General features: G+C 62.4%; 51 protein-coding genes and 3 pseudogenes. 30 read left to right on the forward strand and 24 right to left on the reverse strand.

Going from position 1 to position 55,971, the window contains the following annotated elements; genetic code table 11:
• Positions 1-120: 120 nt before the first annotated feature.
• On the reverse strand, positions 121-1,230 hold the full coding sequence (gene ribBA, locus AB3G88_RS10560) for a bifunctional 3,4-dihydroxy-2-butanone-4-phosphate synthase/GTP cyclohydrolase II (protein WP_480453935.1): 1,110 nt from the start codon (positions 1,228-1,230) through the stop codon (positions 121-123).
• A gap of 69 nt (positions 1,231-1,299) precedes the next feature.
• On the opposite strand from ribBA, the gene AB3G88_RS10565 reads away from it, so the two are divergent.
• A complete protein-coding gene (locus AB3G88_RS10565; protein WP_158876342.1) occupies positions 1,300-1,593 on the forward strand; it encodes a DUF1330 domain-containing protein in 294 nt (97 codons plus the stop codon).
• Positions 1,594-1,733: 140 nt separating this feature from the next.
• Here AB3G88_RS10565 and AB3G88_RS10570 read toward each other — a convergent pair whose 3' ends face one another.
• From AB3G88_RS10570 to AB3G88_RS10595, 6 genes are all read right to left on the reverse strand, one after another.
• Complete coding sequence (locus AB3G88_RS10570; RefSeq protein WP_099584570.1) at positions 1,734-2,297, reverse strand: NUDIX hydrolase; 564 nt, start codon at positions 2,295-2,297, stop codon at positions 1,734-1,736.
• Positions 2,298-2,299: 2 nt separating this feature from the next.
• Positions 2,300-3,052, reverse strand: a complete 753-nt coding sequence (locus AB3G88_RS10575) for a GntR family transcriptional regulator (protein WP_099584571.1) — start codon at positions 3,050-3,052, stop codon at positions 2,300-2,302.
• Between the two features lie 132 nt (positions 3,053-3,184).
• Positions 3,185-3,670 carry a flavin reductase family protein gene (locus tag AB3G88_RS10580; RefSeq protein WP_099584572.1) on the reverse strand — a complete coding sequence of 162 codons (486 nt, stop codon included), beginning with the start codon at positions 3,668-3,670 and terminating at the stop codon, positions 3,185-3,187.
• Positions 3,671-3,682: 12 nt separating this feature from the next.
• Positions 3,683-5,164 carry an aldehyde dehydrogenase gene (locus AB3G88_RS10585; RefSeq protein WP_099584573.1) on the reverse strand — a complete coding sequence of 494 codons (1,482 nt, stop codon included), beginning with the start codon at positions 5,162-5,164 and terminating at the stop codon, positions 3,683-3,685.
• Entirely contained in the window at positions 5,161-5,994 is an 834-nt protein-coding gene (locus AB3G88_RS10590) for an alpha/beta fold hydrolase (RefSeq protein ID WP_112194743.1), read from the reverse strand. The genes AB3G88_RS10585 and AB3G88_RS10590 overlap by 4 nt, the downstream gene beginning before the upstream one ends.
• A gap of 42 nt (positions 5,995-6,036) precedes the next feature.
• Complete coding sequence (locus tag AB3G88_RS10595) at positions 6,037-6,627, reverse strand: amino acid synthesis family protein (RefSeq protein WP_158876346.1); 591 nt, start codon at positions 6,625-6,627, stop codon at positions 6,037-6,039.
• A 136-nt stretch (positions 6,628-6,763) separates the two neighbouring features.
• On the opposite strand from AB3G88_RS10595, the gene ltnD reads away from it, so the two are divergent.
• The 5 genes from ltnD to otnI all read left to right on the forward strand — a co-directional run bounded on the left by ltnD (position 6,764) and on the right by otnI (position 12,077).
• On the forward strand, positions 6,764-7,774 hold the full coding sequence (ltnD, locus tag AB3G88_RS10600) for an L-threonate dehydrogenase (RefSeq protein WP_112194744.1): 1,011 nt from the start codon (positions 6,764-6,766) through the stop codon (positions 7,772-7,774).
• Between the two features lie 10 nt (positions 7,775-7,784).
• The gene (gene otnK / locus AB3G88_RS10605) at positions 7,785-9,077 is read left to right on the forward strand and encodes a 3-oxo-tetronate kinase (protein ID WP_480453939.1); all 1,293 of its coding nucleotides are present in this window, start codon (positions 7,785-7,787) and stop codon (positions 9,075-9,077) included.
• On the forward strand, positions 9,074-9,718 hold the full coding sequence (otnC, locus tag AB3G88_RS10610) for a 3-oxo-tetronate 4-phosphate decarboxylase (RefSeq protein WP_099584578.1): 645 nt from the start codon (positions 9,074-9,076) through the stop codon (positions 9,716-9,718). Before otnK ends, otnC begins: the two co-directional genes overlap by 4 nt.
• Positions 9,719-9,815: 97 nt before the next feature.
• On the forward strand, positions 9,816-11,276 hold the full coding sequence (locus AB3G88_RS10615) for a GntT/GntP/DsdX family permease (protein WP_099584579.1): 1,461 nt from the start codon (positions 9,816-9,818) through the stop codon (positions 11,274-11,276).
• 15 nt (positions 11,277-11,291) lie between these two features.
• The gene (gene otnI / locus AB3G88_RS10620) at positions 11,292-12,077 is read left to right on the forward strand and encodes a 2-oxo-tetronate isomerase (protein ID WP_112194752.1); all 786 of its coding nucleotides are present in this window, start codon (positions 11,292-11,294) and stop codon (positions 12,075-12,077) included.
• A 55-nt stretch (positions 12,078-12,132) separates the two neighbouring features.
• Here the strand turns inward: otnI and AB3G88_RS10625 are convergent, their stop codons facing one another.
• The 4 genes and pseudogenes from AB3G88_RS10625 to AB3G88_RS10640 form a co-directional block, all read right to left on the reverse strand.
• Positions 12,133-12,954: a DeoR/GlpR family DNA-binding transcription regulator gene (locus AB3G88_RS10625; RefSeq protein ID WP_112194754.1), complete on the reverse strand. Its 822-nt coding sequence runs from the start codon at positions 12,952-12,954 to the stop codon at positions 12,133-12,135.
• Between the two features lie 91 nt (positions 12,955-13,045).
• Positions 13,046-13,561: pseudogene (locus AB3G88_RS10630) on the reverse strand (methyl-accepting chemotaxis protein); the annotation flags it as partial.
• Between the two features lie 348 nt (positions 13,562-13,909).
• A pseudogene (locus AB3G88_RS10635) lies at positions 13,910-14,989 on the reverse strand (HAMP domain-containing protein); the annotation flags it as partial.
• Between the two features lie 143 nt (positions 14,990-15,132).
• Entirely contained in the window at positions 15,133-16,023 is an 891-nt protein-coding gene (locus tag AB3G88_RS10640; RefSeq protein WP_099584583.1) for a bestrophin family protein, read from the reverse strand.
• 256 nt (positions 16,024-16,279) lie between these two features.
• Here AB3G88_RS10640 and AB3G88_RS10645 point away from each other — a divergent pair, with 256 nt between their 5' ends.
• A complete protein-coding gene (locus AB3G88_RS10645; RefSeq protein ID WP_480453941.1) occupies positions 16,280-17,116 on the forward strand; it encodes a hypothetical protein in 837 nt (278 codons plus the stop codon).
• 26 nt (positions 17,117-17,142) lie between these two features.
• The gene (locus AB3G88_RS10650) at positions 17,143-18,171 is read left to right on the forward strand and encodes a GGDEF domain-containing protein (protein ID WP_177411525.1); all 1,029 of its coding nucleotides are present in this window, start codon (positions 17,143-17,145) and stop codon (positions 18,169-18,171) included.
• Here the strand turns inward: AB3G88_RS10650 and AB3G88_RS10655 are convergent.
• Positions 18,158-18,457, reverse strand: coding sequence for an ArsR/SmtB family transcription factor (locus AB3G88_RS10655; RefSeq protein WP_099584600.1), 300 nt, complete (start codon positions 18,455-18,457; stop codon positions 18,158-18,160). The genes AB3G88_RS10650 and AB3G88_RS10655 overlap by 14 nt on opposite strands.
• 91 nt (positions 18,458-18,548) lie before the next feature.
• Here AB3G88_RS10655 and AB3G88_RS10660 point away from each other — a divergent pair, with 91 nt between their 5' ends.
• Together AB3G88_RS10660 and AB3G88_RS10665 are read left to right on the forward strand one after the other, a co-directional pair.
• The gene (locus tag AB3G88_RS10660) at positions 18,549-19,640 is read left to right on the forward strand and encodes an NADH:flavin oxidoreductase/NADH oxidase (protein ID WP_099584586.1); all 1,092 of its coding nucleotides are present in this window, start codon (positions 18,549-18,551) and stop codon (positions 19,638-19,640) included.
• A 190-nt stretch (positions 19,641-19,830) separates the two neighbouring features.
• On the forward strand, positions 19,831-21,948 hold the full coding sequence (locus AB3G88_RS10665; protein ID WP_112194760.1) for a TonB-dependent siderophore receptor: 2,118 nt from the start codon (positions 19,831-19,833) through the stop codon (positions 21,946-21,948).
• Between the two features lie 124 nt (positions 21,949-22,072).
• Here AB3G88_RS10665 and AB3G88_RS10670 read toward each other — a convergent pair whose 3' ends face one another.
• Both AB3G88_RS10670 and AB3G88_RS10675 read right to left on the reverse strand, forming a co-directional pair.
• On the reverse strand, positions 22,073-22,795 hold the full coding sequence (locus AB3G88_RS10670; RefSeq protein ID WP_099584588.1) for a FadR/GntR family transcriptional regulator: 723 nt from the start codon (positions 22,793-22,795) through the stop codon (positions 22,073-22,075).
• A gap of 48 nt (positions 22,796-22,843) precedes the next feature.
• On the reverse strand, positions 22,844-24,580 hold the full coding sequence (locus AB3G88_RS10675; protein WP_191959873.1) for an IlvD/Edd family dehydratase: 1,737 nt from the start codon (positions 24,578-24,580) through the stop codon (positions 22,844-22,846).
• 191 nt (positions 24,581-24,771) lie between these two features.
• Here AB3G88_RS10675 and AB3G88_RS10680 point away from each other — a divergent pair, with 191 nt between their 5' ends.
• Genes AB3G88_RS10680 through araH form a run of 7 tightly spaced genes read left to right on the forward strand, consistent with a single transcriptional unit; the run spans position 24,772 to position 33,072 of the window.
• On the forward strand, positions 24,772-26,094 hold the full coding sequence (locus AB3G88_RS10680; RefSeq protein ID WP_480453943.1) for an MFS transporter: 1,323 nt from the start codon (positions 24,772-24,774) through the stop codon (positions 26,092-26,094).
• Between the two features lie 15 nt (positions 26,095-26,109).
• Positions 26,110-27,099: an AraD1 family protein gene (gene araD1 / locus AB3G88_RS10685; protein ID WP_099584591.1), complete on the forward strand. Its 990-nt coding sequence runs from the start codon at positions 26,110-26,112 to the stop codon at positions 27,097-27,099.
• Between the two features lie 10 nt (positions 27,100-27,109).
• Entirely contained in the window at positions 27,110-28,690 is a 1,581-nt protein-coding gene (locus tag AB3G88_RS10690) for an aldehyde dehydrogenase (NADP(+)) (protein ID WP_112194762.1), read from the forward strand.
• Between the two features lie 16 nt (positions 28,691-28,706).
• A complete protein-coding gene (locus tag AB3G88_RS10695) occupies positions 28,707-29,570 on the forward strand; it encodes an SMP-30/gluconolactonase/LRE family protein (protein ID WP_480453945.1) in 864 nt (287 codons plus the stop codon).
• 38 nt (positions 29,571-29,608) lie between these two features.
• A complete protein-coding gene (locus tag AB3G88_RS10700) occupies positions 29,609-30,595 on the forward strand; it encodes a substrate-binding domain-containing protein (protein ID WP_480453947.1) in 987 nt (328 codons plus the stop codon).
• Positions 30,592-32,094 (forward strand): L-arabinose ABC transporter ATP-binding protein AraG, encoded by a 1,503-nt coding sequence (gene araG / locus AB3G88_RS10705; RefSeq protein WP_480453949.1) that lies wholly within the window; start codon positions 30,592-30,594, stop codon positions 32,092-32,094. The genes AB3G88_RS10700 and araG overlap by 4 nt, the downstream gene beginning before the upstream one ends.
• Positions 32,095-32,103: 9 nt before the next feature.
• Positions 32,104-33,072, forward strand: coding sequence for an L-arabinose ABC transporter permease AraH (araH, locus tag AB3G88_RS10710; protein ID WP_112194770.1), 969 nt, complete (start codon positions 32,104-32,106; stop codon positions 33,070-33,072).
• Between the two features lie 114 nt (positions 33,073-33,186).
• On the opposite strand, the gene AB3G88_RS10715 is transcribed toward araH, so the two are convergent.
• Positions 33,187-34,335 (reverse strand): aldose epimerase family protein, encoded by a 1,149-nt coding sequence (locus AB3G88_RS10715; RefSeq protein WP_480453951.1) that lies wholly within the window; start codon positions 34,333-34,335, stop codon positions 33,187-33,189.
• Between the two features lie 137 nt (positions 34,336-34,472).
• On the opposite strand from AB3G88_RS10715, the gene AB3G88_RS10720 reads away from it, so the two are divergent.
• A complete protein-coding gene (locus tag AB3G88_RS10720; RefSeq protein ID WP_112194774.1) occupies positions 34,473-35,240 on the forward strand; it encodes an SDR family NAD(P)-dependent oxidoreductase in 768 nt (255 codons plus the stop codon).
• Between the two features lie 76 nt (positions 35,241-35,316).
• On the opposite strand, the gene AB3G88_RS10725 is transcribed toward AB3G88_RS10720, so the two are convergent.
• A complete protein-coding gene (locus AB3G88_RS10725) occupies positions 35,317-35,913 on the reverse strand; it encodes a glutathione S-transferase family protein (RefSeq protein WP_158878785.1) in 597 nt (198 codons plus the stop codon).
• A gap of 89 nt (positions 35,914-36,002) precedes the next feature.
• Positions 36,003-36,965: an AraC family transcriptional regulator gene (locus tag AB3G88_RS10730; protein WP_099586435.1), complete on the reverse strand. Its 963-nt coding sequence runs from the start codon at positions 36,963-36,965 to the stop codon at positions 36,003-36,005.
• Between the two features lie 100 nt (positions 36,966-37,065).
• Between AB3G88_RS10730 and AB3G88_RS10735 the strand changes: the two genes are divergently transcribed.
• Both AB3G88_RS10735 and yghU read left to right on the forward strand, forming a co-directional pair.
• Positions 37,066-38,301 carry an MFS transporter gene (locus tag AB3G88_RS10735; protein WP_480453954.1) on the forward strand — a complete coding sequence of 412 codons (1,236 nt, stop codon included), beginning with the start codon at positions 37,066-37,068 and terminating at the stop codon, positions 38,299-38,301.
• A gap of 44 nt (positions 38,302-38,345) precedes the next feature.
• Complete coding sequence (gene yghU / locus AB3G88_RS10740; RefSeq protein ID WP_480453956.1) at positions 38,346-39,173, forward strand: glutathione-dependent disulfide-bond oxidoreductase; 828 nt, start codon at positions 38,346-38,348, stop codon at positions 39,171-39,173.
• Positions 39,174-39,234: 61 nt separating this feature from the next.
• Here yghU and AB3G88_RS10745 read toward each other — a convergent pair whose 3' ends face one another.
• From AB3G88_RS10745 to AB3G88_RS10755, 3 genes are read right to left on the reverse strand one after another with little or no spacing between them, the layout of a single operon-like run.
• The gene (locus AB3G88_RS10745; RefSeq protein WP_099586407.1) at positions 39,235-40,161 is read right to left on the reverse strand and encodes a sugar ABC transporter substrate-binding protein; all 927 of its coding nucleotides are present in this window, start codon (positions 40,159-40,161) and stop codon (positions 39,235-39,237) included.
• A 19-nt stretch (positions 40,162-40,180) separates the two neighbouring features.
• Positions 40,181-40,960, reverse strand: a complete 780-nt coding sequence (locus AB3G88_RS10750) for a TIM barrel protein (protein ID WP_112194782.1) — start codon at positions 40,958-40,960, stop codon at positions 40,181-40,183.
• Complete coding sequence (locus tag AB3G88_RS10755) at positions 40,957-41,961, reverse strand: Gfo/Idh/MocA family oxidoreductase (RefSeq protein WP_480453957.1); 1,005 nt, start codon at positions 41,959-41,961, stop codon at positions 40,957-40,959. Before AB3G88_RS10755 ends, AB3G88_RS10750 begins: the two co-directional genes overlap by 4 nt.
• A 185-nt stretch (positions 41,962-42,146) precedes the next feature.
• Between AB3G88_RS10755 and AB3G88_RS10760 the strand changes: the two genes are divergently transcribed.
• Positions 42,147-44,108 carry a sigma-54 interaction domain-containing protein gene (locus AB3G88_RS10760; protein ID WP_250926412.1) on the forward strand — a complete coding sequence of 654 codons (1,962 nt, stop codon included), beginning with the start codon at positions 42,147-42,149 and terminating at the stop codon, positions 44,106-44,108.
• A 69-nt stretch (positions 44,109-44,177) separates the two neighbouring features.
• On the opposite strand, the gene AB3G88_RS10765 is transcribed toward AB3G88_RS10760, so the two are convergent.
• The gene (locus tag AB3G88_RS10765; RefSeq protein WP_480453959.1) at positions 44,178-45,227 is read right to left on the reverse strand and encodes a LacI family DNA-binding transcriptional regulator; all 1,050 of its coding nucleotides are present in this window, start codon (positions 45,225-45,227) and stop codon (positions 44,178-44,180) included.
• Positions 45,228-45,389: 162 nt separating this feature from the next.
• On the opposite strand from AB3G88_RS10765, the gene AB3G88_RS10770 reads away from it, so the two are divergent.
• The 4 genes from AB3G88_RS10770 to AB3G88_RS10785 are packed head-to-tail and all read left to right on the forward strand — an operon-like array spanning position 45,390 to position 48,860.
• The gene (locus tag AB3G88_RS10770; protein ID WP_112194786.1) at positions 45,390-46,484 is read left to right on the forward strand and encodes a fatty acid desaturase family protein; all 1,095 of its coding nucleotides are present in this window, start codon (positions 45,390-45,392) and stop codon (positions 46,482-46,484) included.
• 27 nt (positions 46,485-46,511) lie between these two features.
• On the forward strand, positions 46,512-46,832 hold the full coding sequence (locus AB3G88_RS10775; protein ID WP_099586413.1) for a MocE family 2Fe-2S type ferredoxin: 321 nt from the start codon (positions 46,512-46,514) through the stop codon (positions 46,830-46,832).
• 2 nt (positions 46,833-46,834) lie between these two features.
• Positions 46,835-48,034, forward strand: coding sequence for an NAD(P)/FAD-dependent oxidoreductase (locus tag AB3G88_RS10780; RefSeq protein ID WP_400529677.1), 1,200 nt, complete (start codon positions 46,835-46,837; stop codon positions 48,032-48,034).
• Position 48,035: 1 nt separating this feature from the next.
• Positions 48,036-48,860: a sugar phosphate isomerase/epimerase family protein gene (locus AB3G88_RS10785; RefSeq protein ID WP_480453962.1), complete on the forward strand. Its 825-nt coding sequence runs from the start codon at positions 48,036-48,038 to the stop codon at positions 48,858-48,860.
• Positions 48,861-49,158: 298 nt separating this feature from the next.
• Here the strand turns inward: AB3G88_RS10785 and AB3G88_RS10790 are convergent, their stop codons facing one another.
• Positions 49,159-50,034 (reverse strand): undecaprenyl-diphosphate phosphatase, encoded by an 876-nt coding sequence (locus AB3G88_RS10790; RefSeq protein WP_480453963.1) that lies wholly within the window; start codon positions 50,032-50,034, stop codon positions 49,159-49,161.
• Positions 50,035-50,212: 178 nt separating this feature from the next.
• On the opposite strand from AB3G88_RS10790, the gene AB3G88_RS10795 reads away from it, so the two are divergent.
• On the forward strand, positions 50,213-50,719 hold the full coding sequence (locus tag AB3G88_RS10795; protein ID WP_158878778.1) for a GNAT family N-acetyltransferase: 507 nt from the start codon (positions 50,213-50,215) through the stop codon (positions 50,717-50,719).
• On the opposite strand, the gene AB3G88_RS10800 is transcribed toward AB3G88_RS10795, so the two are convergent.
• Positions 50,697-51,641 carry a GlxA family transcriptional regulator gene (locus tag AB3G88_RS10800; protein ID WP_099586417.1) on the reverse strand — a complete coding sequence of 315 codons (945 nt, stop codon included), beginning with the start codon at positions 51,639-51,641 and terminating at the stop codon, positions 50,697-50,699. The genes AB3G88_RS10795 and AB3G88_RS10800 overlap by 23 nt on opposite strands.
• A 173-nt stretch (positions 51,642-51,814) precedes the next feature.
• On the opposite strand from AB3G88_RS10800, the pseudogene AB3G88_RS10805 reads away from it, so the two are divergent.
• The 3 genes and pseudogenes from AB3G88_RS10805 to AB3G88_RS10815 all read left to right on the forward strand — a co-directional run bounded on the left by AB3G88_RS10805 (position 51,815) and on the right by AB3G88_RS10815 (position 54,321).
• Positions 51,815-52,442, forward strand: a pseudogene (locus AB3G88_RS10805) (TetR/AcrR family transcriptional regulator).
• Positions 52,439-53,119, forward strand: coding sequence for a type 1 glutamine amidotransferase domain-containing protein (locus AB3G88_RS10810; RefSeq protein ID WP_480453966.1), 681 nt, complete (start codon positions 52,439-52,441; stop codon positions 53,117-53,119). The pseudogene AB3G88_RS10805 and the gene AB3G88_RS10810 overlap by 4 nt, the downstream one beginning before the upstream one ends.
• Before the next feature lie 77 nt (positions 53,120-53,196).
• On the forward strand, positions 53,197-54,321 hold the full coding sequence (locus AB3G88_RS10815) for an alkene reductase (protein ID WP_099586437.1): 1,125 nt from the start codon (positions 53,197-53,199) through the stop codon (positions 54,319-54,321).
• A 61-nt stretch (positions 54,322-54,382) separates the two neighbouring features.
• On the opposite strand, the gene AB3G88_RS10820 is transcribed toward AB3G88_RS10815, so the two are convergent.
• A complete protein-coding gene (locus tag AB3G88_RS10820; protein ID WP_480453968.1) occupies positions 54,383-55,381 on the reverse strand; it encodes an NAD(P)H-quinone oxidoreductase in 999 nt (332 codons plus the stop codon).
• 195 nt (positions 55,382-55,576) lie between these two features.
• On the opposite strand from AB3G88_RS10820, the gene AB3G88_RS10825 reads away from it, so the two are divergent.
• Positions 55,577-55,963: a DoxX family protein gene (locus tag AB3G88_RS10825; RefSeq protein ID WP_099586421.1), complete on the forward strand. Its 387-nt coding sequence runs from the start codon at positions 55,577-55,579 to the stop codon at positions 55,961-55,963.
• Positions 55,964-55,971 lie beyond the last annotated feature (8 nt).

Raw genomic sequence — 55,971 nt, forward strand, 5'->3', positions numbered from 1 at the left:
CCGCCTATCGGGAGCAGTCGGTGTGGATGACGTTATAAAGGTCATCCAACCTATGGAATATCATATTATGGTATTCCAAACTTTGCGCAAGCACTTTGCCATACCGGCTATCTGGCCGGGTCATGAAACGAAGGGAATACTTTCCACTACTTCGAGGTCGTAACCGGTCAAGCCTGCGTATTTCAAAGGTGGGCCCAGGTGGCGCAACTTGCCCACCCCGAGGTCCTGCAAAATTTGCGCTCCGGTGCCGACTTCCGAGTAAATGCGCGACTGCGACCGGCTGAACTGGCGCGGCGCCTGGGTCAGTTGCGGTACGCGTTCCAACAGGGCCTGGGACGACTCATGATTGGCCAGCACCACCACCACGCCGCTGCCTTCGGCCGCCACGCGTTGCAAGGCAGCCCACAGCGTCCAGTTTGACGGTCCGCTGTAGTCGGCACCGACCAGGTCGCGCAGCGGGTCGATCACATGCACGCGCACCAGTGCAGGTGTATCGCGGTGCAACTGGCCCATGACCATCGCCATGTGCACGCCGCCGTCGATACGGTCTTCAAAGGTGATCAGGCGGAAGGTGCCGTGCACCGTGGGCAGGTCGCGCTCACCGATGCGCACCACGGTGCGTTCGGTGCTGAGGCGGTAGTGGATCAGGTCGGCGATGGTGCCGATCTTGATGCCATGTTTGCGTGCGAAGACTTCCAGCTCCGGACGGCGGGCCATGGTGCCGTCGTCGTTCATTACTTCGACGATCACCGAGGCCGGCGCGTGCCCAGCCAGGCGCGCCAGGTCGCAACCGGCTTCGGTATGCCCGGCGCGAGTCAGCACGCCGCCATCCTTGGCGCGCAACGGGAAGATATGCCCCGGCTGCACGATGTCGGTCGGTCCGGCATTGATGTCCACGGCCGCTGCCACAGTGCGTGCGCGGTCGGCGGCGGAGATGCCGGTGGTCACGCCCGTGGCGGCTTCGATGGACACGGTAAACGCGGTGCTGAACACGCTGCCATTGCTCGGCACCATTTGCTCAAGGCCCAGGCGCTGACAGTGCTCGTCGGTGAGTGTCAGGCAGATCAGGCCGCGGGCTTCACGGGCCATGAAGCTGATAGTCTCGGCGGTGCAGCAGGCGGCGGACAGCAACAGGTCACCCTCGTTTTCCCGGTCTTCGTCGTCCACCAGAAGCACCATCTTGCCTTGGCGGTAGTCTTCGATGATGTCTGCAATGCTGTTGAAGGCCATGTGAAATGCTCGACTTGTTGGTTGTATGTATTATGGTATACCACAAATTCTAAACAAGAGGATGTCACGATGAAGGCCTATTGGATCGCCCATGTGGATGTGTCTGATGCAGAGCAGTACACGCAATACACCCAGCGCGCGCCGGCGGCGTTTGCGAAGTTCGGCGGGCGGTTTCTGGCCAGGGGCGGGCGCAGTGAGGCGCTGGAAGGCGCGCCGGCACGGCAGCGTAATGTGGTGATCGAGTTTGATAGCTACGAGCAGGCGGTGGCGTGTTATGAGTCTGCCGAGTATCAGCAAGCCAAGGCGCACCGTGAGGGCGCGGGGGTGGCGCAGATCATTATTGTGGAAGGCTTGGCACCCTAGTTATCAAGCCAAATAGTGGTCCAAATGTGGGAGGGGGCTTGCCCCCGATAGCAGTGTGTCAGCCAATGAATAAGGTGGCTGAACCACCGCCATCGGGGGCAAGCCCCCTCGCACATTTTGATTCGTGTTTGGCCTTGAGGTCAGCGAATGAAGTGAATCTTGCCGCTGTCGTCGTTGCCGATATAAATGCCATACACCCCAGCCTGCCGCTCCTCGATATACCGCTCGAGGATCTGCCGGATCGCCGGGTAGTAGATGCTGTCCCAGGGAATGTCCTCGGGTGCGAAGAATTTATAGTCCAGCGTCTCTGGCCCGAACTGCCCGGTGATCTCCAGCGCAATCGCACGGAAGATGATGTACACCTCGCTGATCTTCGGCACGCTGAAGATGGAGTAGGGCGAGACGATCTCGGCGCGTACGCCGCTTTCTTCCCACACCTCGCGCAATGCCGCCTGCTCGGTGGTTTCGCCACCTTCCATGAAGCCTGCGGGCAAGGTCCAGGTGCCGGGGCGCGGGGGAATAGCCCGTTGGCACAGCAGGTACTTGCCGTCCTGCTCGATGATGCAGCCGGCGATGATCTTGGGATTGATGTAATGGATATAGCCGCAGCCCCGGCACATCAGGCGCTCATGGGTATCGCCCGGTGGCAGTTGGTGACCGAGGTCACTGCCGCCGCAGGTCGGGCAAAAGCGCGGGCTGGGCACGGTCAGCGGCCTATGCGCGGTTCTTTGAGCGCGATCGGCAGGGTGATTTCCGGCGTCTTGCCGGTCTCTTCCTGTTTGCGCTTGAGGTAATCCAGAGCCACGGCGGCGGCGGCGCGCACGTGATCGACACACGCTTGGTGGGCCGCGAGCGGGTCGCCGCTCTTGATCGCCTGGACCATGCGTTCCATTTCCTGGTTGCTGGTGCCGCGACGGTTTTCCTGGGACACGGAGGTGGCACGCAGGTAGCTGATGCGGGCCTGCAACTGGCGCAATTGGGTAGCGGCCACGTGGTTGCCGGAGCCTTCGAGCAGCACGTCATAGAAGCCCTGGACCGAGTCGATGACCTGTTGCAGTTCACCGTCCTTGAGGGCCTTGCGGTTTTCTTCCAGGGCTTTTTCCAGGGCCTTGATGTCCTTGGCCTTGGCGCGCAGGGTGAACAGCTGCACGATCAAGCCTTCGAGCACGCAACGCAGTTCATAGATGTCGACGGCGTCGGCCAGGGTGATGATTGCCACTTGCGGGCCCTTGGCATCGGCGAACTCCACCAGGCCTTCGGACTCCAGGTGACGCAAGGCTTCGCGTACCGAGGTACGGCTGACGCCGAGGCGGTCGCACAGGTCGCGCTCCACCAGGCGGTCACCGGGCAGCAACTGGAAGTTCATGATGGCGCTGCGCAGTTTTTCCAACACGATTTCGCGCAGGGTGACCGGGTTGTGATTGACCTTGAAGCTGTCGTCGAGGGGCGCGCGTTTCATGGGGTTAGCTCTGAATGTGGCGGTTGACTGGAGGCCTCGGCCGGCCGGGGGCCGATTGAGGGCCGAAAATCGTGCCCAAGTTTATCATGCTGCGTTCTTTAAGCGACAAACCCTCACGGCCCCCTGGGCGCCTCACGCCAGCGTCGGCAATGGGCCCAGCTTGCCCTTGTGGTAGATCATCGGCGTGACCGGTTCGGCGGGCAGGATCAGGTTCTTCACCGCGCCGACGATGATCGCGTGGTCACCGCCATCGTATTCGCGCCACAACTCGCACTCGATGATCGCCGTGGCCTTGGCCAGCAGCGGGTTGCCCAGTTCGCTCAGGTGCCACTCGATGCCCTTGGCCTTTTCCTTGCCCTTGCTGGCAAAGGCGTAGGCTTCGGCGGTCTGGTCGGCAGACAAAAGGTGGATCGCAAACCGCTTGCTGTCGCGCAGGATCGGGTAGGTGTCCGACGCATAGTTGGGGCAGAACAGCACCAGCGCCGGGTCAATCGACAGCGCGCTGAACGCGCTGGCGGTAATGCCGACGATACCGCCGTCCGGGTCGAGGGTGGTGACCACCGTGACGCCGGAGGGGAAGGAGCTCATCACGTCTTTATAAATGCCGGGTTCGATCATGGTCGTGGACTCTTAACGCATCACAAAAGGATCAGGCATGGGCGCCTGGGAGAGGTTGATCCACACCGTCTTCAGCTCGGTGTAGGCCAGTACCGAATCAATGCCGCTTTCGCGCCCGTAGCCGCTGTTCTTGAAACCGCCGATGGGCGCCATCGCCGACACCGCACGGTAGGTGTTGACCCAGATGATCCCCGAACGCACGTCCCGCGCCAGGCGATGGGCGCGGCCCAGGTCACGGGTCCAGATACCGGCGGCGAGGCCGAACTGCGAGTCGTTGGCGATGGCCAGAGCTTCGGCTTCATCCTTGAAACGGATGACTGAGGCCACTGGGCCGAACACTTCTTCCTGCATGATTTTCATCGAATTGCGGTCGCACTCGAACAGCGTTGGCTCATAGAACCAACCTTCGCCGAGGTTCTGTGGGCGCTTGCCGCCGGTGCGCAGGCGCGCGCCTTCGGCGATGGCATCGGCGACCAGGCCTTCGACCACGGCCAGTTGCTGCGCGGTGGCCATGGGGCCCATTTCGCTGGCGTCGTCCTGGGGGTTGCCAATGCGGATGCGCTGGGCGCGTGCCACCAGGCGGTCGACGAATTCGTCGTAGATTTCAGCTTGCACCAGCAGGCGCGAGCCGGACACGCAGCTTTGCCCGGACGCCGCGTAGATGCCGGCAATCGCGCCATTGATGGCGCTGTCCAGATCAGCATCGGCAAAGATGATGTTCGGCGACTTGCCGCCCAATTCCAGGGACAGCTTGGCGAAGTTCTCGGCGCTGCTGCGCACCACATGCCGCGCCGTGGCCGCGCCGCCGGTAAAGGCGATCTTGCGCACCAGCGGATGGCGGGTGAGGGCGGCGCCGGTGCTCGGGCCGTAACCGGTGACCACGTTGACCACACCCGGTGGGATCCCGGCTTCCAGCGCCAGGCGTGCCAGTTCGAGAATGGTCGCCGAGGCGTGTTCCGACGGTTTGATCACAATGGTGTTGCCCGCCGCCAGGGCCGGTGCGAGCTTGATCGCGGTGAGGTACAGCGGGCTGTTCCACGGAATGATCGCGGCAACCACGCCCATGGCTTCGTGCACGGTGTAGGCGAACAGGTCGGGTTTATCCAGCGGCAGGGTGCCGCCTTCAAGCTTGTCGGCCAGGCCTGCGGTGTAGTGGAAAAACTCTGGCAGGTAGCTGACCTGGCCACGGGTCTCGCGGATCAGCTTGCCGTTGTCGCGGCTTTCCAGCTGGGCCAGTCGCTCTGTGTTTGCGGCGATCAGGTCACCCAGGCGACGCAGCAGTTTGCCCCGTGCGGTGGCGGTGAGGCCGCGCCAGGCCGGGCTGTCGAAAGCGGTTTGGGCGGCCTGTACGGCGCGCTCCACATCCGCTTCGTCGGCGTCGGGCAATTGCGCCCAAGGCTCGGCCAGCGCCGGGTTGAGGCTGTCAAAGGTCTTGCCGGACAGGGCATCGACCCATTCACCGCCGATGCACATCTGGAAGCGTTCAAGCGTCATGCCACGATCCCCTTTATCGGGTGTTGTTGGGAGTGTGCCGTTTCAAGAAACCCCAGCAGCAGCTGGTTGACCAGGCGCGGCGATTCTACCGGCATCATATGCCGTTGCTCGGGCAGTACCGCAACGGTCGCGCCGGGAATGCGCTCGGCCAGTTGCCGGGCCATCTGCGGCGTGGAGCCGGGGTCCAGCTCACCGGTGGCGACCAGGGTCGGCGCCTGGATGCTGCCCAGGTCGTCGGCGCGGTACATGTCCTGGGTCGCAAACAGTTCATAGGTGGTGAGGTAGCCCTGGGGATCGTTGCCCGCCAGGGTTTCGCGCAGCGCAGCAATCTGCGCCGGGTTGGCCGCCTGGTATTCGCGGCTGAACCAGCGCGACAGCGCCGCTTCGGCATTCGCATCCGGGCCGTGTTCGGCGGCCTGAGCGGTGCGGGCGATCACGCCTTCGCGCTGTTCGGGGCTGCGGTTGAACACACTGTTGAGCACCACCAGGCCTTGCAGGCGTTGCGGGTAATGCAGCGCAAAGGCACGCGCTACCAGGCCGCCCATGGAAAAGCCGATCACCGTGGCCTTGGGCAGTTGCAGGTGGTCGAGCAGTTCCAGCAACTGGTCGGCGTAACCGAGCAGCGGCGTGCCGGCGGCCGGGCGCGGGCTGGCGCCGTGGCCGAGCATGTCGTAGCTGATCACGCGGTAATTCGTGGCCAGGCCAACCACCTGGCCGCCCCACATTTCTTTATTCAGGCCCACGCCGTGGATCAAAACCACAGGCTGGCCTTGGCCGGTCGCCAGGTAACTGGTGCCAGCCGGTGTGTGTTCAGCGGTGAGCCGAATCATGGAGCGCTCCTGCATGCTTTTTGTTGTGGTGGCCGGCCGTGCTTACTGGGCGTTTTCCGCCGCCAGTTCTTCCAGGTCGATGTAGCGATTGCCGATGCGCGGGTGCAGGCGGCCGCCGTCGGCACAACCCAGGACCACGACGATTTCGTCGGCACGCGGTGAGTCTTCGATCTGCATTTCCAGGGTGATGTAGTGCGAACGCAGGCCTTCGTCGTCCTTGTGCATCATTGGCACCTGGATCGAGGTGCCTGGGCCGCCGCGCTTGTTGGTGAAGCTCAGGTAGCTCTTGGCCTTGACCGCTTCACGGTAGTGGTTGCCAAAGCGCAGGGTGTGGATGATCGCGCTGGCGTGTTCGATCTCGCCGTCGGCACCGACCACGGCGGCCTTGCCATAGGCTTCGATCTTTTCAGCGCCGCCGATGATGCTCACCAGACGCTCGACCATCTGGGCACCGAGGTCGGAGCAGTTGGCGCGGATCTCAGGCTTGAGGTCTTCCACGAAACCGCGACCGAGCCAGGGGTTTTTCAGTACGACGGCAAGGCCGACCATTTTTACCGGAGTGTCGGAGGCTTTGCCGCCTTCGATAAAGGTCTCTTCTACATAGCTGACGATCTTGCGGATTTCGAAACTCATGAGCGGCTCCATCAGGTGTGGGGGAGGATTTCGTATGATGGTATACCATAATACGCAAAGCACAAGTGGCGAAAATGAGGTGAGGCGACAAAGGGCGGGTGTGAGATTTAATCGAGTCGATGTTAAAAAATGTTAGATGGAAAAAATACTTCACATAATCCGTTCATTGGTGGATGATCGATCACAATTCCAACGCGGCTCGCCGGTGTGGTGTCAGCCGCCGTTTTCCCCTGGAGTACCCATGAATAATAAGAATGTCGGTGTGATCGGTTTGGGCGCGATGGGGCTGGGCATTGCCCGCTCGCTGCTGCGCGCCGGGTTCAATGTGCATGCCTGTGATGTGCGTGAGGCAGTCACCCAACAGTTCGCCGGCGAAGGCGGAGTGGCGTGCACATCGCCCGCACACATGGCGGACACGTGCGATGTGATCATCACGGTGGTGGTCAACGCCGAACAGACCGAGACCGTGTTGTTTGGTGAAGGCGGTGCCGTGGCGGCGTTGCGGCCAGACAGCCTGTTGATCGGCTGTGCCACCGTGGCGCCGACCTACGCCGTAGAACTGGGCCAGCGCCTGGGCGAACACGGCCTGCTGTACCTGGATGCGCCGATTTCCGGCGGAGCGGCCAAAGCCGCCGCCGGCGAAATGACCATGATGACGTCCGGCCCGCAGGCCGCCTATGCCAAGGCCGAAGCGGTACTCGCGGGCATGGCCGGCAAGGTCTATCGCCTGGGCGATGTCCACGGGCTGGGCTCCAAGGTCAAGATCATCAACCAATTGCTCGCCGGGGTGCACATCGCCGCATCCGCCGAAGCCATGGCCCTGGGCCTGCGCGAAGGGGTCGACGCCGATGCCTTGTATGAGGTGATCACTCACAGCGCCGGCAATTCGTGGATGTTCGAGAACCGCGTGCCGCACATTCTCAAGGCCGACTACACGCCTCTGTCGGCCGTGGACATTTTCGTCAAGGACCTGGGCCTGGTGCTGGATACCGCCCGTGCGAGCAAGTTTCCACTGCCGCTGTCGGCCACGGCGCACCAGATGTTCATGCAGGCCTCCAGCGCCGGTTTCGGCCGCGAGGACGATTCGGCGGTGATCAAGATTTTCCCTGGCATCGATCTGCCGACCGCCAAGCCCGAATCTGTGTGAGGACCGCTCCATGACTAACCCCACCGCACGCCCGTTGCTGGGCTGCATCGCCGACGATTTCACCGGCGCCACCGACCTTGCCAACATGCTGGTGCGCGGCGGTATGCGTACGGTGCAGAGCATTGGCATTCCCAGCCGCGAAGTCGCCGATGGGCTGGATGCCGATGCCATCGTCATCGCGCTCAAGTCGCGCACCACGCCTGCTGTCGAGGCCGTCGAAGAATCACTGGCCGCGTTGGAGTGGCTGCGCGGGCAGGGTTGTGAGCAGATTTTCTTCAAGTACTGCTCCACCTTTGATTCCACCGCCGCCGGCAATATCGGCCATGTCAGCGAGGCGTTGCTCAAGGCGCTGGGCAGTGACTTCACGCTGGCCTGCCCGGCCTTCCCGGAAAACGGCCGGACAATTTTTCGTGGCCACTTGTTTGTGCAGGACCAGTTGCTCAGCGAATCGGGCATGCAGCACCACCCGTTGACGCCCATGGGCGACGCGAACCTGGTGCGGGTGCTGCAACAGCAGACGCAATTACCGGTGGGGTTGCTGCGCTACGACGCGGTCGCCGCGGGTGTCGACGCTACACGCCAGAAGATTGCCGAGCTGCGCGAGCAGGGGGTGGGCATCGCCATCGCTGACGCGCTGTCGGACCAGGATCTCTACACATTGGGCAGTGCCTGCGCCGACTTGCCGTTGCTGACGGGCGGCTCGGGCCTGGCGTTGGGCCTGCCGGGCAATTTTCGACGCGCCGGTAAACTGCGTGATTTGGATGTCAGCGCATTGCCCACGGTCGGCGGCGGCGAAGTGGTGCTGGCAGGCAGTGCGTCGGTAGCGACCCTCGGCCAGGTGGCCGCGTGGTGCGAAGCCGGTCGCCCGGCGTTGCGCATTGACCCCGTCGCCCTGGCCGCGGGTGAGCCTGTGGTCGCACAGGCGCTGGCCTTTGCCCGTGACAGTTCACAAACGGTGTTGATCTACGCCACCAGCACCCCTTCCGAGGTCAAGGCGGTGCAGCAACAACTCGGCGTCGAACGCGCCGGGGCGCTGGTAGAGGAGGCGTTGGGCGAGATTGCTGCCGGCCTGCGCGAGCAAGGTGTGCGGCGCTTCGTGGTGGCGGGCGGCGAGACCTCCGGCGCCGTGGTCCAGGCGCTTGGCGTCAACCTGTTGCAGATCGGTGCGCAGATCGACCCCGGCGTGCCGGCCACGCTCAGCAGCTCCGCCGAACCGCTGGCGCTGGCGCTGAAGTCGGGCAACTTCGGTGGCCGCGACTTCTTTGCCAAAGCCCTCGCGCACCTGGCCGGAGATGCCCAATGAGCGGCATCGACGAGCAGGCCCAGCGCGAAGAAATCTGCGACGTCGGCCGCAGCCTTTATCAGCGCGGCTACACCGTCGGCAGCGCCGGCAATATCAGCGCGCGCCTCGACGATGGTTGGCTGATTACCCCTACCGACGTCTGCCTCGGCCGTCTTGAGCCGGCGGCAATTGCCAAGGTCAACCTGCAAGGCGAGTGGGTGTCCGGGGATAAACCTTCGAAGACCCTGGCCCTGCATCGGCAGGTGTATGACCGCAATCCTTCGGTGGGCGGCGTGGTGCATACCCATTCCACCCATCTGGTGGCGCTGACCCTCGCCGGTGTCTGGCGCGACGACGATATCCTGCCGCCGCTCACGCCCTACCAAGTGATGAAGGTCGGGCACATTCCATTGATCGGCTATCAACGCCCTGGCTCGCCCAAGGTCGCCGAGCAAGTGGCGCAACTGGCCAACAGTGTGCGCGGAGTGATGCTCGAACGCCTCGGACCGGTGGTCTGGGAAAGCTCAGTGGCCAGGGCCAGCTATGCCCTGGAAGAGTTGGAAGAAACCGCCAGGCTCTGGTTGATGAGCAACCCTCGGCCCGCGCCGATGGATCAAGCGGCATTGGATGAACTGCGCGAGACGTTCGGCGCGCACTGGTAACCCGTAGACCGACACTGCAAGCCTCCAGCGAGACCCGCCTGCGGATTTCGACGGGGCCGGCTTGCGCCAAAAAACAATAACAACAGGACATTTTCGAATGAGCCCACTGATTTTGATGTTGACTGCCGGCGCGGGTATTGCGCTGCTGCTATTCCTGGTCCTCAAGTACAAATTCCAGCCGTTTGTCGCGCTGATGCTGGTGAGTATCGTGGTGGCGCTGGTGGCCGGGGTGAAACCGGCCGACCTGGTGGCGACCATCGAAGGCGGCATGGGCAAGACCCTCGGTCATATCGCGATCATCATCGCCCTGGGCGCGATGATCGGGCGGATCATCGAGCTTTCCGGTGGCGCCGAGGCCCTGGCCAAGTCGCTGATCGAGCGATTCGGCAACAGCCGCACGCCATTGGCGCTGACCATCGCCGGGTTCATCATCGGCGTGCCGGTGTTCTTTGAGGTCGGGGTGATTATCCTGATGCCGCTGGCCTACGGCGTGGCGCGCCGGGCGCGCAAACCGCTGCTGATGTTCGCCTTGCCGATGTGTGCGGCGCTGCTGACGGTGCATGCATTCCTGCCGCCCCATCCAGGCGCCGTGGCGGCGGCCAGTCAGTTGGGGGCGGATTTGGGTCGGGTGCTGATGTTCGGCCTGCCGATCACTGCATTGCTCTGCTACGTCGGCTATCGCGTGGCGGGGCGCATGACCCGCCGCTTTTACCCGATGACCGACGATATTCGTGCCGAAGTCTATGGCCCCCACGTCACCAATGACGATTTGAAGGCCTGGACCCACGGCAACGACAAAGCGGTGCAGCAGGCTGGCGTTGCCGAGTCCCACATGGGCCTGGAAGAGTCCACCAGCGCCATCGTCGCCAAGTTGCCAGCGGCCCCGGCGCCGGGTTTCGGCCTGATTGTGAGCCTGATTCTGCTGCCGATCGTCCTGATCCTGTTGGGCACCCTGGCCACCTCGCTGCTGCCGGTTGAATCGGTGCTGCGTGGGGTGATGACCGTGCTTGGTGCGCCGTTGGTGGCGCTGTTGATTGATACCTTGCTGTGCGCCTGGCTGCTGGGCTCACGTCGGGGCTGGAGCCGCACCCAGGTCTCGGACGTGATCGGCTCGGCGCTGCCGGGCGTGGCCATGGTGATCCTGATCGCCGGTGCCGGCGGGGTGTTCGGCAAAGTGCTGGTGGACACCGGGATCGGCGCCGTGGTCTCCGACATGCTGCGCACCACCGGCCTGCCGGTGCTGGCCCTGGGCTTTTTGCTGACCATGCTGCTGCGGGCGGTGCAAGGTTCCACCACCGTTGCCCTGGTGACCACGGCCGGTATCATCAGCCCGCTGATCGCCACCCTCAACCTCACGCCCAACCACCTGGCGCTGCTGTGCCTGGCGATGGGTGGTGGCGGGCTGGCCATGTCCCATATCAACGATGCCGGCTACTGGATCTTCACCAAGCTTGCCGGGCTTAATGTGGCCGACGGGTTGCGCACATGGACGGTGATCACGACGTTGCTCGGCACCTTGGGTTTCCTGATTACCCTGCTGATCTGGCCTTTTGTCTGACTCCTGGGAGTTTTTATGCCTCGTTTTGCTGCCAACCTGAGCATGCTGTATCCGCAACACGACTTTCTTGAGCGCTTCGCCGCGGCCAAGGCCGATGGTTTTGATGCGGTGGAATACCTGTTCCCCTACGACTACGACGCGCAGGTGCTCAGGCAGCGCCTGAGCGATAACGGACTGGAACAGGCCTTGTTCAACGCGCCACCGGGCGACTGGGCCGCAGGGGAGCGGGGCATCGCCAGCCTGCCGGGGCGCGAGGCCGAGTTTCGCAGCGGCTTCGACCGCGCCCTTGCGTACGCCGCCGTGCTCGGTAACAGCCGCGTGCATGTCATGGCGGGGTTGCTGCCGTCGGAAAACCTGCGCCAGCGCCATCACGCCGTGTACCTGGAAAACCTTGCCTACGCCAGCGCCGCGGCGGCGCAGGTTGGCGTAACGGTATTGCTGGAGCCGATCAACACCCGCGACATGCCGGGGTTCTTCCTCAACCGCCAGGACCAGGCCCACGCCATCTGCCGGGAAGTCGGTGCGAGCAACCTCAAGGTGCAGTTCGACTGCTACCACTGCCAGATCGTCGAAGGTGATATAGCCACCAAACTGCGCCGCGACTTCGCCGGCATTGGCCATATCCAGATTGCCGGCGTGCCGGACCGCCACGAGCCGGACCTGGGCGAGCTGAACTACCCGTACTTGTTCGACCTGATGGACCAGTTGGGCTACGACGGCTGGGTCGGTTGCGAATACCGGCCAAAGGGCGACACCTCGGCAGGCTTGCAATGGTTGCGGGACTGGAAAACTGCTCAATAGTCGACGAGCCGTTCTGCCTGCCAACAGCGCTCAAATGTGGGAGGGGGCTAGGGCATCACTCCGGCAACGGATCACCCGGCAGCATCAGTTCAATCCCACGCTTGCGGATGCCGTCTGCCGCAGCCGGGGCCAGGTCGTCGTCGCTGATGATCACGTCGAACGGTTCCAGCCCGGCGATGCGGTACATGCTGAACGTGCCGTACTTGGAACTGCTCGCCACCAGCACTACCTGAGCCGCTGACTGCATTGCCACTTGCTTGACCTCGACCTTCAGCGCCGAGGGGGTGGTGATGCCTCGGTGCAGGTCCCACGAACTGGTGGACACAAACGCGATATCCGTCACCACCTGGCGCAACGTCGCCACGGCCAGCCCACCGACGGAGGAGTGGTTATCGTGATCCAGTTGGCCGCCAGTGTGGATCACGGTCACCTGTGTCGCATCCATCAGCGCCTGCACGATTCCGAAGTCGTTGGTCACCACCGTCATGCCCGACAGCGCCTTGATATACGGCACGATTTCCAGGGTGCTGGTGCCGGCGTCCAGGTACACGGTCATGTCCGCGTGCAGCAACCGCGCGGCCAACCTTGCCATCGCCTGCTTTTGCGGTAATTCCACCACGGCTTTGGATTGATGGCTTGGTTCGCTGTGCAACTGGCTGGCGATCCTGACCCCGCCGGTAACGGAATACGCCCGACCTTCCTGCTCCAACAGCGCGATGTCACGGCGCACGGTCATGTGCGAGCAGTCGAACATTTCCATCAACTGGTGCACGCTCATCACCTGATGCTTGCGCAATTGCCGCAGGATTTGCTCGCGGCGCTGCTCGGGAATCATCGGTGGGCTGCTGTCGGGGGCAGTGTCCTTGGGGGTGGGCATTGAGGCTCCGGAGTGGCTGGGCAAAGGGCGGGTAATACGTGGCTATAGTAGCCAATACACGCCCACCCAAGCGACCCCGGGCTGAGAAAGCTTAAAACTTGAAGCGCCCCACAAGGCCTTTGAGCTGACCGGAAATATCCGTCAAACGACCTGACCCGGTCTGCGCCGAATGGGCGAAGCCTTCAACCAACTGCGCATCGGCATGGATCTGCGCGATGTGTCGGTTGATCTCTTCGGCCACCTGGTGCTGTTCTTCGGCGGCCGTGGCGATCTGGGTGTTCTGGTCGCGGATCGAGTCCACCGAGCCACGGATCTTGTCGAAGCTGTCGCGGGCTTGCTGGATGCGTTCCACGCTGGTGTGGGACACCAGCAGGCTGCCTTGCATCTGCTGCGTGACTTCCTGGGTGCGGCGGGCGAGGTTGCCCAGCAGGCTGTCGATTTCGCCGGTGGAGTCAGCCGTGCGACGCGCCAGGGCGCGGACTTCGTCGGCAACCACGGCGAAGCCACGGCCCTGGTCACCGGCACGTGCGGCTTCAATCGCGGCGTTGAGTGCCAGCAGGTTGGTCTGCTCGGCAATCGAGCGGATGGTGTCGAGGATGGTGTTGATGTTCTGGCTGTCCTGCTCCAGCAACTGCATGGTCTGGGTCGACTTCTGCAGGTCTTCGCTGAGCTTGAGCACGCTGCCGGTGGCTTCGCCGATGTGTTGCTGGCCGGTGTACACATCGCGGTAGCCTTCGTCGGCACTGGTGGCTGCGGCGCTGCAAGAGCGTGCCACTTCGTTGGCGGTGGCGACCATTTCGTTGAACGCAGTGCTCACCAGTTCCACCGCTTCACGCTGGCGACCGGCGGCCTGGTTCATGTTGTTGGCCACTTCACTGGTGTCGGCGGCGGCGGTTTGCAAGTCGGATGACGCGTTACCGATGCGCTGCACCAGTTGCGCAATCATGCTCAGGAACTGGTTGAACCAGCCCGCCAGGCTGGCGGTTTCGTCCTTGCCCTGCACCTTGAGTTGGCGCGTGAGATCGCCTTCGCCTTCGGCGATTTCTTGCAGGCCGTCGGCCACGCCACGGATCGGACGCACGATGACGCTGGCGAAACTGGCGCCGACAATCGCAAAGACCACCGCCAGCGCGGCGGCAATTGCGGCGATCAGCCAAGTCAGGCTGGTGGCGCCGGCCATCACTTCGTCGCGCTTGATCAGGCCGATAAAGCGCCAGCCCAGGTCTTTGGAACTGACCACGTTGGCCATGTAGGCCACGCCGTCGATGTCGATCTGGGTCACGCCGTCGCCGCGCTTGGACAGTTCCGCGTAGTTGGGGCCGAGGTCCGCCAGGGGCTTGAAGTTGTGCTTGGCATCGCTGGGGTCCACCAGCACGTTGCCGTTGGCTTCCACCAGCATCAGGTAGCCGCTGTCGCCCAGCTTGATGTTGCGCACCAGTTCGGTGAGCTGCTTGAGCGACACGTCGAGGCCGACCACACCGAGGATGTTGCCGGTGGCGTCAGCGACGGTGTGCACGGTGCCGATCAGCACTACGTCATCCGGTGCCCAGTAGTAGGCGCCGGTGCGCACGGTAGCGCCAGGCGCGGCGATGGCCGCTTTGTACCAAGGGCGCACGCGGGGGTCGTAGTTGTTCAGTTTGGTGTCGTCCGGCCAGCTGGCGTAGCCGCCGTCGCTCAGTCCCAGGGACAGGTAAGCGGTGCTCGGATGGCTTTTGGCGAACTGGTCGAAGATATCCAGCAGTGCTTTATTCGTGGGTGTGAGGGGGATTTGCGCGGCGTCGGCGCCGGCGTAGCTCTTGAGGTCCTTGGCCGCGATAACACGCGGGTCCTTGGCCACAAAGTCGACGTTCTGGCTGATGCCGTCGAAAAACTGCTTCATGCCATTGTCGATCTGGCGGATCTCGCGCCCGCTGCTGTCGAGGAAATTGGCCTGGGCCCCCTCGCGCAGGTTCAACACTACCAACACGGCGACCAGGATGACGGGGACGCACGCGATAGCCGCGAACGCCCAGGTCAGCTTCTGCTTGATATTCATGACTTCACCTGCGGAGTATTTATAGTTTTGGCAAGGCAGTGGGTAGCGCTGAACGTCGCATGTGTTGTTATGAGGGGGTGTGGCCCATGCGTACCTCCGGTTTATCGACCGCGAAGTCACGCACTTTAGGGCCGCAGTGGTGATCAGCCGATTTGGTCGTCGGCCAGGGCGTCGCGTCGCATCGATTGCAGGTTCTTTTCGATGGTTTCGCAGATGGCTTCCATCTGGATCTGGTGTTCGCTGGAGCGGAACGGGCTTTGCAAATCGGTGCCGATGCGTTCGATGGCCAGCAGCATAAAGCCCACCACCGTAGACGCCAGCGGGGTGAACCAGCCCAGGGATTCAACCAGGCCCACCGGTACGATCAGGCAGAACAACGAGATAAACAGCCGTGGAAAATACACGTAAGGGTAGGGCAGTGGCGTGTTGGCGATACGCTCCATGCCGCCTTGGGCGTTGGACAGGTCCACCAGGGTCGACTCCAGCCGGGCCAGGCGAATGCTGTCCAGGTGCCCGGCCTTGTATTCCCGGGCCAGGATGGCCGCCGAGCCGGTGAGGATATCGTTGGCAAAGTTATTGGTGGCGCCGTTGCGGGCAAATTCCTCGGTGGGGATGAACGCCCGGACTTCATCCGGGCACGGCTCGCCTTTGAGGTGCGCGGCCAGGCAATTGACGTAGGCCACATGGCGGCGCAGCAGGGTGGATTTGACCGGGTTCACTTCGCTGCCGGGGTCGTCCAGCAGGGTCAGCACCTGGCGCGCAAAGCTGCGCGAGTTATTGACCATCGCGCCCCACAGCGTGCGGGCCTCCCACCAGCGGTTGTAGGCGCTGCTGTTGCGAAAGCTGATCAGCACAATCAGCGCCGAACCCAGCAGGGTAAGGGGCATCAGCGGCAGGTTGATCTTGGCATTGAGAAACAGCATGAAATCCACCGTGACGGCGATATCCCACAGCAACAGCCAGAACAGCGACCAGCCTACGTAACCCATGGTCTTGATGATCAGGCGGTACTTTTTGATGATGGCGGCTTTCAAACGACAACCTCGCGGTGAGCGGTAAGCAACAGTGCCTTAGCTCGGACGCCGGGTTGGGGGAAGGTTCGCTGGGCAACTGAAACGCTTAAGCCACTTCGGGATGTTGGAACAATTTTGGTAGCGACGATGTCCTTTTACTTAATCGCGATAGATTGCGTTCAAGGCAAAACGCCATTACCGGTACTGCATTGAGATCATAATCCAAGTTGTTTGATCAGGGCTCTTTCTCATGTGTGGCAGTTCGTTGAAGTTGGCGATGGAACATACGGCGCAAGCATTGGAGCGCCATGTGGAATTTGAAGCGTGCGTGCGTAATCATTACAAGATGTTGCTGGAGCCCTATTCAAAAAGAGCGTTTTTCTACAAGACAGCACTTAAGTTCAACCGTTTGATGGTGTCCTACACATTATTGAGCACCTATTTCTCCAAACCCGTGCCATTACTGTCGGAAGTAAAAGAATTCTGCGTGGCGCGCAGGTTCTGTTCGAAAAACAGCCTGGAATCCATATTCCTGCTGTTCAGGGCGCTGGGGTTCATGAAGGTGGCCGGGCATCCGGATGACAGCCGCTTGCGCGTGTTCAGGCCATCTTCCCAGGCGTGTGGGGAAATCCGGTTGATGCTGGCGTCCGTGGTGGAGCCGTTGGAGATGATGTGCGCCGACGCAGCTGTTTTGCGGGACTTGAGCGCGTTGGATGATCGTGCGTATCTCTCCCGTTATTTCAAAGGTTATTCGACGTTGCTCAATGAAAATTTGACGATTGATCTGTTACTGCCTGACTGTTATTGGCTGGTAAACCGCGATGCAGGACATATGTTGATGCTCGCAATTTATAACGACGCGTGTTCGCTTGATAACCAGGGCGCAAGTTTCAGGTCGTCGTCTTATCTTTCAATCGCCGAGCAGTTGTCGGTGTCTAAAACCCACGTTATTCGTCTGGTTCAAGAAGGTGCTGACCGGGGGTATTTCAAAATCCATTCCAAGACCATGCTTGAGGTACTGCCACCGTTTATTTATCTGGTAAGACGCTTTATGGCGTATTCGTTTGCAACTTGTTTGTTGAGTCTGCAAGCGAGTCAGGCCGACAGTCAGTAGGCTGCTTATTCGCAAGGAGTGAAGGGGTGCCAGCTATTTTGAAACTCAGGCCACGGATGCAAAGGCTATTGTCACCCGCGATCGCACAGGCCGAGCTTATCGGGATTATTGCGTGGGTTGGAGTGCTGATGGCTGATCACGCTAAGCTGCTGGGCGTGCAGGCCGTCATTGTCACCCTCTGTCTGATCGTTGTGTATCGGCTTCACCGACGCGTCACTCACTATTATTTGTGGCGGGCGCTGGGGGTGGTCTACATGGCGCTGTTGACGGCCGGGTTTACCTACGTTGTTCGCACCGACCTGCAGTTGCAGGTGTTTGCCTTGCCGCTGGCAGTGATCTTGGTGGCGTGCAGTGCAATTCTGTTTATCGCGGTCCAGGACTTTCTGGTGTGTGCGATCGTGGTGTGGTTAATGGCCTGGCCCCATATTCCGGTAGGTATTTACCAAGGCGTCGATATTTACTTGTTTATCTTTTGCGCGGCGTCCGTTTCGATTGGCTGCGTTCTTAATGTGTCCTACCTGAAAAACCTGCGTTCGGTGTTGCTGGTCGAGAGTGAGTTTCGGGTACTGGCTGAAACAGACTACCTGACCTCCATCCTGAATCGACGCGCCTTTATGGAGAGCTTCGCCGCGTTGCTTGCGGCAGGCGAGAGCGGCTATTTCATGATGTTGGACATTGACAGTTTCAAGTTGAAGAACGACCAGTTCGGTCACGATGTCGGCGACACCATCCTCTGCGCCATGGCCGGTTGCCTCAAATCGACGCCAGGCAGTCATAGCTTCGGCAGGATCGGCGGCGAGGAGTTCGGCGTGCTATTGGTGGGCGATGACCCTTCAGTCGCCAGTGATTTCGCGCTACGCCTGTTGCAGTCGATCCGCTGCAGTGTGGCCCCGCCTCACCACTACACCTGCAGCGCGGGCATGGCGCGCTTTTCGGCGGGGGCCGATATGTCGGCGGTACTTAAATGTGCCGACCGCAACCTGTATGCCTCCAAGCACAACGGCAAAGACCGCGTGTACCTGGACGGTGAGGCAATCAGCCTCAGCGCTGGCTGAGAACGCTGGCCAGCAATCCTGGAAACCGGCTTTCCAGCTCTTCAGCGCGCAACGAGTTCAGATGGGTCGTGCCCACGCTGCGGGTGTGCACCAGGCCGGCATCGCGCAGTACCCGGAAGTGGTGGGACATGCTCGACTTGGGGCGCCCACCGTCCAGTTCGCCACAGGTTGCCTCTGGCACGCCCGCCAGGTAGCGGACAATTTCCAGGCGCACCGGATCACTCAAGGCGTACAGCAGACGCTCTAAGGTCAGGTCTTGAAGGGTAGGGTGTTTGAAGGCTCGCATGGGGACGGATGATAACAGGGGGGTATCGCTGAATACCATTGTTCGATTACCATCGAACTATCGAATCACTCACTTGCTGCTGGAGTTTTCCATGTCCGCTCTGTTCGAACCGTTCAAACTCAAAGACGTGACCCTGCGTAACCGCATCGCCATCCCACCGATGTGCCAATACATGGCCGACGACGGCATCGTCAACGATTGGCATCACGTGCATCTGGCCGGCATGGCCCGTGGCGGCGCCGGTTTGCTGGTGGTCGAGGCCACTGCCGTTGCGCCGGAAGGCCGAATCACACCAGGCTGCGCCGGTATCTGGAGCGATGCCCACGCCCAGGCGTTCGTGCCGATGGTCCAGGCCATCAAGGCCGCAGGTTCGGTGCCCGGCATCCAAATTGCCCATGCCGGTCGTAAAGCCAGCGCCAACCGTCCGTGGGAAGGGGATGACCATATTTCGTCCGCCGACGACCGCAGCTGGGAAACCATTGCGCCCTCGGCCATCGCTTTTGGTGCGAACCTGCCCAACGTACCGCGTGCCATGACCCTGGAAGACATCGCTCGGGTTAAACAGGACTTCGTCGACGCCGCCCGCCGTGCCCGTGACGCCGGTTTCGAGTGGATCGAACTGCACTTCGCCCACGGTTACCTGGCCCAGAGCTTCTTCTCCGAGCATTCCAACCAGCGCACTGACGCCTACGGTGGCAGCTTCGACAACCGCAGCCGCTTCCTCCTGGAAACCCTGGCCGCCGTACGCGAAGTCTGGCCGGAAAACCTGCCATTGACCGCGCGTTTCGGCGTGATCGAATACGACGGCCGTGACGAGCAGACCCTCACCGAATCCATCGAACTGGCACGTAACTTCAAGGCCGGTGGCCTGGACCTGCTGAGCGTCAGCGTCGGTTTCACCATCCCCGACACCAACATCCCGTGGGGCCCGGCCTTTATGGGCCCGATTGCCGAACGCGTACGGCGTGAAGCCGGTATTCCGGTGACGTCGGCGTGGGGGTTTGGTACGCCGCAACTGGCAGAAGGCGCGTTGCAGGCGGGGCATCTGGACTTGGTCTCGGTGGGTCGTGCGCACCTGGCCGACCCGCATTGGGCGTACTTTGCGGCCAAGGAGCTGGGCGTGGACAAGTCCTCCTGGACCTTGCCGGCGCCTTACGCGCATTGGTTGGAGCGGTATCGCTGAGGCGAGCCACGCAGTGCAGGGAGCCACTCAATCGAGTGGCTTTTCTTTATCTTGATTTTGATACAAAGCTGATACGCAAAAAATAACGAATGAGAATAGATGTCAAACGAGAATGCGATGGTATAGCATGCCCCGCGAATTCTTGGCAGGTTTGCCGTCCCATCTGGCTCATTCACTAGGTCCAACACCCATGCGTCGTACCCTGATTTCAATCTGCGTGTTGCAGGCGTTTTCCCCCTTCACCTGGGCGGATGTCGCGCCTACCGAGCAAACCAGCCTGGAGTTGCAAGCGACCAATGTGACCGGTACGGCCGACTATGAAACCGCTCAGGGACCGGTCAAGGGCTACCACGCCACACGCTCAGCCAGTGCAACGCGCACGGATACCTCGATTCATGAAACGCCGCAGTCCATCAGCGTAGTGTCCAAGGATGTAGTCGAGGATATCGGCGCTACCCGCCTGCAAGACGCCCTCGACTATGCCGGCGGCGTCGGCCGTGCCAACAATTTTGGCGGCCAGGGCCTGACCACCTTCACCGTGCGCGGCTTCACCACCGGCGAGTTCTACCGCAACGGTTTCCCGATCAACCGTGGCTACCCGAACATGCCGGACGCCAACACCATCGAACGCCTCGAAGTACTGCGCGGCCCAGCGACCATGCTCTACGGCCGTGGCGACCCAGGCGGAACCTTCAACGTGGTGTCCAAGCAACCGCTGCCCGAGCGTACCGTGACCCTCGGCAGCCAGTTGAATGACCAAGGCATGAAACGCGGCACCCTGGACGCCTCCGGCCCGCTGGATGAAGAAGGTCGCCTGGCCTATCGCCTGAACGTGGTGGGCGAGGGCGGCGACACCTTCCGTGACCATGTGGAAACCGAACGCTACGGCGTGACGCCGGTGATCACCTGGCAAGCTACCGATGAGACGAAGGTGATCTTTGAAGGTGACTTCATGCGTAACAATCATCCGTTGGATCGTGGTTTGACGCGTTTTTCCACGCAGAAAGGCACCGCGTCCCGCGATACCTTCTGGGGTGATAAAGACGTCGGCAAGTTGCACAACGACAACAACATGGCCCAGCTGCGTTTCGAGCACATCCTCAACGAAGACTGGACCCTGGGCGGTGGTTTTCAGTGGTTGGACGGCACGCTTCAAGGCAACGCCATCGAGGCCAACAGCCTGGCCGCCGACGGCCATACCCTCAACCGCAACTTCAACTACCGCAAGTTGGAGTGGACCGACAAGGACACCCAGCTCAACCTTACCGGTCATTTCTCCACGGGTGGTTTCGAGCACACCTTGCTGACCGGCGTGGAATTCGAGGACTACGACTACAAGTCGATCATCCAGCGTTCCGCCGCCGCCTACACCAGCGATATCTTCAACCCGGTCTACGGCAAGCCGCGTCCTGCCTTGGTCAACACGCCGACGAACGATAAAGAAAACCTCAAGACCTACGCCGCCTTCGTCCAGGACCAGGTCGCCCTGACCGAGCGCTTGAAGGTGCTGGCGGGCGCCCGTTTCGAGCGGTTTGAGCACAAGTACGAGACGTACGTCGCCAATACCAAGAGCTGGGAGGCCAGCGATAACGCAGTGACGCCACGTGTCGGCTTGATCTACGACCTCACTGACTCCCTCGCCGTGTACGCGGATGCCGCGCGTTCATTCAAGCCGAATACGGGCGCCACTCGGACCGGTGAAGGCTTTGAGCCGGAGAAGGGCAAGTCTTATGAAATGGGCATCAAGTGGGAAGCGCTGGATCGCCAGTTGAGCATCGACGCTGCGGTTTACCAGATCGATAAAAAGAATGTCCTGACTACCGATCCGCTGGATACCAACTCCAGGGTCGCCGCCGGCCAGGTCCGCAGTCGCGGTTTTGACTTGAACGTCGCCGGCAATCTCACCCCCGAGTGGCGCGTAATTGGCGGCTACGCCTACGTGGACGCCGAAGTCACCAAGGACAACACCCTGCGCGCCGGCACCCACCTCGCCAACATCCCGCGCAACAGCTTCAGCCTGCTAAACGTGTATGAATTCCAAGATGGCAGCCTCAAGGGGCTGGGACTGGGAGCAGGTGCGAAATACGTGGATGAGCGCGTCGGCCAGACCTCCAACACGCCGTTCACGATGGACGCCTACACCGTGGTCGACCTGCTCGGCTACTACAAGGTCAACGAGAAAGTCCGGCTCAACCTGGACGTGAAGAACCTGTTCAACCGTGACTTTGAAGAAGGCGCATTCGGTAATTTCTACGCCTACCCAGGCGCTCCGCGTACAGTCCAGGTCGGCATCGCCTACACCCTCTAACGGCCTGTACAGCTCCAATGTGGGAGGGGGCTTGCCCCCGATAGCGGTGGATCAGTCAAAGCAATATTGACTGATCTATTGCCATCGGGGGCAAGCCCCCTCCCACATTTGCTTTCACCAGGCTCTAGAGCGGCGTGAGCACATTCATCACCGTATCCAACGCCACCCGCGTGTCATCCAGCTGCACCAGCGACGCATGCCGTGCGCCCAGCGCGTCACGGTTCTGGATCGCGGTGAGGATCGCCTTGTGCCGGGGCAGGCTCAGGCCCTGGATGTCCGGGCGGCGGTTGGTGATATTGATCGACTCGCGCAACGGCAACGACAGCATGTTGCACATATACGCCAGCAGGTCGTTGCGCGTGGCGTCGGCAATGGCGCGGTGGAAGTCCAGGTCGGCCTGCAACAGGTCCTCGTGGGTCTTCGCGGTTTCCATGCCGGTGTAGGCTTTTTCGATAGTGGCGATGTCTTCATCGGTCGCCGTCGTGGCGGCCATGGCGGCGATTTCCGGTTCGAGGATGCGCCGCACCCCGGCCAGGGTATTGAAGAATTCACTGTGGGGCGTGGACTGCATCAACCATGACAACACATCCGGGTCCAGCAGGTGCCACTTCAGCCGAGGCCTCACCACCGCGCCCACCCGTGGCTTGGAATACACCAGGCCCTTGGCGCTGAGCACCCGGGTTGCCTCGCGCAGCACCGAGCGGCTGACCTTGTACTCCTCGCAGAGCGTGGCCTCCATGGGCAGTCTTTCTTCGGGCTTGAAGCGGCCGGAAACGATGTGCATGCCCAAGTCCTGAACGATCTGGGCATGCATGCTCTTGCGCGGCTTGGGCGGCTGGTGATCCATAACGACGGGAAGGCTCTGGCTTAAAGACGCGGCATCATAGCATCCCAATTAGTGGGAATGACGGGGGACTTCCGCCCCACGGCAACCCACCAGAAAGTCAAAGTCGCAGCCCTGGTCCGCCTGCAACACATGGTCGATGTACAGCTGGCGGTAGCCGCCGACGATCAGGTTTTGCGGTGGCTTGAGGTCGGCCATGCGCGCCGCCAGCTCTGCGTCGGGGATGTCCAGGTGCAAACGGCCGTTGGCGCAGTCCAGTTCGATCCAGTCACCTTCCTTCACCGTGGCCAACGGCCCGCCCGCGGCCGCTTCCGGCGCGACGTGCAACACCACCGTGCCATACGCCGTGCCGCTCATGCGCGCATCGGAAATACGCACCATATCGGTCACACCCTGGGCCAGCAGCTTGGCCGGCAAGCCCATGTTGCCGACTTCGGCCATGCCCGGATAACCCTTGGGACCGCAGTTTTTCATGACCAGGATCGAGTTGGCGTCCACATCCAGCTCGGGGTCGTTGATGCGCGCCTTGTACATGTCGAAGTTCTCGAACACCACCGCACGGCCGCGATGCTGCATCAGCTCCGGGCTGGCGGCCGATGGCTTGAGTACCGCCCCCAATGGCGCCAGGTTGCCGCGCAGCACGCAGATGCCGCCGTCGGCGCGGATCGGGTTGTCCAGTGTGCGGATCACTTCGTCCTGGCCGTAGATCGGCGAGTCCTTGGTGTTTTCGCCGAGCGACTTGCCGTTGACGGTCAACGCGTTCGGGTGCGGGATCAGGTTGGCTTCGCCCAGGCGACGCAGTACGGCGGGCAGGCCACCGGCATAGTAGAACTCTTCCATCAGGAAGCGGCCCGACGGCTGCAGGTCGACGATGGTCGGCATGCCACGGCCGATGCGGGTCCAGTCGTCCAGATCGAGCTCGACGCCGATGCGCCCGGCGATGGCTTTGAGGTGGATCACGGCGTTGGTCGAGCCGCCGATGGCGGCGTTCACGCGGATCGCGTTTTCAAAGGCTTCTTTAGTGAGGATCTTCGACAGCTTCAAGTCTTCGCGCACCATCTCTACGGCGCGCATGCCGGACATATGCGCCAGCACATAACGCCGCGCATCCACCGCCGGAATCGCCGCGTTGTGCGGTAGCGAGGTACCCAATGCCTCGGCCATGCAGGCCATGGTCGACGCGGTGCCCATGGTGTTGCAGGTGCCCGCCGAACGCGACATGCCGCCCTCGGCCGCAAGGAAATCATCCAGGGTAATGGTGCCGGCCTTCACTTGTTCACTGAGCTGCCACACCACGGTGCCCGAGCCTATGTCCTGGCCCTTGTGCTTGCCATTGAGCATCGGCCCGCCGGTGACCACGATGGCCGGCACGTCGCAACTGGCGGCGCCCATCAGCAGGGCGGGGGTGGTCTTGTCGCAGCCGGTCAGCAGCACCACGCCGTCGATGGGGTTGCCGCGAATGGCTTCCTCCACGTCCATGCTCGCCAGGTTGCGCGTCAGCATGGCAGTGGGGCGCAGGTTGGATTCGCCGTTGGAGAACACCGGGAACTCCACCGGGAAGCCGCCGGCCTCGATCACGCCGCGTTTGACGTGCTCGGCGATCTGGCGAAAGTGCGCGTTGCACGGGGTCAGCTCCGACCAGGTGTTGCAGATACCGATGATCGGCTTGCCATGGAACTGATGGTCGGCAATGCCCTGGTTCTTCATCCAGCTGCGGTACATGAAGCCGTTCTTGTCGGCGGTACCAAACCACTGGGCGGAGCGTAGGCCGGGCTTTTTATCAGACATGATCGATTCTCTTATTGTATGACTATATGTTCTCTCTGCGGCTAAACATAAGCGCAAAATGTTCGCTTTGGAAGAGTTGTTTTGCAAATAGTCCTACTATATAGTCTGGCTTAACTGAGGTATGACCCTGGCGGATGTTCCGCGAGAGGCATCCCCGATTCCTATAAGAACAACAATCGGAGATCGACCCCATGAGCGAGGAATTGCGGCTTATCCGGCGCATCACGCTGAAACTGATTCCCTTCCTGATCCTGCTCTACCTGATTGCCTACGTGGACCGCTCCGCCGTGGGCTTTGCCAAGTTGCACATGGGCGCCGACGTCGGTATCGGTGATGCAGCCTATGGCCTGGGCGCGGGGTTGTTCTTCATCGGCTACTTCCTGTTCGAGATCCCCAGCAACCTGATGCTCGACCGCTTCGGCGCCCGGCGCTGGTTCGCGCGGATCATGATCACCTGGGGCGCCATCACCATTGGCATGGCGTTCGTGCAGGGGCCGCACAGCTTCTATGTGATGCGCTTTCTGCTCGGTGCGGCCGAAGCCGGGTTCTTCCCAGGCGTGCTGTACTACATCACCCAGTGGTTCCCGGTGCGCCATCGCGGCAAGATCCTCGGGCTGTTCATCCTGTCCCAACCCATCGCGATGATGATCACCGGCCCGGTGTCCGGCGGCTTGCTGGGCATGGACGGCATCCTCGGCCTGCACGGCTGGCAGTGGCTGTTTATCGTGATCGGCACCCCGGCGATCCTGCTGACCTGGCCGGTGCTGCGTTACCTGCCGGATGGTCCCAGGCAGGTCAAGTGGATGACCGACGCCGAAAAAACCTGGTTGACCGACGAACTCAACAAAGACCGGCAAGCCTACGGCCAGACCCGCCATGGCAACCCCTTGCATGCGCTCAAGGACAAACGCGTGTTGCTGCTGGCGCTGTTCTACCTGCCGGTGACCCTGAGCATCTACGGCCTGGGCCTGTGGCTGCCGACGCTGATCAAACAGTTCGGCGGCAGCGACCTCACCACCGGCTTCATCTCGGCCGTGCCGTACATCTTCGGCATCATTGGCCTGCTGATCATCCCGCGCAGTTCCGACCGCTTGAATGACCGTTACGGCCACCTCGCCGTGCTGTATGTGCTGGGCGCCATCGGCCTGTTCTGCAGCGCCTGGCTGAGTGTGCCGGTGCTGCAAATGGCGGCGCTGTGCCTGGCGGCATTTGCGATGTTCTCGTGCACGGCGGTGTTCTGGACCTTGCCGGGGCGCTTCTTCGCCGGCGCCAGTGCGGCGGCTGGCATCGCGTTGATCAACTCGGTGGGCAACCTCGGCGGCTATATCGGCCCGTTCGTGATCGGCGCACTCAAGGAATACACCGGCAACCTGGCCTCGGGCTTGTACTTCCTGTCCGGGGTGATGCTGTTCGGGCTGCTGCTGACCGGCGTGGTCTATCGCCTGCTGGAGCGCAAGCATGTGCTGCCCGCCGACCAGTTCGCCGCCAGCGCCCGTGGCGCCACACGTACTTAATCTAGGAGAACCTTCATGCGTTTAGTGCAGTTCGAACTCAATAATGGCGAGCGCCGCGTTGGCGTGGTGGAAGGCAAGCAACTGCGTGAAGTGCGCAGCGCCCACAGCGTGCGCGAACTGGCGCTGGCCGCCATCGAAGCGGGCGTCAAGCTGCAGCAGCAGGTCGACAGCCTCGGCCTGGGCGACAGCCACGACTACGCAGCCTTGCTGGCCGAACAAAAAATCCTGCCGCCCCTGGACCACCCCGATCCGGCCCACATGCTGATCAGTGGCACCGGCCTGACCCACCTGGGCAGCGCCGCGGCGCGGGACAAAATGCACCAGGGCGGTGACGACAGCGCCTTGACCGACACCATGCGCATCTTCAAATGGGGCGTGGAGGGCGGCAAACCCGCCGCCGGCCAGGCGGGTGTGCAGCCTGAATGGTTCTACAAAGGCGACGGTAGCATCGTGGTGCGCCCAGGCCAGGCCTTCCCGGTGCCGCCATTTGCCGAAGATGCCGGTGAGGAGCCGGAAATCGGCGGCCTCTACGTGATCGGCCACGACGGCAAGCCCTATCGCCTGGGCTTCGCGGTGGGCAATGAGTTCTCCGACCACGTAATGGAGCGCAAGAACTACCTGTATCTGGCCCATTCCAAACTGCGCAGTTGCAGCTACGGTCCGGAGCTGCGCGTCGGCGAACTGCCCCAGCACCTGGCCGGCACCAGCCGCATCCTGCGTAACGGTGAGGAAATCTGGCGGAACGAATTCCTCAGTGGCGAGGCCAATATGTGCCACAGCCTGGAAAACCTCGAATACCACCACTTCAAGTACAGCCAGTTCCTCAAGCCGGGCGACGTGCACATTCACTTCTTCGGCACCGCCACCTTGTCATTCGCCGACGGTATACGTACCCAACCGGGGGATGTGTTCGAGATCAGCCAGGCTGAGTTCGGCGCGCCGTTGATCAACAGTGTCGGCAGCGTCGATGCGGTGTTCGAACCCGGCAATGTCATCACCCTTTAAGGAGCGCAACATGACCCAGTTTCTCGGCCACAACTTCATCGGCGGCCAGCGTAGCGCCAACGGCAGCGTTACGCTGCAAAGCGTCGACGCCAGCACCGGCGAAGCCTTGCCCCAGGCGTTCTACCAGGCCACCGCGCAGGAAGTCGACGCCGCCGCTCAGGCCGCCGCGCAGGCTTACCCGGCGTACCGTGCATTGAGCGCCGCACGTCGTGCACAATTTCTGGATGCGATCGCTGACGAGCTGGATGCGCTGAGCGATAACTTCGTTGAGCTGGTCTGCCGTGAAACCGCCTTGCCAGCGGCCCGCATCAAGGGCGAGCGCGGACGTACCAGCGGCCAGATGCGCCTGTTCGCAACCGTGTTGCGTCGCGGCGACTTCTACGGTGCGCGCATCGACAAAGCCCTGCCGGATCGCCAACCACTGCCGCGTCCGGACCTGCGTCAATACCGCATCGGCCTCGGCCCGGTGGCGGTGTTTGGCGCGAGCAATTTCCCTCTGGCATTCTCCACGGCAGGCGGCGATACCGCCGCCGCGCTGGCCGCCGGTTGCCCGGTGGTGTTCAAGGCGCACAGCGGGCATATGGCGACGGCTGAACAGGTCGCCAATGCAATCATCCGCGCCGCTGAAGCGACCGAGATGCCGGCCGGTGTGTTCAACATGATCTTTGGCGGCGGCGTCGGCGAAGCGCTGGTCAAGCACCCGGCGATCCAGGCCGTGGGGTTCACCGGTTCCCTCAAAGGTGGCCGCGCCCTCTGCGATATGGCGGCGGCGCGCCCGCAACCGATCCCGGTGTTTGCCGAGATGTCGAGCATCAACCCGGTGATCGTGTTGCCCCAGGCCTTGCAGGCGCGGGCCGAGACCGTTGCCCGTGACCTCACCGCGTCGGTGGTGCAGGGCTGTGGCCAGTTCTGCACCAACCCTGGCCTGGTGATCGGCATTGCCTCGCCGGCATTCACTGCGTTCACCCAGCAGGTGGCGCACTTGATCGGCGAGCAACCGGCGCAAACCATGCTCAACGCCGGTACCTTGAGCAGCTACGGCAAGGGCCTGGAAAAACTCCTCTCGCACCCTGGCATTCAACATCTGGCAGGCAGCACCCAGGCGGGCAATCAGGCGCAACCGCAGCTGTTCAAGGCCGATGTGCGCCTGTTGCTCGATGGCGATGACGTGCTGCAAGAAGAAGTTTTCGGCCCCACCACGGTGTTTATCGAAGTGGCGGACCAGGCCCAACTCAGCGCCGCGCTGCATGGCCTGCATGGTCAACTCACCGCCACGATCATTGGCGAGCCGGCGGACTTTCAGCAGTTCGCCGAACTCACGCCGCTGCTGGAACAGAAAGTCGGGCGCATCCTGCTCAACGGCTACCCGACCGGCGTGGAAGTCTGCGATTCGATGGTGCATGGCGGCCCGTACCCGGCCACGTCCGATGCCCGTGGCACCTCGGTCGGCACCTTGGCCATCGATCGTTTCCTGCGTCCGGTGTGCTTCCAGAACTACCCTGATAGCCTGCTGCCCGATGCGTTGAAAAACGCTAACCCGTTGCGTATCCAGCGCCTGGTGGATGGCACGCCATCGCGCGATTCGCTGTAAGGAACCCGGAGGTTTCATGTCGTGTAAGGCCGTCACTGCACACCGTGCGCAATTGGGCGAAGGCCCGTTCTGGGACGCGCCCACCCAGGCGCTGTATTGGGTCAATATCGCCGGCAAACAGGCGTTGCGCCTGATGGACGGGCGGTTGCAGGTCTGGCAATTGCCCGAGCACGTCTCGGCCTTTATCCCGTGTGAAAGCGGCGACGCCCTGGTGACCTTGAGCAGCGGCGTCTACCGCCTGGACCTGGTCACCGAAGCCCTGACCCTGCTGTGCGTGGCCGACCCGCAACCGGGCAACCGTGGCAATGAAGCGCGCTGCGATGCCCAGGGGCGGCTGTGGCTGGGCACCATGCAGAACAACATCGGCGAACACGGCGAAGACCTGCCGATCACACGGCGTTCCGGTGGCCTGTATCGCATCGACGCCGATGGGCAGGTCACGCCGTTGCTGAGCGGCCTGGGCATTCCCAACACCTTGCTCTGGAACGAGGAGGGCAGCCGGGTGCACTTTGGCGACAGCATGGATGGAACGTTGTACCACTATGCGATCCAGCCCGACGGCCAACTCGAACCGGCACAGGTCTGGTTCGGCCCGCACACACGGGGCGGTCCGGATGGCTCGGCGATGGATGCCGAAGGCTATGTCTGGAATGCCCGTTGGGACGGCAGTTGTCTGTTGCGTCTGACGCCCGATGGCGAGGTGGATCGCATCATCGAACTGCCCGTCAGCCGGCCCACCAGTTGCGTATTCGGTGGGCCCGATCTCACCACGCTGTACATCACCAGTGCCGCCAGTCCATTGGATCACCCCCTGGACGGTGCGGTGCTGGCTATTGAAGTGGATATTCCTGGCAAACCTTGCCATCGCTTTGCCGGTTAAACCCCAAGACTCAAAAACAACAACAAGAGGTGTCGTTCATGAAAAAAGTCCTACGCGTCCTTGCCGCCGCCGTTGCGTTAAGCAGCCTCAGCAGCATCGCCTCAGCCGAAGAAGTAAAGATCGGCTTCCTGGTCAAACAAGCCGAAGAACCCTGGTTCCAGACCGAATGGGCCTTCGCCGAAAAAGCCGGTAAGGACCACGGTTTTACCGTGATCAAGATCGCCGTGCCCGATGGCGAAAAAACCCTCTCTGCCATCGACAGCCTGGCCGCCAACGGCGCCAAGGGCTTTGTGATCTGCCCGCCGGACGTGTCGCTTGGCCCGGCCATCGTGGCCAAGGCCAAGCTCAATGGCTTGAAAGTCATGGCCGTGGATGACCGCTTTGTCGACGCCAAGGGCAATTTCATGGAGGACGTGCCGTACCTGGGCATGGCCGCGTTTGAAGTGGGCCAGAAACAGGGCGCCGCCATGGCCGCCGAAGCGAAAAAACGTGGCTGGGACTGGAAAGACACCTACGCGGTGATCAACACCTTCAATGAACTCGACACCGGCAAAAAACGCACCGACGGCTCGATCAAATCCCTCGAAGAAGCCGGCATCCCGAAAGACCGTATCCTCACCGCCGCGCTGAAAACCCTCGACGTGCCCGGCAGCATGGACGCCACCAACTCGGCGCTGGTCAAGCTGCCCAGCGGCGCGAAAAACCTGATCATCGGCGGCATGAACGACAACACCGTGCTCGGCGGCGTGCGCGCCACGGAAAGCGCCGGCTTCAAGGCGGCCAACGTGATCGGCATCGGCATCAATGGCACCGACGCCATCGGCGAACTGAAAAAGGCCGACAGCGGCTTCTTCGGCTCGATGCTGCCAAGCCCGCATATCGAGGGCTACAACACCGCGCGGATGATGTACGAGTGGGTCACCAAAGGTACCGAGCCACCGAAGTACACCGCGATGGATGAAGTGACCCTGATCACCCGCGCCAACTTCCAGGAAGAACTGACCAAGATCGGGCTGTGGAAATGAGTACGGCGGCCCTGCGGTTCGAGGGGATCGGCAAGACCTTTCCCGGGGTCAAGGCGCTGGACGGCATCAGCTTCAGCGCCCAGCCGGGGCAGGTGCATGCGTTGATGGGCGAGAACGGCGCGGGTAAGTCGACGCTGCTGAAAATTCTCGGCGGCGCTTACATCCCAAGCACCGGCACCGTGCAAATCGGCGAGCAGACCATGGCGTTCAAATGCGCGGCGGACAGCATCGCCAGCGGTGTCGCGGTGATCCATCAGGAGCTGCACCTGGTGCCGGAAATGAGCGTCGCCGAGAACCTGTTCCTCGGCCATCTGCCGTCGCGCTTCGGCGTGGTCAATCGGGGCCTGCTGCGCAAGCAGGCCCTGGCTTGCCTCAAAGGCCTGGCGGATGAAATCGATCCTGAAGAAAAGCTCGGGCGGCTGTCCCTGGGCCAACGCCAACTGGTGGAAATCGCCAAGGCGTTGTCCCGTGGCGCCCATGTGATTGCCTTCGATGAACCCACCAGCAGCCTGTCGGCGCGGGAGATCGACCGCTTGATGGCGATCATCACGCGCCTGCGCGATGAGGGCAAAGTGGTGCTCTACGTGTCGCACCGCATGGAAGAAGTGTTCCGCATTTGCAACGCGGTGACGGTGTTCAAGGACGGCCGTTACGTGCGCACCTTTGACGACATGAGCGCGTTGACTCACGACCAGTTGGTGACCTGCATGGTCGGCCGCGACATTCAGGACATCTACGACTACCGCCCGCGTGAGCAGGGCGAGGTCGCGCTCAAGGTCGATGGTTTGCTCGGCCCCGGCCTGCGTGAACCGATCAGTTTTGACGTGCGCAAAGGCGAAATTCTCGGCCTGTTCGGCTTGGTCGGGGCAGGGCGCACGGAGCTGTTCCGCTTGCTCAGCGGCCTGGAGCGTTCAAGTGCCGGCAGCCTTGAATTGTGTGGGGAGGCGTTGCAATTGCGCTCCCCGCGCGACGCCATCGCCGCCGGTGTTCTGCTGTGTCCCGAGGACCGCAAGAAGGAGGGCATCATTCCGCTTTCCAGCGTCGCCGAGAACATCAACATCAGCGCCCGTGGCGCCCATTCCTCGTTTGGCTGGTTGCTGCGCGAGACCTGGGAAAAGGGCAACGCCGACCAGCAAATCAAGGCGATGAAAGTCAAGACGCCGGACGCGCAACAGAAAATCATGTACCTGTCCGGCGGCAATCAGCAGAAGGCCATTCTGGGCCGCTGGCTGTCGATGCCGATGAAGGTGCTGCTGCTGGATGAACCGACGCGGGGCATCGACATTGGCGCCAAGTCGGAGATTTACCAGATCATCCACAACCTCGCGGCCAGCGGCATTGCGGTGATTGTGGTGTCCAGCGACCTGATGGAAGTGATGGGGATTTCCGATCGCATCCTGGTGCTGTGCGAAGGCGCCCTGCGCGGTGAACAAACCCGTGAACACGCCACCGAATCCAACCTGCTGCAGCTGGCCCTGCCGCGCCGCGTGACGAACTGAGAGACGACCATGACCACTCAAAACAACGCGTTGCCAACCGCACGCAAACCCCTCGATATGCGCGCACTGCTCGACAACTGGGCGATGCTGTTGGCGGCGGTGGGCATCTTTGTGCTGTGCGCCTTGCTGATCGACAACTTCCTCTCGCCGCTGAACATGCGCGGCCTGGGCCTGGCGATTTCCACCGTCGGCATCGCCGCCTGCACCATGCTGTTCTGCCTGGCGTCGGGGCACTTTGACTTGTCGGTGGGCTCGGTGATTGCCTGCGCCGGTGTGGTCGCAGCTATCGTCATGCGCGACACCGAGAGCGTGATGCTCGGCATCGGCGCCGCATTGCTGATGGGCCTGATCGTCGGGCTGATCAACGGCATCGTCATCGCCAAGCTGCGGGTCAACGCGCTGATCACCACCTTGGCGACCATGCAGATCGTGCGCGGCCTGGCCTACATCTTTGCCGACGGCAAGGCGGTCGGCGTGTCCCAGGAGCAGTTCTTCGTGTTCGGCAACGGCCAGTTGTTCGGCGTGCCGGTGCCGATCCTGATCACCATCGTGTGCTTCGTGTTTTTCGGTTGGCTGCTCAACTACACCACCTACGGGCGCAACACCATGGCCATCGGCGGCAACCCGGAAGCGGCGCTATTGGCCGGGGTGAACGTTGACCGCACCAAGATCCTGATCTTCGCCGTCCACGGCTTGATCGGCGCACTGGCCGGGGTAATCCTCGCCTCGCGCATGACCTCGGGCCAGCCCATGATCGGCCAGGGTTTTGAACTGACGGTGATCTCGGCATGCGTACTGGGCGGGGTGTCGTTGAGCGGCGGGATCGGCATGATCCGGCATGTGATTGCGGGGGTGCTGATTTTGGCGATCATCGAAAACGCGATGAACCTGAAGAACATCGACACGTTTTACCAGTACGTAATTCGCGGCTCGATCCTGCTGCTGGCCGTCGTCATCGACCGCATGAAACAACGCTGATTCCTCGCCATGTGAAGGCTAATGTGGGAGGGGGCTTGCCCCCGATGAGGGTGGGTCAGTTGATAAATCAGTGACTGACCCACCGCTATCGGGGGCAAGCCCCCTCCCACAGTTTTAATCGGCGGAGAATTTGAACACGGTGTTTTGGGTATAGGTTTGCCCTGGATTCAGGCGAGTTGAAGCAAACTTCGGCTGGTTAGGCGCATCCGGATAATGCTGCGTCTCCAAGGTAAACCCGCTCCAGTGCAGGTAAGTCTTGCCGCCTTTACCCTTCACCGAGCCATCCAGGAAGTTGCTGGTATAGAACTGCACCCCAGGCTCGCTGGTGTACAGCTGCAAACGCCGGCCCGACTCAGGGTCATGCACCTCGGCGGCAAGCTTTTTGACGTCGCCCTGGGTATCGAGCGCCCAGTTGAAGTCAAACCCGCCTTGCTTGGGCTCGGCAAACTTGAGCTGCGGATGATCGGCTTTGATGTGCTGGCCGATCGGCGTCGGTTTCAGGAAGTCCATCGGGGTGCCTTTGACCGGCGCCAGCTCGCCCGTCGGGATCAACGTGGCATTCACCGGCGTGTAATGGCTGGCATGCAAGGTAGCGACTTGCTTGAGGATGTCGCCGTTGCCCGCGCCGGCCAGGTTGAAGTAGCTGTGGTTGGTCAGGTTGAGCACCGTGGGTTTGTCAGTGGTGGCGGTGTAGTCGATGAGCAGTTCGTTGTTGTCGTTGAGTCGGTAGGTGACTTCGGTCTTCAGGTTGCCGGGGAAACCCATTTCACCGTCCTTGGACAGGTAGCTCAGCTTCACGCCGACCGAGCCCTTGTCCTTGACCGACTCGGCCTTCCACACCTGCTTGTCAAAACCCTGGGCGCCGCCGTGCAGCGAGTTGGGGCCATCGTTGAGCGGTACCTGGTAGCGCTTGCCGTCGAGTTCAAAGGCGCCGCCCGCCAGGCGGTTGCCGAAGCGCCCGATGGTCGCGCCAAAAAACGCCGTGCCGGCCTGGTAGCCCTGCACGTCGTCGAAGCCGAGCACGACGTCGTCGACCTTGCCGTTTTTATCCGGCACTTTGAGCGACTGCAACACGCCGCCGTAGGTGATGACCGTGGCTTGCATGCCATGGCTGTTGCGCAGGATGTACTGTTCGACGGGTGTACCGTCGTTGGTCTTGCCGAAGGCTTTGTGCTCGCTGGACAGCCCTGCCGCCTGGGCGCCGCCACTGGCAACCAGCAGGGACAGGGCGAGGCCCGAGAGCAGGTATCGAGGGTGCTTCATGGTCGAACTTCCTTTTGTTGTTTTGAGTGGAATAGTTCTACTAATAGCGATATTTTGTCGGTGTGACAGCGAATTTATAGCCTTTAACGCCGATTTCGTAAAATAAAATAAGACTAATTGATCGAGGCAACCGTTATATGAGTACTGCACAGGCTGTTTATCCCGACCTTGAAGGCAAAACCGTGCTGGTGTCTGGCGGTGCCTCGGGCATCGGCGAGTTCATGGTGCGGGCCTTTGCCGCGCAGGGTGCCAAGGTCGGCTTTGTGGACCGTGCACAAAGCCAGGGCGAACGCCTGGCGGCGTTGCTGAGTTCAGCGGGGCATACCGTGGAGTTCGTGTGCTGCGACATCACCGATGAGATTGCCTACAAGGCCGCCATCGAGCGTTTCGAGCATTCATTGGGGCCGATCACCGTGCTGGTGAACAACGCCGCCAATGACGTGCGCCACACCCTGGAAGAAGTGGACTCGGACACCTTCGACAAGCTGATCTCGGTCAACCTCAAGCACGCCTTCTTTGCGGCCAAGGCGGTGGTGCCGATGATGAAAGCGGCCGGTGGCGGCGCGATCATCAACCTGGGCTCGGTCGGCTGGATGATGGCCTCCGCCGGCTACCCGGTCTACGCCGCCAGCAAGGCGGCCGCCCACGGCATGACCCGAGGCTTGGCGCGCGAGCTGGGGCCTCACCGCATTCGCGTCAACACGCTGGTGCCGGGGTGGGTCATGACCGAGAAGCAATTGGCGATGTGGGTGGACGACGCGGCCAAGGAACTGATCGCCCGCAGCCAGTGCCTGCCCGGCAGCGTGATGCCGGAACACATCGCCAACATGGCGTTGTTCCTCGCCTCGGATGCCTCGGCGATGTGCTCGGCACAAAACTTTATTGTGGATGGCGGTTGGGTCTGAGCCTGACTCAGTCCTTCATGCAACCCAGGCCAGTGTGGGAGGAGGCTTGCCCCCTCCCATATGTGAACTGCGGTGCTTAGGCGATGGGGTAACGCTTGAACGCCGGATGCTGCTCCAGACGCTCGGCATGCCGTCGCAGGTTCGGGAACGCATCGGCCTTGACCACCGACGCCACGGTGAACTGGCTGAACGACCACGCGACTGCCGCCGTAATCGACGCCTGGGTCAGCAATTGGCTGTCACCCAGCTGCTTGTCCAGCAACCCATAGGCCGCGAGCAACTGGCCGGTTACGCGCTCAAGCCACGGCGCGTGCTGTTTCTCCGCCGGGCGCAGGTTGTGCTCATAGACGATCTGCACGCTCTTCTCACAGGCTGCCAGCGCCAGCCCTAGAACGTGCAAGTCCTTGGCAAGTGCCACCGGTTGCTGGGGCAGCAGTTTGCTGTCCGCCGGGGCCAGGGCTTCGAGGTACTCCAGGATCAGGCTCGAATCCATCAACACCGTGCCATCGTCCAGCACCAGGGTCGGGGCCTTGACCACCGGGTTGATCTCGGCAAATTCCGCGTAGGTGCTGAACACCGACAATGGCTCGTGCACAAACTCAATCCCATACAACTCCAGGGAAATGGCTACGCGCCTTACGTAAGGCGAATCCAGCATGCCGACCAGTTTCATGAAGCCTCCATTGCTATCAGGGTGACGAGCTCAAGAGATTAAGGGCACTCGGCCGCCCGGCGCAACGAGGATGTCTTCAAGCCCTGCGCTCATACCGCGCTCCTGAAACCCTGGCGGCTGGCGCCCGGCGGTTGCCCGGTAATGCGTTTGTAGGCGCGACTGAAGGCCGCCTGGGAGGTGTAGCCGAGGCGGTGCGCCACTTCTTCGATGGGCAGTCGCTCCAGGGTCAGCCACTGGCTGGCGAGGCGCATGCGCAGTTCGGTCACGTAACGCAACGGCGGAACCCCCAGGGTCGCCTGGAAACGATCCGCGAACACCGAGCGCGAGGTATGACAGTGCGCCGCGAGCTCGGCCACGCTCCAGTCGCGCCCCGGCTGCTGGTGCAGGGCGAGCAGGGCACCGGCCAGGCGGGTGTCGCGCAAGGCGGCCGCGAGCCCCGACGCATTGGCGCAGGCGCACTCGACCCAGCCCCGTACGATCATCGCCGCCACCACATCGGCCAGGCGCGCAAGGATGCCGGCGTAACCGACGCGGGCGCTGGAGACTTCGCGTTCCATCACCGCCAGGATCGGCATCAGGCCAGGGTAACGCTGGCCTGCGGCATCGATCAGCATCAAGGCCGGCATCAAGTTGCCGAGGCCCTGGATGCTGTCGAGTTCGAACTCCATGCAGGCACTGAACAGCAGGGTGCTGGAGGCAGCGTCGGGCGACGCATTCACCGCGCACACGGTATCGCCCAGCGGTGCGGCGTCGAAGCTGGCGATGTCCTGCACGGGGTCATCCGGTTTGGATAACAGCGCGTGGGCGCCACCGTGGGCGATAAACACCGCATTGCCGGCCGACAACTCAAAGAGGCTGCCGTCGTGCAGGCGCAGGGTCGCGCAGCCGGCGGCCAGAAAATGGAAATACGCATGGCCCGGCTTGGCCGCAAAGCTGATGCCGAACACCGGCCCGGCCTGGATGCGCCGGTACTGCACGCCGCGCAGGCGCATGCTGCGCAGCAGTTCGTTGATCAGCTCGGAGGACAGGGTGAACGCATTGTCGGCTGGCATATTCGGGGTTTCGGTCAAGAACTCAAGGGTTTGAATCATAGATCATCCTGAAGGCGGAACCTAGACTGGCCGTCACGTTAATGCCTGAGGATGTCTTGTGATGAATGATTGTGTGTCCCATGCCCCTGTTGATGACCGGGTCGAACCGACCACACCCGCGTGGATGGCGGTGTTTTCCCTGGCGATGGGCGTGTTCGGCCTGCTCACAGCGGAGTACCTGCCGGCCAGCCTGCTGACGCCGATGGCCTTGGACCTGGGTGTGTCGCAAGCGTCGGCCGGGCAGGCGGTCACGGTCACGGCGGTGGTGGCGTTGTTCGCCGGTTTGCTGGTGCCTGGCCTGACGCGCGGCATCGACCGGCGCCTGGTGCTGTTGGGGTTCTCCACGCTGATGATTGCCTCCAACCTGCTGGTGGCGTTCTCGTCCAGCCTCCTGGTGCTGTTGTTGATGCGCATCCTGCTGGGCATTGCCCTCGGCGGTTTCTGGAGCATGGCGGCGGCCGTGGCGATGCGCCTGGTACCGGCGGCGTTGCTTCCCCGTGCGCTGTCGATCATCTTCAGCGGCATTGCGGTGGGTACCGTCGTCGCGGTGCCGTTGGGCAGCTACCTGGGTGACCTGTACGGCTGGCGCAGTGCATTTGTGGCTGCGGCCGCCGTCGGCGCGGTGACCCTGGCGTTCCAGCTGTTCACCCTGCCGCGCCTGGCACCCAGCGGCACCGCACGCCTGCGCACCGTGCTGGATGTACTGCTGCGCCCCGGCATTGCCATCGGTATGTTCGGCTGCGTGTTGGTGCACACCGGGCACTTCGCGCTGTTTACCTACATTCGCCCGTTTCTGGAAAGCACCACCGGGGTCGGCACACAAGGGCTGGCGTTGATGCTGCTGGGGTTTGGCGCGGCGAATTTTGTCGGCACACTGTTGGCCGGATGGTTGCTGGTGCGCAACCCCCGGGGAACCCTGGTGTTGATGCCGGTCCTGGTGGGCGTCGCTGCGTTGGCCCTGGTGATGCTGCCCGCGTCACTGCCGGGTCAGGCATTGCTCCTGGCGCTGTGGGGCATGGCCTTCGGCGGTGTGCCGGTGGCGTGGTCCAACTGGGTGGCCCGTGCGGTGCCGGATCAGGCCGAAAGTGCCGGTGGCATGGTGGTCGCTTCGGTGCAGTCGGCAATCGCGGCGGGTGCGGCGGGCGGTGGCGCGATGTTCAGTGCCACCGGCATCGATGGGGTGTTTATAGGCGCGGGTTGCTTGATGCTGTTGGCGGCATTGTTGATCGCCCTGCGAGTGCAGGTGCCCCGGCACGCTGCGGCGGGGAGTGTGACGCACCACCCGTCTTTGGTTTAGTCTGAAACGCTTCGTTGATCGCAAACGCTTCTGGAGTCGTAAGCATGACCGAGTATGTACCCCCGAAAGTCTGGACCTGGGACACCGAAAGCGGCGGCACCTTCGCCAGCATCAACCGGCCCATCGCCGGTGCTACCCACGACAAACAATTGCCCATCGGCAAGCACCCGTTGCAGCTGTATTCCCTGGCCACGCCCAATGGGCAGAAGGTCACGATCCTGCTCGAAGAGCTGCTGGCCCTGGGGCACCGCGGTGCGGAATACGACGCCTGGCTGATCAAGATCGGCGACGGCGACCAGTTCGGCAGCGGCTTTGTCGGGGTCAACCCGAACTCCAAGATCCCGGCCTTGATGGACCACAGCGGCGCCACGCCGATTCGTGTATTCGAGTCTGGCGCGATCCTGCAGTACCTGGCCGAGAAATTCGGCGCGTTCTTCCCCACCGATCCGGCGGCCCGTGCGGAGTGTTTGTCGTGGCTGTTCTGGCAGATGGGCAGCGCGCCTTACCTGGGCGGTGGCTTCGGGCATTTCTATGCGTATGCGCCGAGCAAGATGGAATACCCGATCAACCGCTTCGCCATGGAGGCCAAGCGTCAGTTGGACGTGCTGGATAAACGCCTGGCGGTCAGCGAATACATTGCCGGAGACGAATACACCATTGCCGACATCGCGATCTGGCCTTGGTATGGCGGGTTGGTCAAAGGCCGTTTGTATGGCGCGGCGCAATTTCTGTCGGTACACGAATACACGCATGTGCAGCGCTGGGCGGACGCGATTGATGCGCGGCCGGCGGTGCAGCGGGGGCGGCGGGTGAACCGGGTGTCGGGCGAGGAACAGTTGCCCGAACGCCATGACGCAAGCGACCTCGACTGATTGAGGTCCCAGTGTGGGAGGGGGCAAGCCCCTCCCACATCTGGATCTCCTTGTCTTTGATTTATTTATAGCGCTGTTCGAACACCGCCACCTGCTCAGGCTTGATCAGTTCAAACGGCACCCACACCTCCGACTCGATCGGCTCGCCCTTGATCATCTTGATCGCCGACTCCACCGCCTTTGTCGCCTGGGCCTTGGGGTCCTGGAACACCGACGCCGCCAGCATCCCGCGCTTGACCGCCGCCAGACCGTCCGGCAAACCGTCGATACCGACAATCGCCACTTCGCCCTTGGCCTTGCCCGATTGCTGCAACGCCATGGCCGCGCCAATCGCCATTTCATCGTTGTTGGCAACAATGGCATCGAACTGGGTGCCCGCCAGCAACCAGTTGCTGGTCAGGTCCATGCCTTTGCTACGTTGCCATTCCGCGCTTTGTTGCTCCACCACCTTGATCCCCGGAAAGTCCTTGAGCACCTGCTTGGCGCCCTCGGTGCGGTCGTGGGTGGCGTTCTGCGCAAGGTCGCCCATGATGATCGCCACATTGCCCTTGCCACCGAGTTTTTCCGCCAGGAAGCGCATCTGCAATTGCCCGGCCTCAATGTCGTTGGAGGCGACCGTAACCACGCCCTTGGGCAGGGTGCGTTCATCCGGGTGGCGGTTGACGTACACCAACGGCGTCTTGGCGGCCACGGCGGCGCGGGTCATGTTGGCGGTGGCGGAGGTGTCCACCGGCAGTACGATCACCGCGTCGACCTTCTGGTTAAGGAAGCCTTCGACCTGGTTGAGCTGGCGCACCACGTCGCCCTGGGCGTCTTCGAACTGGATCTGCACGCCGTGCTGCTTGGCGGCGCTGTCCAGGCCGTTGCGCACGTAGGTCATGAAGTTATCGTCGACCCTGGCAATGCTCACGCCGATTCGGTAATCGGCGAAGGACCATGGGCTGAACAGCAGTAACAGCGTGGCAACGATCAATGAATAGCGATGCATGAGGGTGTTCCTTTTATTGTTATAGGGTGAACGCTTGACGGAAACGCTCCAGGGCCAGCTCGCTGTCGCCGCTGGCCCAGCCTTCCAGGCCAACCACGCCGCTGTAGCCGATGCCATGCAAGGCCCTGGCGATGGCCGGGTAGTGGATTTCGCCGGTGCCGGGTTCTTTGCGTCCGGGCACGTCGGCCACCTGGATCTCACCGATGGCGGGGCCTGCGCGCTGGATCAGTTCGATCAGGTTTCCTTCGCCGATCTGTGCATGGTACAGGTCCAGGTTCATCTTCACGTGGGGGCTGCCCACGGCTTCGATCAGCGCCAATGTGTCCTCGGCGCGGGCGAACGGAACGCCGGGGTGATCGACTTCGGTGTTGAGGTTTTCCAGCAGGAACACACGGCCCGCGTCTTCACCCAGGCGGGCGATTTTTTCCAGGGTCTTGCAGGCGCTCAGCCACATGCGCCCGGTGGCCTGGCTCACGGGCTGCACCGGCAGGCCGCCTTCACCCAGGCCAGTACCGTGCAGGTTGAGGCTGGGGCAATTCAGGCGTTCGGCGATGCCTAAAGATTCCCGGGCGCTGTCGAGCAATTGGCGGATGCCATCGGGATCGGTGAGGGTGCCGCTGATGTAGCCGGTCATCGAGGTGAAATCGGCGCCCGTGGCGACCAGCGCGTCGATGTCCTTGTGGGTCCAATCCCAGATTTCGGCGCTGAAGCCCAGGGCGTGAATGCGTTTGACGCGCTCGACGAAGGGCAGGTCGAGGAACACCATCTCGGCACTGATCGCCAGCTTGAACGGGATCATACGGCCACCGCCTTGCCCTGTTCGAACGAGGTGATGCAGGCGCGGGCAATCGCCAGGGCCGCACGCGCGTCTTCGCCGCTGGCCAGGGGCTTGGCACCGGTGCGCAGGCAGTCGACAAAGTGGTTGAGCTCGGCGACGTAGGCGTCGCGCAGCAGGTCGGTGTCCAGGCGCTGGGTGTCGGCCTGGATACCTTGGGCCAGGTAGCGCGTCAGGTCGGATTCCTGTACGCCACCCATGGTCAGCATGCCGGCGCTGCCGAAGACTTCGCCGCGCACATCGTAGCCATACACCGCCTGGAAGTTGGCCTCGGCGGTGGCAATCGCACCGTTATCGAAGCGGATCGTGACCAAGGCGGTGTCGAGGAAGCCTTTGCTTTTGAATTGCGGGGCGATCAGCGCGTCGGCCATTACGTGGACTTCTACGGCTTCGGCACCGGGGTTGAGGTAGCGCAGGGTGTCGAAGTCGTGAATCAGGGTTTCGAGGAAGATCACCCATTGCGGCGAGTTGGCCGGGTTGTTCAGCGCCGGGTCGCGGGTCAGCGAGCGCAGCAGCTGTGGGGTGCCGATACGGCCGGCCAGCACGTCAAGGTGCGCGGTGCGAAAGCTCTTGGCGAAGCGCCGGTTGAAGCCGACCTGCAACGGCACGCGGGCATCGGCGGCGGCAGCGATGGCGCGGTCGGCCTCATCGAGGGTGATGGCCATGGGTTTTTCGCAGAAGATCCCTTTGCCGGCGCGGGCGGCGCTGATCACCAGTTCGGCATGGCTGCGGGCAGGAGCGGCGATCAGTACGCCGTCGATATCCGGGTCGTCGAGCAACTGTTGCGGGTCGGTGTAGACCTTGTCCACGCCCAACTCTGCTGCCAGGCGAGCGGCTTGACCCGGGGTCGGATCGGCGATGGCGGCCAGGCTGGCGCCGGGGATATGCCGCGCAGCAGTCAAGCCGTGGAAGCTGCCCATGCGACCAGCACCGATCAAGCCCAGGCGGATGTTCTGTGTACTCATGTGGTGACCCCTTCTTATTGTTGGCCTCAGGACGGTCCTGATGGGCAAAGGGGTAGGAGCAAAGCCTGTGCCAATTCGTAAGTTGCTGATATTTATAGATTTATAGAAATTCAATAAACAAAATGTGTTCATTTGGATGACATGTCTATACTGACATGTCAAAAATATGAACATGGATAACCGTGATGAGCATGGCCTTCAGCGTACAAGACCTCGACTACCTGACAGCCCTCGGGCCTGCTGCGCTGAACGACGGCCCAATCAATGCCTTGGAGCAAGCGTGGCAGGGTTGCCAGGAACATTTGGTCGAACGCCCGGCCGATGTGCGCCAGGTGATCTGGGATTCATGGCGGCGCAGCGTCGAGGCGGGTATCGATCCTGCCGACAGCCAATACCGTTTTGTCGACCCTCACATCCTGGCTGCCACCCTGGCCAGCCACCGCGTGCTGATCGCGGCCGCAGCCCAAGTCATGCATGGCCTGCTGGCCTACAACCCTCGCGGGCATATCAACCTTACCGATGCCGACGGCACCACCCTGTATTTCTGCGGGCTGGACATTACCCCCGTGGGCAGCCGCCTGTCGGAGTCGGTACAAGGCACCAACTGCACCGGCCTGGCCCTGGCCGAAGACCGCCTGGTGTATGTGCTGGCCGAGGAAAATTTCGCCGTTGGCCTGCGCCAGCGCCGCATGCACTGCGCCGCCGCGCCAATCAAGAATGCCCAGGGCCAGACCTTGGCCATGCTCACCCTCACCGCCGAGCCCGGTTGGTTCCACTTCCACACCTTGGGCACCGTGCAAGCTGCCGCCGAAGCCGTATCACGCCAGATGGCCCTGCAAGCGCTGCTTGAAGAACAGCAAACCGTGCTCGAAGTGCTTAACGAAGGCCTGGTGGTATTGGATGAACGCGGCTGCATCAAGGCGCTCAACCGCTATGCCCGGCAGTTGTTCCAGGTCGGGCCGGAGTTGGTGGGCAGCCCCTTCCAGCGCCTGGGCCGCAGCGAACTGAGCGATGCGCTGGGTGAGCCGGTGCGTGACCTCGATTGCACCTTCCACCTGCACGACCGCAGCCAACTCGCCTGCCTGGTCTCAGTGTGCCCGCTGGAACAGGGTGGGGTGATCGTGTCGCTGCGCGAGAACCGGCGCATCCGCGAAATCACCCGGCGCCTTGTCGGCACCCAGGCGCGGTATACCTTCGAGACCCTGCAGGGCACCTCGCGGGCGATCCAGGACGCGCTGCACCTGGCGCGCATCGCCAGTCGCAGTGACGCCACCACCCTGATCCTGGGTGAAAGCGGCACCGGCAAGGAGTTGTTCGCCCAGGCGATCCATAACGCCAGCGAGCGCTGCAACGGCCCGTTCGTGGCGGTCAACTGCGGCGCGATTCCACGGGACCTGGTGCAGAGTGAACTGTTCGGCCATGTCGAAGGCGCGTTCACCGGCTCGGCGCGGGGCGGCTCGGCGGGCAAGTTCGAACTGGCGGATGGCGGCACCATTTTCCTGGACGAGATCGGTGACATGTCCTTCGACGCCCAGGTCAGCCTGCTGCGGGTGTTGCAGGAGGGTGAAATTGCGCGGGTCGGCGCAAAAAGCGCACGCCAGGTGGACGTACGCATCATCGCCGCCACCCACCGCAACCTCAGCCAGGCCGTGGCCGAAGGCGCGTTCCGCGAAGACCTCTACTACCGCCTCAACGTGCTGAACCTGACCGTGCCGCCGTTGCGCATGCGCCGTGAAGACATCCCGCTGCTGGCGCGGCACTTCCTCACGCGTTGCGCGCGCTCGTTGCGAAAATCGGTGCAGGGTTTTTCGCCGGAGGCCTTGGCCTTGCTCTCGGCCCACGGCTGGCCGGGCAATGTGCGGGAGCTGGAAAACGCCATCGAACGGGCGACCAACCTGGCGACGGGGGAACTCATCCAATCGGCCGACTTACCCCTGGAAACCAGGCCGCGAGCCACGCTGCGCCATTCCGAGCCCCAGCCCGCCCAAGACCTGAGCAGCCACGAGATGCACGCCATCATCGCCGCGCTCAAAAGCACCCGCGGCAACATCCGCCTGGCCGCCCAACAACTGAACGTATCGCGGGGTGGGCTGTACAACAAAATGAGCCGATTCGGGCTGAATGCCGGGGATTTTCGCGGCGCGTAAATTCAAAATATGGCCACAGAAGCCCCTCACCACAGAAACCAGGTCACCACAACAGCGCATGACGTCGCTTCAGTCACACATATTTTCGGACGTCACAATCTGCGGCGCGATATGCACCCGATGCCGCATCGCATCAAACCCTTCGGCACTCTGCAACTCCACCAACAGCTCCACCAGCGCCACCGCTGTCTGCCGTGGCTGTGAGTCCATCACCACATCAATCAAGCCCTGGCTCAGCGCCTGGCGAGACAGCTCGGTGGACTCCTGCAGGATGCAACACAGCGCCGGGCGCTTGGGCAGCTGCGCCAGGGCGCTGATGATGCCGTCGCCGCCGCCGCCCACCACGCACAGGCCGCGCAGGTCGCTGTGGCGGGTGAGCAGGTCGAGGGTGGCTTCTTCGGTGATGTCGCAGTTGTCCAGGTTGATCAGCGGCTCCAGCGGCTTGAGCCCCGGCGCGTGTTCGGCCAAATAGCTGTGCAGGCCTTCGACCCGTGCCTGATGCCCCAGGAACCGGTGACCGCCCAATAGAATCCCGACGCTGCCTTTGCGCGCGCCACAGGTGCGGGCGAGCAGCCAGCCCATGGTGCGCCCGACCACATGGTTGTCCTGGCCGACATACGGTTCCAGGGCCTGTTCATGGATATCCGAGAGCAGGGCGACCACCGGCACGCCGGCCTCGCGGATCTGCGCCAGGCAGGCATTGATCAGCGGGTGGGCAAAGCTGACCACCGCCAGGGCATCACACTGCACGGCCAGTTGCTCGATCTGCGCGACGATGGCGCTGGGCGTGCGGTCGTTGATGTATTCGAACTGACAGGTCAGGTTGGCCGTGGCGTGATGCTGCGCGGCGTCGCTGATCGACTGCGCCAGGTGCGCATAGAACGCCTGGGCGGTGCCCAGCAGCAGAATGCCGAAGCGATAGGTGGGCCGGCGTTCGCGGATGCGTTGGCCAATCAGCCGCGCCGCAAAATAGCCCACGGCTTCGGCGGCCTGGAATACTTGCTCGGCCGTTTCCGGATTCACCGGAGCACGCGCATTCAGCACCCGATCAACAGTCGCCACACTCAGGCCCGCATGGGCGGCGACGGTGGCAATGGTTGGGCGTTTATTGTTGTTCATGACAGCCCTCTTGAACGTCTTGATAGAAAACTATCAAGCCCCGCTGGGCCTGGATGATAGCTTGATAGGGAATGGATTCAAGGCCTTGAGGGTGATTTAGCCGCACTCTATCGTTGGTTTCGCAAAGCACCAGAAACCACCCGCTTGCGGAGAACAATAACAATGCCTGAACACACCGCTCACACCGCCCGGCGCGACTACAGCCTGACCGGCCCGGAAGCCGCCCGCGCGGCGGAAAAAGGCCTGGTCTCGGCCAGTTGGTACCAATCGCCGATTTCCCGTAAACGCATGAAAGAACTGATGCAGCGCCGCGACGGCCCGGCCTTGCGCGACACCGCGATCTGGGTGAGCGCGCTGTTCGCCACCGGTTTCGGCGGCTACTGGTTCTGGGGCTCCTGGGCCTGCGTGCCGTTCTTCCTCGCCTATGGCGTGCTCTACGGCACGGCGTCCAACCCGCGCTGGCACGAAACCGGCCACGGCACCGCGTTCAAGACCCGTTGGATGAACGACGTGCTGTACCAGGTCGCCAGCTTCATGTGCATCTTCGAGCCCCATGTCTGGCGCTGGAGCCATGCCCGGCACCACACCGATACCATCGTGGTTGGCCGCGACCCGGAAATCGTCGAACCGCGTCCGCCGAGCTTCTTGATGATGTTCCTCAGCCTGTTCAACCTGCCTTTGGCGTGGAAAACCTTCAGCGGCGTGGCGCGTCATGCGGTGGGCCAGATGAGTGCCCAGGAAGCGGACTTTATCCCCGAATCCGAGTGGCCCAAGGTGTTCCGCGCCGCGCGGATCTGGGTTGGCATTTATGCGCTGGTCATTGGCACTGCGCTGTACCTGCACAGCTGGTTGCCGCTGATGCTGGTGGGGTTGCCGAGCATCTACGGCGCCTGGCTCGGCTACCTGTTCGGCCTTACCCAGCATGTGGGCCTGGCCGAAGACGTGCTCGACCACCGCAGCAACTGCCGCACCATCTACATGAACCGCGTGCTGCGCTTTATCTACATGGACATGAACTACCACCTCGAACACCACATGTACCCGATGGTGCCGTACCACGCCCTCGCGCAGTTGCACGAAGAGATCCGCAACGACTGCCCGCCGCCGTATGCGAATATTTTCGAGGCCTACCGGGAAATCCTGCCGACCGTCTGGAAGCAGCGCAGCGATCCGACGTATTTCATCCAGCGGCCGATTCGCCCGAGCGCGGAGCCGGCTGCCAATGCCCCGATGAGTGCCGAAGCCGCAGTCAGCTGAACCCCATCTATAACAAGAGAAACCGCCATGAACGATCAATGGATCGACGTCTGCGCCGTGGGCGAGATAGACGAAGAAGACGTGCTGCGCTTCGACCACGGGCCCCACACCTATGCGGTGTATCGCTCGGCCGATAATGAGTTTTTCGCCACCGCCGGCCTGTGCACCCACGAGAAAATCCACCTCGCCGATGGCCTGGTGATGGACCACGTCATCGAGTGCCCCAAGCACAACGGGCGGTTTGATTACCGCACCGGCAAGGCCATGGGCGCGCCGGTGTGCGTCAACCTCAAGACCTACCCGGTGCGGGTCGAAGCGGGGCGGGTACTGCTCGCTGTCACGGTGTGATGATGAACGCACCCCTGATCATCGTCGGCGCCGGCCATGCCGGTGGCCGTGCGGCGCTGACCCTGCGCGAAGAAGGTTATACCGGGCGCCTGGTCCTGATCGGCGATGAGCCGCACCTGCCCTACGAGCGACCGCCGCTGTCCAAAGGCCTCTTGCAGGGCACGGCGGACCTGGCGGCGTGCAGCCTGTGCGACAGCTCGCGCCTGGCCGAACTGGGCATCGAGCATATCGCCGCCAACCCGGTGACGCAGTTGGAGCCGCAGCACCATCGCCTGCAACTCGCCGACGGCCAGTGGCTGGCCTATGCCGGTTTGCTGCTGGCCACCGGCGGGCGGGCGCGACGTTTGCCCCAGGCGCAGGCCAATGTGCTTTACCTGCGCACCCACGACGAGGCCCTGGCCCTGCGCAGTGCCTTGCGTCCGGGTACACGGCTGGTGATTGTCGGCGGCGGGTTCATCGGCCTGGAAGTGGCCGCCACTGCCCGGGGCCTGGGGTGTGAGGTCACGGTGCTGGAAGCCGGGCCGCGCCTGGCGGGGCGGGTGCTGCCGCCGGTGATCAGCCAGGCGCTGCTGGATCTGCACCGCCAGCAAGGCGTGGACGTGCGCTTGAATGTGGCACTGGAATCCGTCCATGACGACGCCGTGCAACTGGTCGACGGGCAGTTGCTGCCCTGCGATCTGGTGGTGGTCGGCATCGGCATGCAACCCAATCTGGAACTGGCCGCCAATGCGGGGCTGGAGGTAGGGCAGGGCATCCGCGTAGATGCACACCTGCGCACCAGCGCGCCGGACATCTATGCGGCCGGCGATGTCTGTGAGTTTCGCCTCGATGGCCTGTACCAACGCCAGGAAACCTGGCGCAACGCCGAGGCCCAGGGGCGGCATGCGGCGCTGAATATGCTGGGGCGTGAAGTGCCTTTCGAAGCGATTCCCGGTTTCTGGTCTGATCAATACGACTGGGGCTTACAGACAGTGGGCGCGATGACCCCGCACCTGATCAGTCGTGCCTTGCCGGCCGGCGGCCTGCTGCTGTTCTACCTCAATGCCGACGGGCATTTGCAAGGCGCCTGCGGCTGGGCGCCCGGCAACAGCGTGGCCAAGGATATCAAGCTGTGCGAACGCCTGATCACGGCGCGCGCGGTGCTCAACCCGTCCAGCCTGGCAGACCCCGAGCTGTCCCTCAAACACTTGCTGCGGAGCTGATATGCGCCCATTCCTGGTATTCCAATCCCTGTGGGCCATGCAGACCGAGCCCGGCCCGCTCGAAGCGCAGCTGGATCGAATCGCCGCAGCCGGCTTCGACGGCATCACCGACCATTACTGGAAACCCGCTGATGTGACACGCCTGCACGCCGCCGCGACGGCGCGGGGCTTGCAGATCGAAGGCCAGCTGTTTCCGCAATCGGTGGATGACCTCGCCGCCGCGCTGGATGTAATCAGCCGCTACGGCTGCCACCACCTCACCCTGCAAGCCGACGTGCGCCCGCGCACCCAGGCCGACGCGGCGCGGCTGATCGAAGGTTGGCAGCGCCTGGCCGAGCAGGTGGATTTTCCGGTGCTGCTGGAAACCCACCGGTATCGCCTGACCAACGACCTGCTGTTCACCCTCGACCTGCTGGCGCAAATGCCCGACTTGAAGTTGCTGGCCGACCTGTCCCACTACGTGGTGGGGCGCGAGTTGCCCGAGCCGGGCGCGGTGGAAGACGACGAACAGATCCGCACGATCCTGCGCCACAGCTGGGGGTTTCATGGCCGCGTGGCCAGCAGCGAGCAGGTGCAGGTCTCAATGGCATTCCCCCAGTATCAGGCCTGGGTCGAGCGGTTTATTGGCTGGTGGCGCTACGGCATCGAAGACTGGTTGGCGCGCTCCGACACAGGGCAGAGCCTGTCGTTCACCTGCGAACTGGGCCCGCCGCCGTATGCGATCACCGGTGCCGATGGGCGTGAAATCAGTGATCGCTGGGCTGAGGCGTTGAAGATGCAGGGGTTGATTCGCCAGGTTTGGAACGACTGCCAAACCCTGGTCTGAAGGCGGCCTTACGAGAGTGGGCATATTCTGTATGGTGACCTGGCTTTTGTGGTGAGCATGCTTTTGTGGTGAGCGGGCCTCTATGGTGAGCAGGCTTCTGTGGTGAGCGGGCTTGCCCCGCGCTGGGCTGCGAAGCAGCCCCATTAAGAACGCCGCGTTTTTTCAGGTAAATCCCAGTGTCAGGTTTTGGGGCCGCTTCGCAGCCCAGCGCGGGGCAAGCCCGCTCACCACAGAAGCCAGACCACTACAGAAGCCATGCCACCACAGAGGCCCGCTCACCCCAAAAGAGCACGCTACCTTACCCGGCCAACATCCCGGTGCTCACCGCCACAATCAGGAACACCCCCAACAACGCCCGGTAGATCACGAACGGCCAGGTGGAGAACCGCTCCAGAAACTTCATCAGGCCCCAGATCGCAAAAAACGCCGAGACGCTGGCCACCACCAGGCCAAACAACAGGTGCGGCCAGGCATGGGCTGGCAGATCGGCGTGCAGCAACACCCACAGTTCTTTCAAACCGGCGAGGGCGATAGCAGGCAGGCCCAGCAGGAAAGAAAACCGTGCGGCTTCTTCACGCTTGAAGTTGAGGAACAACGCGGCGGTAAGCGTCGAACCCGAACGCGACACCCCTGGAATCAACGCGCCAATCTGCGCCACACCCACGATCAGCGCATCGCGCAGGCGCATCTGGCTCACGTCGCGGGTGTGCCGTGCACGTAGCTCGGCTGCCGCGAGCAACACCGCCATCACCAGGCAGGAAATACCAATCACCCTCAAACCACGCATTGGCGAGTTGCAGCTGTTGAGGGTCGACGACAGTGCCAGGCCAGCGATACAGATCGGAATCGTCGCCAGCACAATCGCTACCGCGAGCTTGAACCACCGGTCGTTGTAGTCGCCACGGCGCACTGCACCAATGCTGCCAGTCGTCACCTGCTGCACATCGCGCCAGAAATAACTGACCACCGCCGCCAGTGCCGCCAACTGCATGGCCGCCGAAAACGCCGAACCGGGATCCTGCCAGCCGAGCAGGGCGGGCACCACGCGCATGTGAGCGGTGGACGACACCGGCAACAATTCAGTAATGCCCTGGATAACACCGAGGATGAAGATCTGCAGGTAATCCAGGGACGCAAAGCCCACATCCAGGCCGGCGGAACAGACGTTCGTCAAAATACGTGTCCTTGAGAAAAGGGAGATATCTGCGAAGTTTATTCGAAATGTTTCAGCGCTTCGGCAGGGCCGAAGGCTATTTGCAATCGGTTCAGCAATTAGAAAGGTTCGCGACGCTATTGGACTGTTCCGAGGTTTTGTGAACAATGGCGCCCTGCGTTTTTTGACCGAGAGCCCCATGCCCGAAACCACCGTGGAACTGATCCAGACCGGCCCCGAAGAAGCCGAGTTGATCCGCAACCTCTACCAGTATTACGCCTATGAGTCGTCGGACTGGGAGCAGGAAGATGTCGAGGCCGACGGCCGCTTCTACATCCATGACGAGCACCTGAACCGCTACTGGCAAGACCCGCGCTGGAGCGCCAACCTGCTGCTGGTCGATGGCTATATCGCGGGGTTCCTGTTGATCGAGGACAGTGAGGTATCAGGCATCGACGCCCTGGAACTGGCCGACCTGTTCATCCTCAAGCGCTACCGCCGCAAAGGCATCGGCCGCGCCATTGCCACCCAGGTGCTGTCCAGCGGCGAGGCCAATTGGCTGGTGCGCTTTTATGACCAGGATGAAGTGTCCCAGGCGTTCTGGCGCACGGTGCTGGACAACCTGCCGCGCCCGGTGCAGACCCTCGAACTGGACGACGAGCCGCAGTTGGTGAGCTACTTGATCACGCGAGCGGCGCTGCATTAAACGCCTGCTGCATCGCCTGGGGTGGCTGCCCGAATGCCCGTAGAAACGCTTGGCGCATGCGCTCGCGATCACCGAAGCCGGTTTCGCGGGCCACCACTTCCACCGGGTGACGGCTGGTTTCCATCATTGCCCGCGCAGCTTCCACGCGCAGGGCTTCGATGGCCTTGGCCGGGGTTTGCCCGGTTTCTTCGCGGAACACCCGGCTGAACTGGCGCGGGCTCAAACGGGCGACGTCGGCCAGGGCTTCGACGGACAGGTCATGGGTGAGGTTCTCGCGGGCGTAGGCCAGGGCCAGTTGCACGCGGTCGGACTTGGGGTCCAGCTCCAGCAGGGCCGACAATTGCGACTGCTCGCTGCCCCGGCGCTGGGCGATCACCAGTTTGCGTGCAATGCGCCGGGCAAGGTCGCTGCCCAAATCGTTCTCCACCATCGCCAGCGCCATGTCCACACCGGCGCTCATGCCGGCGCCGGTCCATACCTGGCCGTCCACCACAAACAGTTTGTCTTCTTCCAGTTGGATAGCCGGGTAGCGCTTGCGAAACGCCGGGGCGTGAATCCAGTGGGTGGTGGTGCGCTTGCCTTCCAGCAACCCGGCGTCGGCCAGCACAAAGATGCCCATGCACAACGAGGCCACGCGGCGTGATTGCGCCGAGGCCGCCTTGACCAAGTCCAGCAGGTTGGCCTCCGGCAGGCGGAATTCCAAATAACCGCTGACGATCAGCGTGTCATAGCCCTCGGGCCGAATCGGCGAGGTGTTCACCGAAAAACCCTGGGAGGTCATCACCGCGCCGCCGCTTTCAGAGACCAGGTGAAACTCATAGGCCGGCTCCCCGCGCAGCAGGTTCGCGCACTCGAACACCGAGCCCAGGCTGAGGCTCAGGGATTGAAAGTTCGGGTAAACCATCAGCGCAACGCTGTGCATCGTCATTCTCCAAGGGGCGCGGGAGGGTGGATTGTCGGCGCGTGCCGGGCAAACGGCAACCCGCGCCGGCTCATGTCCGGAATCCTTGCGTATCTGACATTGTGAGGGTGCGGCGTGGCCCCTAACATTCCATCAACGAACTAGACGACTGGTCTAATCGGACGGGATCAAGCATGAACAGCGAAACCAAAAATGCACGACAGACCATTCTGGACACGGCGCAAGTGATTGTCGGCCGCAAGGGATTTTCTGCGGTGGGCCTGAATGAAATCCTTCAAGCCGCCGACGTGCCCAAGGGGTCGTTCTATCACTACTTCACCTCCAAGGACGGCTTCGGTGTGGTGTTGCTCAACACCTACTTCGACCACTACGTACACGGCATGCAGCAGCTGTTCGACCAACCCGGTTTAACCCAGCACGCCAAGTTGATGCGCTATTGGGACGCCTGGATCGACAATCAGACCGGCTGCACCGAGGCGGGCAAATGCCTTGCCGTCAAACTGGGTGCCGAGGTGTCTGACCTTTCAGAGCCGATGCGTCTGGCCCTGCAACGCGGCACTTCGCGCACCATTGCATTACTCGCCGTGGCGCTGCAGCGCGGCATTGAAGACGGCTCATTGCGGCTTCAGCACCGCCCGCAGGACTTGGCCCAGCAGCTGTACGCGCTGTGGCTGGGGAGCAGCGTCATGAGCAAGATCACCCTGACATCCGCGCCGTTTGATGAGGCGTTGTTGCTGACCCGACAGCTGTTGGGTCGCCCTGAACACACTGATATTCACTGATCGAGGCACTGGAAAATGAAAAAAGTATTAATGGTACTGACCTCTCACGACCAGCTTGGCGATACCGGGCGCAAGACCGGCTTCTGGCTCGAAGAGTTTGCCGCGCCGTATTACGCATTCAAGGACGCCGGCGCCGACGTGGTGCTGGCCTCCCCAGCCGGTGGCCAGCCGCCGTTGGACCCGGTCAGCGACAAGCCGGATGCGCAAACCGAGCAGACCCGCCGCTTCGCCGCCGACCCGGCCGCGCAGCGGGCATTGGCCAACACCGTCAAGCTGGACACGGTCAACGTGGATGCCTTTGACACGGTGTTCTACCCAGGCGGTCACGGCCCGTTGTGGGACCTGGCGGAGTCGCCGGTGTCCATCGCACTGATCGAAGCGTTTGAGCGTGCCGGCAAGCCCATCGGTTTTGTCTGCCATGCGCCGGGCGCGCTGCGTCACGTCAAGGCGGTCAATGGTGAGCCGTTGATCAAGGGTCGCCGCGTGACTGGCTTCTCCAACTCTGAAGAAGAAGCCGTAGGCCTGACCAGCGTGGTGCCATTCCTGATTGAAGATGAATTCAAGAAGCTGGGCGGCAAGTACGAGAAGGGCGCCGACTGGGCATCCTTCGTGCTCGTCGATGGCCTGCTGGTCACCGGGCAGAACCCCGGCAGCTCCAGCGATGTGGCCAAGGCCCTGCTGAAACTCACCGCTTAACTTAATCAACCACTCGATTCGTTGGCGACTCTTTGGAGTCGCCAATGCTTTCGTGCGCCCCGAATTTGGAAAAAACCATGACTGACACCGTTTTAAGTACCCCGGTAAAACTGGGCCATCACACGCTGACCAACCGTGTCGTGCTGCCCCCGCTGACCCGCCAGCGCAGCGCCCAGCCCGGCGATATCGCCACCGACCTGATGGCCGAGTATTACCGCCAGCGTGCCAGCGCCGGGTTCATGGTCAGCGAAGGCACGCAGATCGAACCCCGTGGCCAGGGTTATGCGTGGACACCGGGCATCTACACCCCGGCGCAGATCGACGGCTGGCGCAAAGTCACCGACGCGGTGCATGCCGACGGCGGGGTGATCTTCGCCCAACTGTGGCATGTGGGGCGCGTCTCCCATAACGCCTTGCAGCCAGGCGGTGCAGCACCGGTGGCGCCTTCTGCGCTGGCGGCCTTGCAAGCCAAAGCCTTCATCGCCACCGGCCCTGGCGCCGGCGAACTGGTGCAACCCCCGGTGCCGCGCGCGTTGAGCACCGCTGAAGTCAAGCAACTGGTGGGGCATTACGCCCAGGCGGCGCGCAACGCCGTGGATGCCGGGTTCGACGGGGTGGAAATCCATTCGGCCAATGGTTACCTGGTCAATCAGTTCATCTCGGCCCATTCCAACACCCGCGATGATGAATACGGCGGCTCGCTGGAAAACCGCCTGCGTTTTCTGCGTGAGATTGTCGAAGCGGTCAGCGCCGTCGTCGGCCCGGAACGCCTTGGCGTGCGGTTCTCGCCGTTGTTCAGCGGCACTGACGAAGACCGTGTGTACATCGGCCTGGTGGAAGAGGACCCGCACCACACCTATATCGAAGCGATCAAGGTGTTGGAGGCGTCGGGCATTGCCTATGTGTCCATCGCCGAGGCCGACTGGGACAACGCGCCGATCCTGCCTGACAGCTTCCGTGAAGCCGTGCGCAGCACCTTCAGCGGTCGCATCATCTATGCCGGTCGCTACACCGCTGAACGCGGCGCGAAACTGGTCGAAGCCGGGCTGGCGGATTTGATCGCATTCGGGCGGCCGTTCATTGCCAACCCGGACCTGCCGCAGCGGATTTTTAATGGCTGGCCATTGAATCCGCTGCGCGAGGCAGGGATGTATGGTGGCGGTGAGGAGGGGTATATCGACTATCCCACGTACCTCGGGTAGTCATGCAATCAATGTGGGAGGGGCTTGCCCCCTCCCACATTTGATGTCTAGCGCCTGCTGGTTACGCGACCCGCAACACAATCTTCCCAATATGATCCCCACCTTCCATCCGTGCATGGGCCTTGGCGGCGTCGGTGTAGTCAAACACCTGGTCGATGATCGGCAAGCAGCGCCCGGCCTCCAGCACCGGCCAGATGTACTCGCGCAGCTGTTCGGCAATCGCGGCTTTTTCGTCCTTGGTGCGTGCGCGCAGCAGCGAGCCGGTGATCACCGCGCGTTTGCCGAGGATGGTCAGCAGGTCGACGTCATTGGCCTTGGCGCCGCCGAGAAAGCCGAGCATCACCAGGTGCCCGTCCATGGCCAGGGCCTTGAGGTTGTTGTTGAGGTACGAGCCACCCATGATGTCGAGGATCACGTCCACACCCTGGCCGTCGGTCTGTTGGGCGATGACCTCGGCAAATGCCTGCTCGCGGTAATTGATCGGCTCGGCGCCCAGCTTCCCGATGGCCGCGCACTTGTCGGCGCTGCCGGCGGTGGCGAAGGCCTGGATGCCGAACTCTCGGCACAACATCAGTGCGGTGGTGCCGATGCCGCTGGTGCCGCCATGGATCAGCACCCGTTGGCCGGTATGCGCATCGCCGAGGCCGAACAGGTTGGCCCACACGGTGAAGAAGGTCTCCGGCACGGCGGCGGCTTGAATCCAGTCCATGCCTTCGGGGATCGGTAAGGCCTGGCCGGCGGGCACCCTGCAAAACTGCGCATAACCGCCGCCATTGGTCAGGGCGCATACCTTGTCGCCGAGGCCGAACTCGGTCACGCCGTCGCCCAGCGCCACCACTTCACCGGCCACTTCCAGACCAGGAATCGGGCTCATGCCGGGTTTCATCGGGTACTTGCCTGCGCGTTGCAGGGCGTCGGGGCGATTGACCCCGGCGGCGTGCACGCGGATCAGGATCTCGCCGGGACCGGCCACAGGTGTTGGCGCCTGGCGCGGTTGCAGCACCTCCGGGCCACCGGGGCTGGTGATTTCGATCAGGGTCATGTGGTTAGGGAGTGTCATTTGAAATTACCTGCAGCGATGAGCGTATGGAGTGGGACCGCATCGGGCGGCCGGCGGTTCAGCCAAAGCATGCCCAGTTCCAGTGCCAGGGGGACCACTATCGCCCCGGCGGCGATCATGAACAACAGCACAGGCTTGCAATCTTGCGCGCTGCTCAGTGGACACAATCCACCGTTCAACCAACAGGGAGCACCTATGAGCGAATCAAGACATCAGGATCTGGGGCTGTTGTTTCTACGGGCGAGCGGGGCGCTGTTCCTGCTATGGGTGCATGGTGTGCCCAAGGTGCTCAACTACAACGAACAACTGCAACTGATCGAAGACCCGTTTCACCTCGGCGCCCACGTCACGCTGCTGCTGGCGATCTTTGCCGAAGTGCTGTGCCCGGTGCTGATCGTTGCCGGCGTGTGGGTGCGCCTGGCGTGCCTGCCGATCCTGGCGGTGCTGTTGATCGCCATGGTGGTGGTGCATCCGCAGTGGACGGTGTTTGAAGGGCAGTTCGGCTGGCTGCTGTTGATCATCTTCACCAGCGTGCTGATTGCCGGGCCGGGGCGCTTTGTGCTCGGCCAGCGTTTTGCCTGAATAAAAAA

The organism is Pseudomonas arvensis, from assembly GCF_056688935.1.

Excerpts from the sequence above, each read along its gene's own strand:
- AB3G88_RS10580 (WP_099584572.1), bottom strand. The coding sequence starts at position 3,670 with ATGATCGAACCCGGCATTTATAAAGACGTGATGAGCTCCTTCCCCTCC.
- AB3G88_RS10655 (WP_099584600.1), bottom strand. The coding sequence starts at position 18,457 with ATGCGAGCCTTCAAACACCCTACCCTTCAAGACCTGACCTTAGAGCGT.
- AB3G88_RS10595 (WP_158876346.1), bottom strand. The coding sequence starts at position 6,627 with ATGAGTTTCGAAATCCGCAAGATCGTCAGCTATGTAGAAGAGACCTTT.
- AB3G88_RS10750 (WP_112194782.1), bottom strand. The coding sequence starts at position 40,960 with ATGATCCCGTTCAAGCTGGCGATCAGTGCCGAGATGGTGTTCCTCGAC.
- AB3G88_RS10585 (WP_099584573.1), bottom strand. The coding sequence starts at position 5,164 with ATGACGCTTGAACGCTTCCAGATGTGCATCGGCGGTGAATGGGTCGAT.
- AB3G88_RS10615 (WP_099584579.1), top strand. The coding sequence starts at position 9,816 with ATGAGCCCACTGATTTTGATGTTGACTGCCGGCGCGGGTATTGCGCTG.
- AB3G88_RS10665 (WP_112194760.1), top strand. The coding sequence starts at position 19,831 with ATGCGTCGTACCCTGATTTCAATCTGCGTGTTGCAGGCGTTTTCCCCC.
- AB3G88_RS10765 (WP_480453959.1), bottom strand. The coding sequence starts at position 45,227 with ATGAACAACAATAAACGCCCAACCATTGCCACCGTCGCCGCCCATGCG.
- AB3G88_RS10780 (WP_400529677.1), top strand. The coding sequence starts at position 46,835 with ATGAACGCACCCCTGATCATCGTCGGCGCCGGCCATGCCGGTGGCCGT.
- ltnD (WP_112194744.1), top strand. The coding sequence starts at position 6,764 with ATGGAAAAAATACTTCACATAATCCGTTCATTGGTGGATGATCGATCA.
- AB3G88_RS10720 (WP_112194774.1), top strand. The coding sequence starts at position 34,473 with ATGAGTACTGCACAGGCTGTTTATCCCGACCTTGAAGGCAAAACCGTG.
- AB3G88_RS10700 (WP_480453947.1), top strand. The coding sequence starts at position 29,609 with ATGAAAAAAGTCCTACGCGTCCTTGCCGCCGCCGTTGCGTTAAGCAGC.
- AB3G88_RS10715 (WP_480453951.1), bottom strand. The coding sequence starts at position 34,335 with ATGAAGCACCCTCGATACCTGCTCTCGGGCCTCGCCCTGTCCCTGCTG.
- otnK (WP_480453939.1), top strand. The coding sequence starts at position 7,785 with ATGACTAACCCCACCGCACGCCCGTTGCTGGGCTGCATCGCCGACGAT.
- AB3G88_RS10770 (WP_112194786.1), top strand. The coding sequence starts at position 45,390 with ATGCCTGAACACACCGCTCACACCGCCCGGCGCGACTACAGCCTGACC.
- AB3G88_RS10590 (WP_112194743.1), bottom strand. The coding sequence starts at position 5,994 with ATGATTCGGCTCACCGCTGAACACACACCGGCTGGCACCAGTTACCTG.
- araH (WP_112194770.1), top strand. The coding sequence starts at position 32,104 with ATGACCACTCAAAACAACGCGTTGCCAACCGCACGCAAACCCCTCGAT.
- AB3G88_RS10760 (WP_250926412.1), top strand. The coding sequence starts at position 42,147 with ATGAGCATGGCCTTCAGCGTACAAGACCTCGACTACCTGACAGCCCTC.
- AB3G88_RS10795 (WP_158878778.1), top strand. The coding sequence starts at position 50,213 with ATGCCCGAAACCACCGTGGAACTGATCCAGACCGGCCCCGAAGAAGCC.
- ribBA (WP_480453935.1), bottom strand. The coding sequence starts at position 1,230 with ATGGCCTTCAACAGCATTGCAGACATCATCGAAGACTACCGCCAAGGC.
- AB3G88_RS10645 (WP_480453941.1), top strand. The coding sequence starts at position 16,280 with ATGGAACATACGGCGCAAGCATTGGAGCGCCATGTGGAATTTGAAGCG.
- AB3G88_RS10625 (WP_112194754.1), bottom strand. The coding sequence starts at position 12,954 with ATGCCCACCCCCAAGGACACTGCCCCCGACAGCAGCCCACCGATGATT.
- AB3G88_RS10565 (WP_158876342.1), top strand. The coding sequence starts at position 1,300 with ATGAAGGCCTATTGGATCGCCCATGTGGATGTGTCTGATGCAGAGCAG.
- AB3G88_RS10815 (WP_099586437.1), top strand. The coding sequence starts at position 53,197 with ATGACTGACACCGTTTTAAGTACCCCGGTAAAACTGGGCCATCACACG.
- AB3G88_RS10675 (WP_191959873.1), bottom strand. The coding sequence starts at position 24,580 with ATGTCTGATAAAAAGCCCGGCCTACGCTCCGCCCAGTGGTTTGGTACC.
- AB3G88_RS10775 (WP_099586413.1), top strand. The coding sequence starts at position 46,512 with ATGAACGATCAATGGATCGACGTCTGCGCCGTGGGCGAGATAGACGAA.
- otnI (WP_112194752.1), top strand. The coding sequence starts at position 11,292 with ATGCCTCGTTTTGCTGCCAACCTGAGCATGCTGTATCCGCAACACGAC.
- AB3G88_RS10785 (WP_480453962.1), top strand. The coding sequence starts at position 48,036 with ATGCGCCCATTCCTGGTATTCCAATCCCTGTGGGCCATGCAGACCGAG.
- AB3G88_RS10690 (WP_112194762.1), top strand. The coding sequence starts at position 27,110 with ATGACCCAGTTTCTCGGCCACAACTTCATCGGCGGCCAGCGTAGCGCC.
- AB3G88_RS10755 (WP_480453957.1), bottom strand. The coding sequence starts at position 41,961 with ATGAGTACACAGAACATCCGCCTGGGCTTGATCGGTGCTGGTCGCATG.
- AB3G88_RS10670 (WP_099584588.1), bottom strand. The coding sequence starts at position 22,795 with ATGGATCACCAGCCGCCCAAGCCGCGCAAGAGCATGCATGCCCAGATC.
- AB3G88_RS10725 (WP_158878785.1), bottom strand. The coding sequence starts at position 35,913 with ATGAAACTGGTCGGCATGCTGGATTCGCCTTACGTAAGGCGCGTAGCC.
- AB3G88_RS10820 (WP_480453968.1), bottom strand. The coding sequence starts at position 55,381 with ATGACACTCCCTAACCACATGACCCTGATCGAAATCACCAGCCCCGGT.
- yghU (WP_480453956.1), top strand. The coding sequence starts at position 38,346 with ATGACCGAGTATGTACCCCCGAAAGTCTGGACCTGGGACACCGAAAGC.
- AB3G88_RS10730 (WP_099586435.1), bottom strand. The coding sequence starts at position 36,965 with ATGCCAGCCGACAATGCGTTCACCCTGTCCTCCGAGCTGATCAACGAA.
- AB3G88_RS10800 (WP_099586417.1), bottom strand. The coding sequence starts at position 51,641 with ATGCACAGCGTTGCGCTGATGGTTTACCCGAACTTTCAATCCCTGAGC.
- AB3G88_RS10735 (WP_480453954.1), top strand. The coding sequence starts at position 37,066 with ATGAATGATTGTGTGTCCCATGCCCCTGTTGATGACCGGGTCGAACCG.
- araD1 (WP_099584591.1), top strand. The coding sequence starts at position 26,110 with ATGCGTTTAGTGCAGTTCGAACTCAATAATGGCGAGCGCCGCGTTGGC.
- AB3G88_RS10810 (WP_480453966.1), top strand. The coding sequence starts at position 52,439 with ATGAAAAAAGTATTAATGGTACTGACCTCTCACGACCAGCTTGGCGAT.
- araG (WP_480453949.1), top strand. The coding sequence starts at position 30,592 with ATGAGTACGGCGGCCCTGCGGTTCGAGGGGATCGGCAAGACCTTTCCC.
- AB3G88_RS10695 (WP_480453945.1), top strand. The coding sequence starts at position 28,707 with ATGTCGTGTAAGGCCGTCACTGCACACCGTGCGCAATTGGGCGAAGGC.
- otnC (WP_099584578.1), top strand. The coding sequence starts at position 9,074 with ATGAGCGGCATCGACGAGCAGGCCCAGCGCGAAGAAATCTGCGACGTC.
- AB3G88_RS10680 (WP_480453943.1), top strand. The coding sequence starts at position 24,772 with ATGAGCGAGGAATTGCGGCTTATCCGGCGCATCACGCTGAAACTGATT.
- AB3G88_RS10575 (WP_099584571.1), bottom strand. The coding sequence starts at position 3,052 with ATGAAACGCGCGCCCCTCGACGACAGCTTCAAGGTCAATCACAACCCG.
- AB3G88_RS10745 (WP_099586407.1), bottom strand. The coding sequence starts at position 40,161 with ATGCATCGCTATTCATTGATCGTTGCCACGCTGTTACTGCTGTTCAGC.
- AB3G88_RS10660 (WP_099584586.1), top strand. The coding sequence starts at position 18,549 with ATGTCCGCTCTGTTCGAACCGTTCAAACTCAAAGACGTGACCCTGCGT.
- AB3G88_RS10825 (WP_099586421.1), top strand. The coding sequence starts at position 55,577 with ATGAGCGAATCAAGACATCAGGATCTGGGGCTGTTGTTTCTACGGGCG.